Origin of the sequence: Treponema zioleckii (assembly GCF_014737315.1) — a bacterium.
GTDB lineage: Bacteria > Spirochaetota > Spirochaetia > Treponematales > Treponemataceae > Treponema_D > Treponema_D zioleckii.
The window spans coordinates 1-57,671 of record NZ_JPUF01000004.1; the positions used below are offsets into that span (position 1 = coordinate 1).

51 protein-coding genes, 1 tRNA gene and 2 pseudogenes (1 of these 54 running past the window's edge) are annotated in these 57,671 nt (G+C 41.3%); 34 read left to right on the plus strand and 20 right to left on the minus strand.

Annotation, left to right across the window (positions count from 1 at the left end):
• Positions 1 to 571 precede the first annotated feature (571 nt).
• Positions 572 to 2,308 carry a DUF4153 domain-containing protein gene (locus tag JI65_RS02010; RefSeq protein WP_191013708.1) on the minus strand — a complete coding sequence of 579 codons (1,737 nt, stop codon included), beginning with the start codon at positions 2,306 to 2,308 and terminating at the stop codon, positions 572 to 574.
• Positions 2,309 to 2,362: 54 nt separating this feature from the next.
• On the opposite strand from JI65_RS02010, the gene JI65_RS02015 reads away from it, so the two are divergent.
• Both JI65_RS02015 and JI65_RS02020 read left to right on the plus strand, forming a co-directional pair.
• Positions 2,363 to 2,893 carry an NfeD family protein gene (locus JI65_RS02015; RefSeq protein WP_242457135.1) on the plus strand — a complete coding sequence of 177 codons (531 nt, stop codon included), beginning with the start codon at positions 2,363 to 2,365 and terminating at the stop codon, positions 2,891 to 2,893.
• A 27-nt stretch (positions 2,894 to 2,920) separates the two neighbouring features.
• Entirely contained in the window at positions 2,921 to 3,868 is a 948-nt protein-coding gene (locus JI65_RS02020; protein ID WP_191013709.1) for an SPFH domain-containing protein, read from the plus strand.
• A gap of 766 nt (positions 3,869 to 4,634) precedes the next feature.
• Here JI65_RS02020 and panD read toward each other — a convergent pair.
• From panD to panB, 4 genes are all read right to left on the minus strand, one after another.
• Positions 4,635 to 5,021 carry an aspartate 1-decarboxylase gene (gene panD, locus JI65_RS02025; protein ID WP_191013710.1) on the minus strand — a complete coding sequence of 129 codons (387 nt, stop codon included), beginning with the start codon at positions 5,019 to 5,021 and terminating at the stop codon, positions 4,635 to 4,637.
• Positions 5,022 to 5,052: 31 nt separating this feature from the next.
• Positions 5,053 to 5,823 carry a type III pantothenate kinase gene (locus JI65_RS02030; RefSeq protein WP_191013711.1) on the minus strand — a complete coding sequence of 257 codons (771 nt, stop codon included), beginning with the start codon at positions 5,821 to 5,823 and terminating at the stop codon, positions 5,053 to 5,055.
• 28 nt (positions 5,824 to 5,851) lie between these two features.
• Complete coding sequence (panC, locus tag JI65_RS02035; RefSeq protein WP_191013712.1) at positions 5,852 to 6,607, minus strand: pantoate--beta-alanine ligase; 756 nt, start codon at positions 6,605 to 6,607, stop codon at positions 5,852 to 5,854.
• A 144-nt stretch (positions 6,608 to 6,751) separates the two neighbouring features.
• The gene (gene panB, locus JI65_RS02040; protein WP_191013713.1) at positions 6,752 to 7,525 is read right to left on the minus strand and encodes a 3-methyl-2-oxobutanoate hydroxymethyltransferase; all 774 of its coding nucleotides are present in this window, start codon (positions 7,523 to 7,525) and stop codon (positions 6,752 to 6,754) included.
• A gap of 244 nt (positions 7,526 to 7,769) precedes the next feature.
• On the opposite strand from panB, the gene JI65_RS02045 reads away from it, so the two are divergent.
• Positions 7,770 to 9,359: a cobyrinic acid a,c-diamide synthase CobB gene (locus JI65_RS02045; RefSeq protein WP_191013714.1), complete on the plus strand. Its 1,590-nt coding sequence runs from the start codon at positions 7,770 to 7,772 to the stop codon at positions 9,357 to 9,359.
• A 120-nt stretch (positions 9,360 to 9,479) separates the two neighbouring features.
• Here the strand turns inward: JI65_RS02045 and JI65_RS17265 are convergent.
• Positions 9,480 to 10,100 (minus strand): annotated as a pseudogene (locus JI65_RS17265) (adenosylcobinamide-GDP ribazoletransferase); the annotation flags it as partial.
• Between the two features lie 82 nt (positions 10,101 to 10,182).
• On the opposite strand from JI65_RS17265, the gene JI65_RS02055 reads away from it, so the two are divergent.
• Positions 10,183 to 10,914, plus strand: coding sequence for a hypothetical protein (locus tag JI65_RS02055; RefSeq protein WP_191013715.1), 732 nt, complete (start codon positions 10,183 to 10,185; stop codon positions 10,912 to 10,914).
• 284 nt (positions 10,915 to 11,198) lie between these two features.
• Here JI65_RS02055 and JI65_RS02060 read toward each other — a convergent pair whose 3' ends face one another.
• The 5 genes from JI65_RS02060 to JI65_RS02080 all read right to left on the minus strand — a co-directional run bounded on the left by JI65_RS02060 (position 11,199) and on the right by JI65_RS02080 (position 14,409).
• Entirely contained in the window at positions 11,199 to 11,798 is a 600-nt protein-coding gene (locus JI65_RS02060) for a bifunctional adenosylcobinamide kinase/adenosylcobinamide-phosphate guanylyltransferase (RefSeq protein ID WP_191013716.1), read from the minus strand.
• On the minus strand, positions 11,795 to 12,907 hold the full coding sequence (gene cobT / locus JI65_RS02065) for a nicotinate-nucleotide--dimethylbenzimidazole phosphoribosyltransferase (protein WP_191013717.1): 1,113 nt from the start codon (positions 12,905 to 12,907) through the stop codon (positions 11,795 to 11,797). The genes JI65_RS02060 and cobT overlap by 4 nt, the downstream gene beginning before the upstream one ends.
• A gap of 116 nt (positions 12,908 to 13,023) precedes the next feature.
• Positions 13,024 to 13,425 (minus strand): GNAT family N-acetyltransferase, encoded by a 402-nt coding sequence (locus JI65_RS02070; RefSeq protein ID WP_191013718.1) that lies wholly within the window; start codon positions 13,423 to 13,425, stop codon positions 13,024 to 13,026.
• A 286-nt stretch (positions 13,426 to 13,711) separates the two neighbouring features.
• On the minus strand, positions 13,712 to 14,227 hold the full coding sequence (locus JI65_RS02075) for a hypothetical protein (RefSeq protein ID WP_191013719.1): 516 nt from the start codon (positions 14,225 to 14,227) through the stop codon (positions 13,712 to 13,714).
• Positions 14,224 to 14,409, minus strand: coding sequence for a hypothetical protein (locus tag JI65_RS02080; protein WP_191013720.1), 186 nt, complete (start codon positions 14,407 to 14,409; stop codon positions 14,224 to 14,226). Before JI65_RS02080 ends, JI65_RS02075 begins: the two co-directional genes overlap by 4 nt.
• Before the next feature lie 168 nt (positions 14,410 to 14,577).
• Here JI65_RS02080 and JI65_RS02085 point away from each other — a divergent pair, with 168 nt between their 5' ends.
• Together JI65_RS02085 and JI65_RS02090 are read left to right on the plus strand one after the other, a co-directional pair.
• Complete coding sequence (locus JI65_RS02085) at positions 14,578 to 14,838, plus strand: hypothetical protein (protein WP_191013721.1); 261 nt, start codon at positions 14,578 to 14,580, stop codon at positions 14,836 to 14,838.
• Positions 14,835 to 15,116, plus strand: a complete 282-nt coding sequence (locus tag JI65_RS02090) for a hypothetical protein (RefSeq protein ID WP_191013722.1) — start codon at positions 14,835 to 14,837, stop codon at positions 15,114 to 15,116. Before JI65_RS02085 ends, JI65_RS02090 begins: the two co-directional genes overlap by 4 nt.
• Here the strand turns inward: JI65_RS02090 and JI65_RS02095 are convergent.
• From JI65_RS02095 to JI65_RS02105, 3 genes are all read right to left on the minus strand, one after another.
• On the minus strand, positions 15,093 to 15,674 hold the full coding sequence (locus JI65_RS02095; RefSeq protein ID WP_191013723.1) for a hypothetical protein: 582 nt from the start codon (positions 15,672 to 15,674) through the stop codon (positions 15,093 to 15,095). The genes JI65_RS02090 and JI65_RS02095 overlap by 24 nt on opposite strands.
• 273 nt (positions 15,675 to 15,947) lie before the next feature.
• On the minus strand, positions 15,948 to 16,565 hold the full coding sequence (locus JI65_RS02100) for a flavodoxin family protein (protein ID WP_191013724.1): 618 nt from the start codon (positions 16,563 to 16,565) through the stop codon (positions 15,948 to 15,950).
• Between the two features lie 50 nt (positions 16,566 to 16,615).
• Positions 16,616 to 17,158 (minus strand): isochorismatase family protein, encoded by a 543-nt coding sequence (locus tag JI65_RS02105; RefSeq protein WP_191013725.1) that lies wholly within the window; start codon positions 17,156 to 17,158, stop codon positions 16,616 to 16,618.
• 273 nt (positions 17,159 to 17,431) lie between these two features.
• Here JI65_RS02105 and JI65_RS02110 point away from each other — a divergent pair, with 273 nt between their 5' ends.
• From JI65_RS02110 to JI65_RS02120, 3 genes are read left to right on the plus strand one after another with little or no spacing between them, the layout of a single operon-like run.
• Complete coding sequence (locus tag JI65_RS02110; RefSeq protein WP_191013726.1) at positions 17,432 to 20,023, plus strand: cobyric acid synthase; 2,592 nt, start codon at positions 17,432 to 17,434, stop codon at positions 20,021 to 20,023.
• Entirely contained in the window at positions 20,020 to 20,532 is a 513-nt protein-coding gene (locus JI65_RS02115; protein WP_191013727.1) for a cob(I)yrinic acid a,c-diamide adenosyltransferase, read from the plus strand. The genes JI65_RS02110 and JI65_RS02115 overlap by 4 nt, the downstream gene beginning before the upstream one ends.
• A gap of 1 nt (position 20,533) precedes the next feature.
• Positions 20,534 to 21,211 carry a precorrin-8X methylmutase gene (locus JI65_RS02120; protein ID WP_191013728.1) on the plus strand — a complete coding sequence of 226 codons (678 nt, stop codon included), beginning with the start codon at positions 20,534 to 20,536 and terminating at the stop codon, positions 21,209 to 21,211.
• 199 nt (positions 21,212 to 21,410) lie between these two features.
• Here JI65_RS02120 and greA read toward each other — a convergent pair whose 3' ends face one another.
• Together greA and JI65_RS02130 are read right to left on the minus strand one after the other, a co-directional pair.
• On the minus strand, positions 21,411 to 24,122 hold the full coding sequence (gene greA, locus JI65_RS02125; protein WP_191013729.1) for a transcription elongation factor GreA: 2,712 nt from the start codon (positions 24,120 to 24,122) through the stop codon (positions 21,411 to 21,413).
• A 118-nt stretch (positions 24,123 to 24,240) separates the two neighbouring features.
• Entirely contained in the window at positions 24,241 to 25,221 is a 981-nt protein-coding gene (locus JI65_RS02130; RefSeq protein ID WP_191013730.1) for a tetratricopeptide repeat protein, read from the minus strand.
• Positions 25,222 to 25,720: 499 nt separating this feature from the next.
• Between JI65_RS02130 and rpe the strand changes: the two genes are divergently transcribed.
• The 15 genes and pseudogenes from rpe to JI65_RS02210 all read left to right on the plus strand — a co-directional run bounded on the left by rpe (position 25,721) and on the right by JI65_RS02210 (position 39,580).
• On the plus strand, positions 25,721 to 26,362 hold the full coding sequence (gene rpe, locus JI65_RS02135) for a ribulose-phosphate 3-epimerase (RefSeq protein ID WP_191013731.1): 642 nt from the start codon (positions 25,721 to 25,723) through the stop codon (positions 26,360 to 26,362).
• On the plus strand, positions 26,359 to 27,363 hold the full coding sequence (locus JI65_RS02140; RefSeq protein WP_191013732.1) for a tetratricopeptide repeat protein: 1,005 nt from the start codon (positions 26,359 to 26,361) through the stop codon (positions 27,361 to 27,363). The genes rpe and JI65_RS02140 overlap by 4 nt, the downstream gene beginning before the upstream one ends.
• Complete coding sequence (locus tag JI65_RS02145) at positions 27,364 to 28,767, plus strand: hypothetical protein (protein ID WP_191013733.1); 1,404 nt, start codon at positions 27,364 to 27,366, stop codon at positions 28,765 to 28,767. It begins immediately after the preceding gene.
• A complete protein-coding gene (locus JI65_RS02150) occupies positions 28,764 to 29,558 on the plus strand; it encodes a tetratricopeptide repeat protein (protein ID WP_191013734.1) in 795 nt (264 codons plus the stop codon). The genes JI65_RS02145 and JI65_RS02150 overlap by 4 nt, the downstream gene beginning before the upstream one ends.
• Positions 29,524 to 29,859 carry a hypothetical protein gene (locus JI65_RS02155; RefSeq protein WP_191013735.1) on the plus strand — a complete coding sequence of 112 codons (336 nt, stop codon included), beginning with the start codon at positions 29,524 to 29,526 and terminating at the stop codon, positions 29,857 to 29,859. The genes JI65_RS02150 and JI65_RS02155 overlap by 35 nt, the downstream gene beginning before the upstream one ends.
• A 168-nt stretch (positions 29,860 to 30,027) precedes the next feature.
• Positions 30,028 to 31,263: a recombinase RecA gene (recA, locus tag JI65_RS02160; RefSeq protein WP_422822269.1), complete on the plus strand. Its 1,236-nt coding sequence runs from the start codon at positions 30,028 to 30,030 to the stop codon at positions 31,261 to 31,263.
• Between the two features lie 3 nt (positions 31,264 to 31,266).
• Positions 31,267 to 31,806 (plus strand): 2-amino-4-hydroxy-6-hydroxymethyldihydropteridine diphosphokinase, encoded by a 540-nt coding sequence (gene folK / locus JI65_RS02165; RefSeq protein WP_277950575.1) that lies wholly within the window; start codon positions 31,267 to 31,269, stop codon positions 31,804 to 31,806.
• Entirely contained in the window at positions 31,799 to 32,581 is a 783-nt protein-coding gene (locus tag JI65_RS02170) for a segregation and condensation protein A (RefSeq protein ID WP_191013786.1), read from the plus strand. Before folK ends, JI65_RS02170 begins: the two co-directional genes overlap by 8 nt.
• Before the next feature lie 62 nt (positions 32,582 to 32,643).
• Positions 32,644 to 33,183 (plus strand): SMC-Scp complex subunit ScpB, encoded by a 540-nt coding sequence (scpB, locus tag JI65_RS02175; protein WP_242457138.1) that lies wholly within the window; start codon positions 32,644 to 32,646, stop codon positions 33,181 to 33,183.
• Positions 33,146 to 33,901, plus strand: a complete 756-nt coding sequence (locus JI65_RS02180; protein WP_191013738.1) for a pseudouridine synthase — start codon at positions 33,146 to 33,148, stop codon at positions 33,899 to 33,901. Before scpB ends, JI65_RS02180 begins: the two co-directional genes overlap by 38 nt.
• A gap of 30 nt (positions 33,902 to 33,931) precedes the next feature.
• Positions 33,932 to 36,289: pseudogene (gene rpsA, locus JI65_RS02190) on the plus strand (30S ribosomal protein S1).
• 9 nt (positions 36,290 to 36,298) lie between these two features.
• A complete protein-coding gene (locus tag JI65_RS02195; RefSeq protein ID WP_191013741.1) occupies positions 36,299 to 37,837 on the plus strand; it encodes a sigma-54-dependent Fis family transcriptional regulator in 1,539 nt (512 codons plus the stop codon).
• A 42-nt stretch (positions 37,838 to 37,879) separates the two neighbouring features.
• The gene (locus JI65_RS02200; RefSeq protein WP_191013742.1) at positions 37,880 to 38,554 is read left to right on the plus strand and encodes a tetratricopeptide repeat protein; all 675 of its coding nucleotides are present in this window, start codon (positions 37,880 to 37,882) and stop codon (positions 38,552 to 38,554) included.
• 159 nt (positions 38,555 to 38,713) lie between these two features.
• Positions 38,714 to 39,409, plus strand: coding sequence for a hypothetical protein (locus JI65_RS02205; protein WP_191013743.1), 696 nt, complete (start codon positions 38,714 to 38,716; stop codon positions 39,407 to 39,409).
• Positions 39,410 to 39,505: 96 nt separating this feature from the next.
• A tRNA-Arg gene (locus tag JI65_RS02210) sits at positions 39,506 to 39,580 on the plus strand.
• 208 nt (positions 39,581 to 39,788) lie between these two features.
• On the opposite strand, the gene JI65_RS02215 is transcribed toward JI65_RS02210, so the two are convergent.
• Together JI65_RS02215 and JI65_RS02220 are read right to left on the minus strand one after the other, a co-directional pair.
• A complete protein-coding gene (locus JI65_RS02215; RefSeq protein ID WP_191013744.1) occupies positions 39,789 to 40,910 on the minus strand; it encodes a glycosyl hydrolase family 18 protein in 1,122 nt (373 codons plus the stop codon).
• 219 nt (positions 40,911 to 41,129) lie between these two features.
• Positions 41,130 to 43,211: an ATP-dependent helicase gene (locus JI65_RS02220; RefSeq protein ID WP_191013745.1), complete on the minus strand. Its 2,082-nt coding sequence runs from the start codon at positions 43,209 to 43,211 to the stop codon at positions 41,130 to 41,132.
• Between the two features lie 221 nt (positions 43,212 to 43,432).
• On the opposite strand from JI65_RS02220, the gene JI65_RS02225 reads away from it, so the two are divergent.
• Complete coding sequence (locus tag JI65_RS02225) at positions 43,433 to 44,719, plus strand: hexokinase family protein (protein WP_191013746.1); 1,287 nt, start codon at positions 43,433 to 43,435, stop codon at positions 44,717 to 44,719.
• 48 nt (positions 44,720 to 44,767) lie between these two features.
• On the opposite strand, the gene JI65_RS02230 is transcribed toward JI65_RS02225, so the two are convergent.
• Both JI65_RS02230 and JI65_RS02235 read right to left on the minus strand, forming a co-directional pair.
• A complete protein-coding gene (locus JI65_RS02230) occupies positions 44,768 to 46,039 on the minus strand; it encodes an HD-GYP domain-containing protein (RefSeq protein ID WP_191013747.1) in 1,272 nt (423 codons plus the stop codon).
• A 7-nt stretch (positions 46,040 to 46,046) separates the two neighbouring features.
• Complete coding sequence (locus JI65_RS02235; protein WP_191013748.1) at positions 46,047 to 46,667, minus strand: hypothetical protein; 621 nt, start codon at positions 46,665 to 46,667, stop codon at positions 46,047 to 46,049.
• Between the two features lie 159 nt (positions 46,668 to 46,826).
• On the opposite strand from JI65_RS02235, the gene JI65_RS02240 reads away from it, so the two are divergent.
• The 9 genes from JI65_RS02240 to JI65_RS02280 form a co-directional block, all read left to right on the plus strand.
• A complete protein-coding gene (locus tag JI65_RS02240) occupies positions 46,827 to 49,778 on the plus strand; it encodes a hypothetical protein (RefSeq protein WP_191013749.1) in 2,952 nt (983 codons plus the stop codon).
• A 107-nt stretch (positions 49,779 to 49,885) separates the two neighbouring features.
• Positions 49,886 to 50,518: a periplasmic-type flagellar collar protein FlbB gene (locus tag JI65_RS02245; RefSeq protein ID WP_191013750.1), complete on the plus strand. Its 633-nt coding sequence runs from the start codon at positions 49,886 to 49,888 to the stop codon at positions 50,516 to 50,518.
• A 171-nt stretch (positions 50,519 to 50,689) separates the two neighbouring features.
• Positions 50,690 to 52,207 carry a flagellar hook-length control protein FliK gene (locus JI65_RS02250; RefSeq protein WP_191013751.1) on the plus strand — a complete coding sequence of 506 codons (1,518 nt, stop codon included), beginning with the start codon at positions 50,690 to 50,692 and terminating at the stop codon, positions 52,205 to 52,207.
• Positions 52,208 to 52,275: 68 nt separating this feature from the next.
• Complete coding sequence (gene flgD, locus JI65_RS02255; protein ID WP_191013752.1) at positions 52,276 to 52,719, plus strand: flagellar hook assembly protein FlgD; 444 nt, start codon at positions 52,276 to 52,278, stop codon at positions 52,717 to 52,719.
• Between the two features lie 40 nt (positions 52,720 to 52,759).
• Positions 52,760 to 54,157, plus strand: coding sequence for a flagellar hook protein FlgE (flgE, locus tag JI65_RS02260; RefSeq protein WP_191013753.1), 1,398 nt, complete (start codon positions 52,760 to 52,762; stop codon positions 54,155 to 54,157).
• A 279-nt stretch (positions 54,158 to 54,436) separates the two neighbouring features.
• Positions 54,437 to 55,363 carry a tRNA modification radical SAM protein MnmL/YtqA gene (gene mnmL / locus JI65_RS02265; protein ID WP_191013754.1) on the plus strand — a complete coding sequence of 309 codons (927 nt, stop codon included), beginning with the start codon at positions 54,437 to 54,439 and terminating at the stop codon, positions 55,361 to 55,363.
• Between the two features lie 119 nt (positions 55,364 to 55,482).
• Positions 55,483 to 56,190 carry a hypothetical protein gene (locus JI65_RS02270; protein WP_191013755.1) on the plus strand — a complete coding sequence of 236 codons (708 nt, stop codon included), beginning with the start codon at positions 55,483 to 55,485 and terminating at the stop codon, positions 56,188 to 56,190.
• Positions 56,191 to 56,330: 140 nt separating this feature from the next.
• Positions 56,331 to 57,314, plus strand: coding sequence for a hypothetical protein (locus tag JI65_RS02275; protein ID WP_191013756.1), 984 nt, complete (start codon positions 56,331 to 56,333; stop codon positions 57,312 to 57,314).
• Positions 57,315 to 57,336: 22 nt separating this feature from the next.
• Positions 57,337 to 57,671: the 5' portion of a hypothetical protein gene (locus tag JI65_RS02280; protein WP_191013757.1), read on the plus strand. 286 nt of this gene lie beyond the right edge of the window; only the first 335 of its 621 coding nucleotides appear in the window; it begins with the start codon at positions 57,337 to 57,339; the stop codon falls past the right edge of the window.

Here is a 57,671-nt window from a genome sequence, read left to right on the forward strand (position 1 = left end):
ACACAAACTAAAGATAAACGGCAAGGTAAAGGCAAATACAGAACAAGAGAAGATTGCGTCTGAAAGTTGACGGAAAAAGGATATCAATATATATTAAATGGAACGGGGACGCTTGCAAAAAGTGCAACTTGCCTCCGTTAAGCTTGTGTTATAAAGCCCGTTGGAGTTGGTCGCTTCAAGGCGGGCTTTTTTTATGCTCTAAGTCCTATTTTTTCAGGAAAGAGAGCAGCTCTATAACAAGAGTGATAATTGCGATGATTAGCATCGCCGTTTCATACTCTGTCACAGATGCCTCCTTCATTCATGAGAAATCGGAGGCAAGCCTCCGCAAATCGCAACCTGATAAAAACCTGTCAGTTCAACTTGCATAAAACCTTCCATATTATAATTATCGCACGGTTTTAGAAATTCACAAAGCAGGGACAGTTAATAATTCTGAATTGCCAGTCGCTTCCGTCATTTCGACTCCGCTGTCTTCGACTCCGCTCAGGCACCGGAAGTTGCTGAGCGCGGTTGGTGAGCGTAGTCGAACCAAAGTCGAAGCATGGTTGCTGAGCGAAGTCGAAGCACTTTATTTGAAGAACAAATATCCTCTGAACGAGTACGACCGGAACAGTTTTCTGTCCTTGTTGTATTTGTATTCGAGCGATGTAAAGCAGAACGTCGTGTTTTCATCGATCGAGTAGTACAAAGGCTTGCCGTCGTTTTTCTCATCGGCGAGGGAAAATATAAAATCCGTCAAATCGTATTCGCGGCCGTGAATGTCTGTGAAAGTTGCCGCCGTGATTTCCCTCTTGTAGTCGTTCCATTTCTTCGTGTCGTTATCGTAGCCGCTGGAACTTTCGCTTCTGTCGGCGACGGTCATTTCCCGGAATCCTGAAACGTCGAATGGGATTTCCCTTTCTCTGGTCGAGAATGAATATTTTGCGAATTCCTCGGTCTCACGATTTTCCTTTATTCCGAACGCTTCGGTAAAATCTTTGTCGTAGTAATGTTTTTTTCCGTCTTTGTCGGTCTCAACTTCCTGTGACCACGCAGGCTGCGGAAGTTTGCTTGTCCAAATGATGTAGCGGTAGCTTGAGTACAATGCCGCCCTGTCGTCGTCGGTGATTGAGCTTTCAAGTCCGGCTTTGTCGTATTCTTTTAATGAGTCGCTTTCGGAATCGTACATGTCGTATTTGTTCAGGATTTTCATCATTATCGAATACTGGCTTTTGTGCGCCATTTTGATGAGGTTGAACGGACTTACCGAGTCAACGAGGATTATGAACGAAAGAATCAGAATCGCATAATTCATAAATCGGCCTTTTTTTACGAACGTGAGCGCAAACGTGATGACCGAGAAAATGATGAAAAGCAGGCTCGAATATCTGTAGCCTGTAAAGCCGAACGCATTGACGCGGATAAAATATGCGTAAATCTGAACCGCGACGAGCGGAATGAAAATCAGCGCGCCGAATTTATAGAAGAATCTGATTGCCGGAAGTTCGTCGTATTCGCGCAGGATAAAATAAAACACGATGTAGAAGCATGAGGCAAACGAAACGAACCAGTTGATTTGTCCCGTCGGCAGCTTGAAAAGAATCAACGCCTTGAGAAGATAAGCGTACAGAATCAGAATCAGAATCAAACAGACCGGAAAGAGAATGTAGAGCGCAATCACTTTGAACGCCTTTCCTGAGTCGGTGTCCTGCCGCCGGTCAAAAAGATAATGCGAGAACGAGTTGATTCCGAAGACGAACGCGCAGAAATAAAGCCCGCATTCATAAACTTCGTATTTGTCCGTGTTCAGAATAAGGTTCTGCACCGCGTAAATCAGAAGCGAAAGTCCGCCCATCAGAATGAGCGTCATAAATCCACAGAAAAGCGCGTGTTTGAAGACGAGCGCAAAATAAGTGCGGCTGTTTCCCTTCGGAATGAAGACGAAAAGCGTAATCATAATTCCGGCGCACAAAATTCCGTAATAATACAGGTCGCAAAAAACTTTGTCCCCGAATCCGCGGCATGAAAAATATCCGAGCGAAAAACCGGCTCCGGCCGAGGCAATCTGAATCAGGTACTTTTTGACGCACGGAAGATTTTTTGTGACGAGCGTTGCCGGAAGTGCAAAAAGCGTCGCCATCAAAAATGATTTCATAAATTCTTCGTAGTCGATTTTTGCGTCGTACGATGCGAATGATTCAATCGACGCGAACACGAACGCCGCGAACGACATCGCAAAAATCACTTTTGCGAACGAAAGGTATTCAAACGCATTGCCGAGCGTTTTTTGAATTCTGTTTTTAATAGAAAGTTTTTCTTTATTCATATTTTATTATCGGAATGAGGGAGGAAAAAAGGGATGTAAATTTTCCCCCTCGCGATGTGTAGAACGAGAGTTTCGTTTGGCGTTCCCCAATTTATTCTTGATTTTGAACTTGTATACACTATAATAATTTTTATGAATGGTTTTATTCTTTCGAATCTTTATTGGATTTGGCTTGCAGTCTGCATTATTTGTTTTGTGATTGAGGCGGGAACTCTTTCTCTCACAACGATTTGGTTTGGATTTTCGGCTTTTTTGATGATTTTCGTCTCCCTCTTTAAAATAAATCCTGTTGTGCAGTTTTTGATTTTTGTGGCAATTTCCCTCCTGCTTTTGATTTTTACGCGACCTGTTCTTGCAAAAAAACTTAGCGTCAAAAAAACACCCACGAACAGCGATTCTCTCATTCAAAAAGAGTGTGTCGTTACCAAAGAAATTACTCCACTTTCAAAAGGGCAGGTTAAGATTGCCGGAGTCGGAGTGGAATGGCAGGCTGAGAGTTCTGATTCCTCTGAGATTCCTGTGGGAACGCACTGTATAATAGAAGAAATTAGAGGGGCCACTGTAATAGTAAGTGAGCGTCCTTAAAAATAAAAATAAAACGGAGGAATAAAAATGACACCTTCTCTTTATGTAATCGGAGCGGCGGTTTTTATCGTGATGATTTTGATTATCTCGAACATAAAAGTCGTTTCGCAGTCACATGCGTTCATTATTGAGCGGCTTGGAACTTATCTTACCACATGGCAGACTGGGCTTCATGTAAAAGTTCCGTTCATTGACCGCGTTGCGAACCACATTTCCCTAAAGGAAAAAGTTCTTGATTTTCCGCCACAGCCTGTAATTACAAAAGACAACGTAACGATGAATATTGACACCGTTGTTTACATGCAGATTACCGACCCTAAACTTTACACTTATGGTGTTGAGAATCCTATGACTGCGATTGAGAATTTGAGCGCAACGACTTTACGAAACATTATTGGCGAGCTTGAACTTGATTCAACGTTGACGAGCCGTGATTTAATCAACACGAAGATGCGAGCGATTCTTGACGAGGCGACTGATCCGTGGGGAATAAAGGTGAACCGAGTTGAGGTTAAGAACATTATGCCGCCGAATGCAATCCGCGAGGCTATGGAAAAGCAGATGCGTGCCGAGCGAGAGCGACGCGAGAAGATTTTGATTGCGGAAGGTCAGAAGCAGTCTGAAATTCTTGTTGCCGAGGGAAAAAAACAGTCGCGAATTCTTGAAGCAGAGGCAGACAAAGAATCAAGAATCCTTGAAGCGGAAGCTGAGCGTGAGGCTCTTATTAAAAAGGCAGAAGGTGAGGCTCAGTCAATCTTGAAGATTCAGCAGGCTACTGCAGACGGTCTAAAGATGATTAAAGAAGTCGGTCTTGATGACAAGGTTATAAAATTGAAGAGTCTTGAGTCGCTGGAACGTGCAGCTGACGGTCGTGCAACCAAGATTATCGTTCCTGCCGATTTCCAGAATCTCGCCGGAGTTGTCGCATCTGTTTCGGAAATTGCGAAAGGAACCAAAGGAAACGCGGAAAGTTAATTTTGAGAATTTAAGTTCACTTGTGCGTTTACGGAAACGCTGCAAGTTGATTTTGAGAATAGAATTTTACTTGTGCGTTTCCTGAGAGTTTTTCCTATCGGAAAAACTCGCGCTTTGGTGGGACGGCTTGCAGGTGTTCACAAAACACGGCGGCAAGGAATGCCGTGTTTTGTGAAGGCAGTTTTGTCGTTCGCGCAACGCGAGCAACTTTGAGGTGGACAGTCAACTTGCCTTTTGCGCACCACCTCGTATATTTTGCTTTCAGTTTTTATATGCAGCTTACAAAGGTTTTTGTGGTTTCGATACGCTTCGCTACTCAACCACCGACATCCTTATCTGTGTCCTATCTGTGTCAATCCGTGTTCATCTGTGTCAGTGGAACGGCGGAGTAATTTTTCGCTCCGCGAGAATTTGTTTCGCCGTTCCTCTCAGTTTTGCAAGACAAAACTGAAAAATGGGTTTAATGCAGTTTCCCGCGGTTGTGGTTTCGACTACGCTCAACCACCGGGTTTCTCAATCTATCTGTGCCCCATCTGTGTTAATCTGTGTTCATCTGTGTCAGTGGAACGGCGGAGTAATTTTTCGCTCCGCAATAATTAGTTTCGCCGTTCCTCTCACTTTTGCAAGACAAAACTGAAAAATGGGTTCAATGTATTTTCCCACGGTTGTGGTTTCGATACGCTCCGCTACTCAACCACCGACATCCCTATCTGTGTCCCATCACGGTTCATCTGTGTTCATCTGTGGTTAATCTCGCCACCACTTTTTACACGTTTACCAAAGTTCCGCTTTTCATTTCGTGTTTGCCGGCTTCTTTTGGCTTGTTCTGGTCGTCGAGGAGAACTACCTGTGGAACCCATGAGTCGGCTTCTTTGTCATCAATCCAAGTGAATGTTACGATTATGATTTTGTCGCCTGGCTGAGCCATTCGAGCAGCGGCACCGTTAAGACAGAATTCGCCTTTGTTTCCGGGAATGATGTATGTTGAAAAACGTGCACCGTTGTTGATGTTATAAATGTCAACTTTTTCGTAATTGTGCATTCCTGCGAGTTTTATAAGTTCCGTGTCAATCGAGATTGAGCCTTCGTAATTCAGGTTTGCGTTTGTGACTGTGGCTCTGTGGAGTTTCGATTTTAATACTTCAATTTGCATGATTCACCTCGAATTAAAAAAGTTTGCCGCGTTAGCGGTTCATTTCAAGTGCGTTTTTTACGCCCAAAAGAACAAGTTCAGGAACGATTTCGTCAAAAAGATTGTAGCTTTCGAATGTTCGGGCAAAACCGCCTGTTCCTACAACGAACGGTTTCTCGCCGCCAAATATTTTTTTCTGATATTGATAGCAGAATTCTTTTATTGCGCCTGCATTTCCAAAGTAGATTCCCGACTGAATCGCTTCGATTGTACTTTGCCCGCAAATCTTGTTCGCCTTTATGATTTCTACCGTCGGAAGTTTTGAAGTTCCGCTCGCCAATGCCTGAACGGAAATTTTTAACCCCGGCATAATCGCGCCGCCCAAATATTCTTTGTCTTTGGTCACAACATCGATTGTCGTTGCCGTTCCCATATCAATGACGACAAGATTTTGGTTCGGATGCCGATTTGCAGCTCCGATTGCGGCCGCAATTCTGTCTGCGCCGATTTCTTTTGGATTTGAGTATTTGAGTTTTAGTCCTGTTTTTATGCCAGACTGAATAAAAAGTGCCTCAACGCCAAAATATTTTTTTAGCGCGCTTGAAAGTGAGTAGTTAATCGGAGGAACTACCGAGCAACAACAGATGTCTTTTATTTCTTTCCAGTCGATTCCGTTTTCGCGAAGCACGGAACGCAGAAAAATCCCGATTTCATCGGACGTTGAATTCTTGTCTGTCGTCTGCCTGAATTGGAGCACAAGTTTGTTGTCATTAAAAATTCCGCCAGTCATGGTGGAATTTCCCACATCTAGTGTCAGAATCATAGGTTCCTCCGAACGAAAAGTTACGTTGCTATGCGTTAACGTTGTCGATTAAACGAACGTCTTCCAAGAATGCTGCAGCGTAAAGTCTTCCCTTATATTCAGTTATGTAGTCAACCTTGAATCCTGCCTCTGTGAGCAATGCTTCTTTTTCGGCAATTGATTTTTTCATCGCAAGGATTTCGTGAAGTTTCGGGGCTTTTGCAAGTCCCTCTGCGCTGAGCTTGCGGTTTCTAGAGCTGATTGCAAGTCCGTTTTCCTCGCGCACGATTGGGCACGGAATAAGGTTTATGTCGAGGAAGAACGCTTCTACCATGCCTTTAAGGAGCTGGTACTGCTGGAAATCTTTCTCGCCAAAATATGCGTTTGTTGGTCTGATGATGTTGAAGAACTTCATTACAACCGTAAGAACGCCGTCAAAATGTCCTGGTCGCTTTGCGCCGCAGAGCATTTTTGAAAAATCTGTCTCAATCACTTTGTATTTGTAATCGTCTGGATACATTACGGTGTAAGTCGGTGCAAAAAGATAGTCGATTCCTGCGCTTTCAAGAAGTTTAACGTCGTCGTCAAAATTTGCAGGGTAGGTCTCAAGGTCTTTTTTGTCGTTGAACTGAGTTGGGTTCAAATAAACGCTTGCAACGGCGATTTCGTTTTCTGCGCGGCATTTTTTCATCAATGAAAGGTGACCTGCGTGAAGTCCGCCCATTGTCGGAACAAAGCCGATTTTTTTGTTCTTAAAAGTCTCTCTTTCTTTTTTCCATTCTTCAACGGTTCGTATGATTTTCATTTTAGTCCTCGATAATTCAAAAATTTTGTAAGTTGTGCAATGTCACTCTGAACTCGATTTTGAATCTGCTTTATAAGCAAAGTCAAAACAGATTCCGAAAAAAAGTTCAGAATGCCAATTTTCGAAGTTCCCTTGCTTTATTTATTAGTTTGCCTCGCCTGGAAAAACGCTCTCCGAAACTTCGTGTGCGTACTGGTTCATCGCGTTTTTTATTAAATCCAAGCCCTGTAAATACTGCTTTACGAATTTTGGCTTGAATCCGCTCATTCCGAGCATGTCCTGCAGAACGAGAACTTGTCCGTCGCAGTTAACGCCCGCTCCGATTCCGATTGTCGCAATTCCAGAAGCCTGCGTGATTTTTGTTGCCAAATCGTGCGGAATGCACTCCAAAACCATTGAGAAGCAGCCAACTTCTTCGGCGAGTTTTGCCTCTTCCATGATTTTTGCCGCTGCCTGTTCCGTTTTGCCCTGCATTTTGTGGCCGCCGAATGCCTGATAGAACTGCGGCGTGAGTCCCAAATGGGCCATTACCGGAATGCCGGACATTACAAGATGTCTAAGAACTTCTTCCTGCCCGAAAACGCCCTCGATTTTTACGGCGTTCGCTCCGGCCTGCAAAAGCTTTCCGGCACAATCCGTAGCGTAGTCAATTCCTTTGCGGGTTGTCAAAAACGGCATGTCCGCAACGATGAATTTTGAAGTCCCGTTCCGAACCGAGCGAGTGTGCTCTGCCATCCATTCAATTTTTGCAGGAATCGTGGTGCTTTCGCCGTGCATTACCATTGAGCACGAGTCGCCAATAAGAATCGTGTCTATATCAGTTTGGTCTATGATTTTTGCGAATGTTGAATCATAGCATGTAATCATTGAGATTTTTTTTCCGTCGCGTTTGTAAGCGGAAAAATCAAGTGTTGTCATAGTACCTGTCCTCCAAGATCAAGTCTAAAAAAAAGTTTGTCGCATTCTGAAAATCAGAAAAATCAGAGCTAAAAAGTCTCTGTTATTGAAGATTCTAAAAAATGAGTTTTTAGAATCAACTCTGAGAATGCAGTGGCAAAAATTACCTATATTTGATTTTACGATTTATAGGAATTTTTGCAAGTCTTTTAGAAAAATTATGAAAACCTTGCGGTTTGCTGAAAAAACAGGTATTCTATAAAATATGATTCCTTCGGTTTTAATTTCGGCTCCAACGTCGTCGGCTGGAAAAACTACGCTGACGTGTGCTTTTGCCTCGTTTCTAAAAAAAAATGGTCACTCTCCTGCGGTTTTAAAAGTCGGTCCTGACTACATTGACCCGCTTTTTCATTCAGAAATTTCTGAAAGTTTGACAGGAAATCTTGATTTGTTTTTTACTCCGCCTCAAACCGTAAAAAATATTTTTTTGCGGGACACAAAAGATGCGGATTTTGCCATTGTGGAAGGTGCGATGGGCCTTTTTGACGGGGAGGGTGGTTCTTCCGTCCGTGCGAGCGCGTTTGACGTTGCTTCCGTGCTTGGCTTACCGATTGTTCTCGTTGTTGACGCTGCCAAAAAAAGTCTTTCTTTGTGCGCCGAGATTTTTGGAATCATAAAATTTGCCGAAGAAGAATCCGTAAAAAATCAGCTGAGCCTTCCTCAAAAAAAATCGCCGATTATCGCCGGGGTGATTCTAAATCGTGCCAGCAAAACAACTTATGAACTTTTGGCTCCGCAAATAAAAAAACTTTGCGGCCTTGAAGTTTTTGGCTATCTTGAGGACAATCCTGATTTTTTTGTAGGCTCACGCCATTTGGGGCTTGTGACTCCGAGCGATGTTGAGGGAATAAAAGAAAAGATTTTGAATCTTGCTTCTTCTGCCGAAAAAACGATTGATTTTAAAAGAATAATTGATTTTGCCAAAAAAAATACTGAATCTTCCGAAGATTTTTGCGCACCTTCTTTTTGTTCGGTTTTTGAGAGTGAAAATTCACCTGCGTGCAAAGTCGTTCGCATTGCCGTTCCGCGCGACAGGGCATTTTGCTTCTATTACCGAGAAAATCTCTCGCTTCTTGAATCTTTTGGCGCGGAACTATGTTATTTTTCTCCGTTAAAAAATGAGCCACTTCCCAAAAATTGCAGCGGGCTTTACATTGGAGGCGGCTACCCGGAACTCTTCCCGGCGGAACTTTCAGAAAACAAAATCAGCGCAAATTCTGTTCGCGCGTTTTGTCGCTCAGGTGCGCCGGTTTTTGCCGAGTGCGGTGGATTTCTTTATCTTCAGCTTTTGGGGCTTCTTCCAGGTTCCTTCGAGAATAAAAATCATCTCGTGCGCTTTGGGTACGTGGAACTTGTTTGCAACGAGGATAATTTTTTGCTTAAAAAAGGCGAAAAAATCCGCGGGCATGAATTTCATTATTTTGACACCACGCAAAACGGTGCGGCTTTTACCGCAAAAAAAGTGAACGGAAAAACTTGGGAGTGCATTCAAGTTGCCTCTCCGCTGCAAGTTATGCGCCCTTCATGCTGCCAGCGAGGCGATAAAGCCTTACGAAAAAAATATCGTGGCGGGCTTTCCGCTATTTTTATTTTGCGTCAAACCCGAAAGTCGCTGAGAATTTTGTGGACTCGGCTCTCGTTTTTGAATCCGTCAAAAATTCAGATTTTGCAAATTCTTCCTGTCATTCTGGTGGAAATTGCTCAAATTGTGAGAATTGCTCGAATTGCGAAGGCTGCTCAAGCAAAGGAAAATGCAATCGTAAGGGCTGTTAGGCAAAATATTTCGGTGATTTGAACAAAGTAGCCCGCAAGGTCTCCCGTGATTCCGCCAAAATGTTTTTTTGACATCAAAAAATAATACGCAAAACACAAGAGCGAACTTGCCAGAATTAAAATTCCAAAAAAATAGTGCTCTTGCGGTTATGAGCGAATAGATTGCCAAAAGAAAAGTTACGCACCAGATTCTCGTGAATTTTTTTGCGCTTGAATCCTGAAATGTTTTTGCAAGTCCAGAGCCTTTTGCGCAGTTAAACGTTGCGACTGCGAGCGCGCTCAAAAATCTTGAGAGTGGAAAAATCGACGCGAGGCACAGCGAAACTTCCATTGAAATTGCAGATTTTTGTACAAGAGCCGTAAAGTGGCTTGAAATCACAAAATACGCCAAAAAGTAAACCGTCACGTTGATTACGGCGAACGCGCCAACACGCGAATCTTTTAGGATTTCAAGTTTTCGCTCTCGTGAGGCGTGGCTTGCAAGGGCGTCGGAAGTGTCCATAAAGCCGTCAAGGTGAATTCCGCCGGTGAGCAGAACTGGAAATAGCGTGAGTGCAAGCGGAAGTTCAAATCCTGTGAGATTTGGAAAAATCCCGCTTTTTGCAAGAAAGCACAACAAAAAATCAACTCCGCCAATAAAAAATCCAACGAACGGAAAAAAGCACATTATGTATCTCATGTTTTCGCTTTTCCATTCCACGCGAGGAACTGGAATTTTTGAGAACATCGAGAGGGCAAGAAACAATGAACGCAAAAAACTCATGAGACTATTTTACAAACTCTCTCTGGAAAATTCATCAACGGACGCTAAATTTTATACGAAAATATAAGGTAAGGGGCGCAATATGAAAACATTACACAGGGAAGATTCCTGCATTTTTGGAGACATTCTGCTTGCTGATGATATAAATATTTCGCGGGCAGAAGCAGAGAATATTTTGGAATCGCTTTCTTTTAAGTTTGCGGACAGAACAGACTCAGAGAATTGGGATTATTCGTTGTCTTACTGCGTTATGCACTTGAACAGTTGCATTTCAAGTCACTCTACAAAAGACGTGGTTTGGTGCTACAGCGACTGTTCTCTTTACCAAAAGCTTGATGGCAGTTTTTTTGTGGCACAAATAAAGCTTGACGAATTTGACGAATCTGAACTTCTGTACGCTGATTTGGAAGCCGATTATTTTTTGAATCACAACAAACAGAATTTTATCGATATGCTTATCGAAAAAAATGCTGTAACGGAGGAAGATGCCGCTCGGTTGTTCATTAGCGAGGACTTGGACGAAGTTTTTAGACCTCGCAACGTGACTTTCTACACGGAGCGTTATCTTGATATGGATTACACGTTGCTTTTCCATGATGCAGACGGCAACCACGACAATATGGACTTCGAGCTAAAATGCTACGAAAACCGTTTTGAGAAGAGTCCCGACAAAGACGTGATTCTCGGTCATGTTCGCTATGAAGCCAGAAAGGCTCTTGATTGCATGTATGCCGGCCGATGGAAAAAACTTGACTGGAGCGATTACAAACGATTGTTTTTTACAAGAAAGTCGGCTAGCCGGTTAGTTTCGTAGATTCTCTGTAAATTTCCGACACGAATGGGGCACAGATACTGAAAAACATGAATGAGCGTTTTTTTGTCACCTCGAACGTAGTCGAAATGCCGTTTTTGTCACTTCGAGCGTAATCGGACTGGCCGTTTTGTCACCTCGAGCATAGTCGAGAGGTCTACAAACGATAGATTTCTCCACTCTGCGATTGTCTGGGAGCAGTAGATGTCTCGGCTTCGCTCGACATGACAGACTGGGAAGCGCAGGCGGATAGACACGGGTGGAATACGGATTTTTATGCTGGCAAGTTAATCTTGATTCATGGTGCGAAAATTTACTTCGATGCCTGCAACGACTCGAATTGATTTTTCAAAGGAGTGGGCGAGGGTGCTGTTAAGCTTTGCGAGCGTTTTGTAATAGCTTAAAGTTCCTTCGTCGCTTAAAAGTGATGTGGAAAAGCCCGCGCCGTCTAGAAAAATGTCGTTCGAGACAACTACAAGATTTTTTGAAAGGGCGTTGATTTTCTGGAGAAATTCCATTGATTTTACAAAGCCTTCTTCGCCCTTCAAAAAATTCCCGTCCTTCGAAAAAAGAATCCTTGAAGTCAAATTTCCCAAATCTTCGATTAAAATCGTAAGGTCTTTTTGATTTTTTTTAGCGAAATCAGAAATCTGAGTGTAAATATCTTCTATAAAATTGTCTGCGGATTCGGATTCGCTTTGCACCGTAAAAAATCCTTTTCCGTTTCGCGTTTTTTTGTGTTTTTTAATTCGTTCCTGAGTGTCGCCACCTGAGTTTGGGTCTAAAAGGGCTGCGTAAACGAGGGATGTCCCTTCAAAATTCGTGGCATATTTTTCTGCTAATTCGGACTTTCCGCTTCCGGCTCCGCCGTAAATAAAAATTCTCATAGAGATTTGTACGCCTCGATTTTTATGTCGCTGAAAGTTGGCATTTCGTAAAAAATCTTGAATGCCATATCCAAGAGCGGGAGAAGCATCATGCAGCCAGTTCCTTCGCCCAAATGCATTCCCGCGTGGATTACGGGCGTGGCTTCAAGTTCTGTCAAAATGATTTTTGCTGCTTCTTCGGAGCTTACGTGGCTTGCGAGCAAAATCTTTTTGACTTGCGGGCAAAGACGCACTGCGCATAAAGCTGCCACGGCGGAGATAAAGCCGTCGATTATTACGGGAACGTTGTTAAAAAGTCCGCCCAAAAAAAATCCGCACATTTGCGCAATGTCAAATCCGCCGACTTTTGAAAGCACGTCCAAAACGTCGTTTGTGTTCGGTTTTCTGTTTTCGATTGATTTTTTTACGACTTCGATTTTGTGTCTGAGTGACTCGTCTGAAAGTCCCGCACCTTTGCCGGTAACTTTTTCGGCTGGCATTGAAAGCAGGCACGAGACAACGGCGGCTGAACTTGTCGTGTTTCCGATTCCCATTTCGCCGGTTGAAAAAAGCGTGTAGCCGAGAGATTTTAGTTCGTCGGCAAGGCTGATTCCGTTCAAAATTGCGCGTGCGCAGTCTTCACGGCTCATAGCGTCTTCGTGCAAGAAATTTTTTGTGCCGTCCGCAATTTTGTAGTTTATGAGTTTGCCTGATTTTAACGTCGGAACTATTTCTTTAGATTCTTTGCTAGTCTCTGAATCTTTGATTCCTGAATCCAGTACAAAAAAGTCGCAGTTCGCGTACATCGCCATCTTGCATGCGCTGGATTCACCTTTTGTCATGTTTAGTGCCACGGTTTTTGTTACGCTTGAATCGGTTTGGCTAACGCCTTCGGCTACGATTCCGTTGTCTGCGCAAAAAATTGCCAGTGCTCGTTTTTTTATAGAAGGCTCTTTTGTGTTTTGGGCATCTGCGATTTTACAAACAGCCTTTTCAAATTCGCCAAGCCCGCCCAAAGGCTTTGCAATGCTTTGCCAGCGTTCAAAAGCGAGTTTGTAAAATTTGCCGTTGCCGCTATAAATGCTCTTTTCCGAGCGAATCCGTGTAAAAAGTTGTTCCTCAAAGTTCATATAAGCATTTTATTGACCGCGATTTGAATTTTCAATATTCTGCGTTCTTAAGAAAGATAGTCCATAAAGTCAGCTTTGAATTCCATAGACATTTCCTATTTTTGTATTCAATATGATTAAACACGTTTTATAACCATCGCAGAGTAATTGTCGTACTGCCTAAAGCCGAACTTTTCGTAAAATGCGATGCTCTTCTTTTCTGATGGCATTACTTTTATGTAAAGCAAATCCTTGTAGGCGGAAATCAGACGAGACACCAGCTCATAGCCAATGTGCAAGCCCTGATACTTTGGGTTTACAAGCACGTAATGAATCAGTGCGACAGTCTCGCCGTCATCGAGGGCGCGGGCAAGGCCAACAAGTTTGTCTCTGTCCCATGCGGATATGACTCGGGATGAATTCTTCATGGCACGTACCAATTTCTCTGGGTATTTTGCCGATTCCCAATTTACAGAGCGGAAGAGTTCTTCAATTTGGATTTCCGTAAAATCCTTTGTTTCTTTGTAAATGATTTCCATTTTTTTTCTCTCTAGTTTTTATAATTCAATGCTCGCACTGCGGAAGTCTTTCGCCTCGCTCATTTTTTTACCTTTCGGGATTCTTTTACATTCTTTTTGCTGTCATTTTTGCCCCAAAAAAATGTGGTAAATCAAATATGCTTCACCAAAAATAAACATTATTGTGGAGATAATCAATATTGTTCTGATTTTCATCTTTGCTTGCAGGTAAAGTTTGAAAAAGCCGCCAAGAATAAGAAAAAGCAAAAAAAAAATGAGCCTTCCAAAAAGCTAAGAAAATCGTTCATTATTCTTCTTTGATTCCCCTTGTTGAAATTAAATCAATCACTTCTTGCATTTTGCCCGCTGTTCCAAAATCAAAGCGAAGTCCGTCCTGCTTCAAAAAAGAAAGCGTGTCGCTGTCGATTTTTTTGTAACTGAAAATGTATTCCCATTCCAAAAAGCCACCTTTGACGATTCCGTTTTGATAAAAGCCGTTGTGCTCTGAATATTTATTCATCAAAATAAGATGCAAAATCTGCGGAAGCAAAAAAATAATGAAAAACAAATAAAATGGTTCTTTTTCCAATGCAGCCAAAGATATGAAAAGTGAAATTCCTGTAATTCCTAAGATAATTCCAATTTTGTGCAATTTCTTTGTGTCGTTGACTTTCACAATCAAATCACCAAACTTGCTAAACTCCTTTTTTAGCCGAGCCAATTTGACCAAGTTTGTAACAATGCGGACGGCTGGAATGACAACAAAGCGGATAAAGAAATATGCAAGAATCAGAAAATATACAATTCGTTTTAGTTCAATCATTTTTGCCCCCAAAAAATGTGGTAAATCCAAACTGACTCAAGAAGCACGAACATTGCTGCTGAGATAATCAGTATTGTTTTCAGTTTCATCTTTGCTTTCAGATAAAGCTTGAGGTATCCGCCCATAAAAAGATACAGCAGAATAACAAAAGTGCCTGCAAAAAATCCAATGATGTTGTCCATAGCAAGTCTCATTATAGCAGATTGTTGTTGTGAATAAAAAGTTATGCTAAGATTTGAGAGGTGTTTTGAAAAGTATGTTTTAGAAACCATTGTCATGCTGAACTCGTTTCAGCATCTGCCTTGATTGAATAGATTCCGAAACAAGTTCGGAATGACGAGGAGAAAACTATGGAAGAAAACGAGAAGAAAGCAGAAGACAAACTTCAAAAATTTGACGTTCCGAAGTGCATAAGAATTCTGAGCGTCGTCTACATCGCTGTTTGCATTGTTTCGGGCTTTTTGTCGCTGTGCGTGAGCGTTCTTGATGAGGGACGCGTTTCTGCAGTCCATCTTCAATATGTTGGGACAACGCTCGGTCAGGTGCTTTCGGGATTTATCTTTTGGGGAATCGGTCAAGTGTTCTCAAAGTTCATGGAAAAAAACAAATGAAGTTCCGAAATTATCTGAAAGTCCTGAAAATCTTTTTTGTCATAGAAATTATTGTTGCAATCGTGCTTCTTGTTTGCTTTTGTCTTGGAGCGAAGGGTGTCTACAAAATGTTTCTGGACGCTGGCTCTGGCACTGCTGCTTTCAAGCATATTCGCGCTTTGGAGCAGCTTCTTGGGCGCATTCCGTTTCTTTTGAGATTTGTGCTCGTTTTTCTTTCTGGCTTCTTTGTGGTCAAAAACTTCAAAACGATTTACTTAAAACTTCGTGAATATTTCTAGCGTCACTGGCGAGCTTGATGCTGAAAACTTGTTCAGCATGACAGCAAAATTATCGCTGTTGCTCTTCATGCAATCCGAGAGCGCTTCCATGCAGTCTTCAAACTCATCGATTTCATCGTATTTTTCGGCGTCCAAGAATTTGAAGAACTCCCAGATGTTCACAAAATGCCCGTCCGTGAAAAAATACGGAATTGCGAGTTTTTCTTCTATCGAAATCGCAACGAAAATCCTCACAAGACCTTCCCCTGAATAATGCAGCTCAATGATTTTGCCTTCCTTGATGAACTTGAATCCTTCGTATTTGTAGCCGAAGCGCTCCAGAAAGCGATAGTTCTCTTTGTATGCGGAATACGAGGGAAAAGCGGCGCACGCGAAAAGATAGAGCGCATAAAAAAGGACGAGCGGCAAGAGAGCGAAAAGCAGATAAAAGCGCTTTGCTCCGAGTCCTTGAAGCTTGTCCGCGTTCATGCAAAGACAAACGACAAGCGCAATCACGTAAAGCGCCAGAAGCGAAAGCATTGCGCCCTGGATTTTGTTCGGGATTCCTTCGATTTTCATTTCCTCATCTCCGAAATTGCAGTTTCGTTATTTTATGCGAAAAAACGCTTTTGTGTCCATTTTGATTTGCCTTGAGGAAATGCAGTGCAATGATTTTGTATTCCTAAAAGTCAAGGAACTTTTCCTAAAAGTTTAGGAAGACCTCCTAAAAGTCAAGGAAAGCTTCCTTGACGTTTTTGGGCTAAAGGAACAAAAGGCTGAGAATTGCGCCTTGGATTTTGTTCGGGATTCCTTCGATTTTTGGCTTCAGTTTGTTTTTCCGTCCAAAAAGTTTTAGCGCACAAAATGTGTTGCAACTCGAACTTCTTTTTCGGGCAAGCCGAATTTCTCTTTGCCGAGCGCAATGCTCTTCATCAAAAAGACCATATTCCGTGCCAAAGTGCGAACGGTCTGCAAGCCTTCTTTGTCCTGCTCCGCCTCTCCTGGCAAGCGCCCGTGCACGCTGTTCCAGTATTGGCTTGAGGCAACTGGCATTGAACTGATTGTAAAATATTTGTTCAGTTCATCGAATGTGGCAGAAAGCCCTCCCCGCCGTGCGACCACTACAGATGCGCCAACTTTCATCGTTTTGTCAAAACTCGTGCTGTAAAAAAGTCGGTCAAGAAAAGAAATCAGCGTTCCGTTTGCAGAAGCATAAAAAACAGGACTTGCAACAACCAATGCGTCAGCTTTTTCAAAAAGAGGAGCCGCCAGATTTACTTCATCGTCAAACACGCACTTTCCGTTTTTTGCGCAAGAGCCACAGCCAATGCAGCCGCGAATTGCTTTGTTCCCAACGTGCAGAATCGTGCTTTCCACACTCTCTGCGTCAAAAATTTTCTGCATCTCAGAAAGAGCAAATGCTGTGTTTCCGTTTGCTTTTGGACTTCCGTTAATAATTAAAACATTCATAAAAACTCCTTTTTCGAAAAATCATTTTATAGGCATTTTAATTGGGACTTTTAGTCTTTGCTTTCCAGCAACTTTGTCGCTTCGTCCATTGAAATGCATTTTGCAAAGCGACCGTTCCACAAAAACTCGTTGTAGTAGCGGTAGGCCGTTTCGGCACTCATGTATTCGCTTTTAAAAGTGGAGTTCGTGTATTCTGGAACGAGCATTTCAAAGCCCAAATCAAAGCCCGTGTGAAGCGTTGCGTCAATGCAAAAGTTCGTCTGCAAGCCCACGGTAAGGATTTTCGTTACGCCATTTTTTAAAAGATAGTCCGAAAGCCCGACTGATTTATGAAGTGCGCTGTTCACGGTTTTGACGAAAATCTTTTCGTTTTCCTTTGGCTTGAATCCTTCAAAAATTTCAAAATCTTCATCGCCAACAGAAAATCCACTTCCCGGCCCGTCATCGTGCTGCACAAAAATAACTTCAACGCTGTTTTTTCTTGCCGCATCAATAAGAATCTTTATGTTTTTTACGAGTTTTTCAAATTCAAAAAGCCGTGAATCCGTAATTCCCTTTTGCGTGTCGATTACAAGTAAAACCGTGTCTTTCATTTTTTTTATTCCTTCTATTTTTTTCAGTTCAAATGTAAGTCCAAAGTATAGCACACTTTGGAGACAAGCAAAAACAGAAAAGGAAATGCTATAAACTCACTTTTTGGCAAAAAACTGCATTTTAGCCTTTTCCGCAAGTTTCTAACGAAAATCGCGCTTTGGTGGGGCACTTGCAGGGGCGGAGTGAGCTTTATTGCTCGCGCCGCGCTTGCAATTTTCTAAAGTGGAATCTTTGGATTTCCACGGCTAGGTTTTTTGTGCTAAAATCTTTTTATGAAAACTCACGGCGGTTCAAATTTTTCAAAAGGTATTATTGATTTTTCGGCCAGCATTTCGCCGCTCGGAATGCACCCGGCTGCAAAACGTGCACTTTCATCGGTTGCGCTGAATGCGAACGAATATGCTCGGTATCCTGATTTACGCTGCACAAAATTGGCAAAGTTGCTCGGAAGATTCTGGAATTTTCCTGAAGACCAAATAATTTTGGGGGCCGGAGCCGCTGATTTGATTTTTTTAATCGCAAATGTTTTTTTTAGAACAAAAAAAATTTGTGTCGTGATTGAGCCGGCTTTTTCAGAATATGCCGAGGCATTTTCGTGCGTCGGTGGGCAAGAATCGATTCTGCATGTTTCTTTTGAAGATTTTAAAAATCTTTCTGCAAAAAACTCCGTCGTTTTTCTTGCTTCTCCGTCAAATCCCGAAGGGCGGGCATTTTCTTTTGACGAAATAAAATCGATTCAAAAAAAATGCGAGGGGAATGATTCAGTTTTTGTACTCGATGCGTGTTTTGCGCAGTTTTCAAAAAATTGCGAAGAAATTTTACAAAAAATCATTCAGGAAAAAGACGCGTTTCCAAATTTAATCATTTTGAATGCGTTCACAAAATTTTACGGGCTTGCGGGACTTCGTGTGGGCTACGCGCTTTGTTTTTCTAAAAAACTTTCGGAGTCGCTTTTTTCTTCGCTCAGACCTTGGGCTATTAGCTCGGTTTCTGAAAATTGTGCCCTAAAAATCTTAAACGAGGAACTTTCCCAAAAAAAATTGGGCGGGGAATCTTCTTGGGAAAAAAAAGTTCGTTCGCTTGTGAAAGTTGAAAAAGAGCGATTTTACGCTTTTTTTGATTCAAAAAAGATTTTTTACAAACGGGGCGAAGCGAATTTTATTCTTTTTAAGTCCGATAAATTCGGTCTTGAATCAGAACTCCTCAAAAAAAATATTCAGATTCGTTCGTGCGCTGATTTTTACGGGCTTGGCGAAAACTGGTACAGAATTTCAATAAAAAATCATGCCGAGAATTCAATTTTGCTCGACGCGCTTTCTGGCACCGTTCGCCAGAAAAAAAATCCTGCTTGCCGCGCGATAATGATTCAGGGAACAATGAGCAACGCGGGAAAATCTCTTTTGGCTGCCGCCCTTTGCAGAATTTTTACGAATGACGGTTTTCGGGTCGCGCCGTTCAAAAGTCAGAACATGGCTCTGAATTCTGGCGTTACGGCGGACGGGCTTGAAATGGGGCGCGCGCAGATTATGCAGGCGGAAGCTTCAAAAAAAATCCCGGACGTTCGCATGAACCCGATTCTTTTAAAGCCAACTGGCGACAGCGTGAGCCAAGTTATTGTTGGCGGAAAAGTGCTTACAAACATGAGCGCGAAGGACTATTTTTCTTTTAGGAAGGAACTTTTGCCGGTAATCAAACAGTCTTTTGATTCCCTTGCCTCCGAAAATGACATTATCGTGATTGAAGGGGCCGGAAGTCCTGCCGAAATAAATCTTCGCGAGAACGACATCGTAAATATGGGGCTTGCCGAGTTTTTGGACGCGCCTGTTCTTCTTTGTGGCGACATTGACCGTGGCGGTGTTTTTGCATCGTTGTATGGCACGGCGGCTTTGCTTTCTGAAAGTGAGCGAAAACGAATCCGCGGTTTTCTGATCAACAAATTCCGTGGCGACGTTACGCTGCTTTCTGACGGACTAAAAATGCTCGAAGAACTTACAGAAATTCCTGTTCTTGGAGTCGTGCCGTTCATAAAAAATCTAAAACTCGATGACGAGGACAGCCTTTCTTCAAAATTGGAGGCTAATCTTACTCAAAGCGAAAAAATACTGATTCATATTCTTGTGGCAAAACTCCCGTACATTTCGAATTTTACGGATTTTGATGCATTTTTGGCTTATCCGTTTGTAAAGGTGAGCTTTTTTGATTCCGTTGAAGAATTTTACGAGCTTGAGCATTCTTTCGGCAAGGCGGATTTGATAATTCTTCCCGGAAGCAAGAATTCCATAAAATCCATGAAGTTTTTGAATGAGTCAAAAATTGATGAATTGATACGTGATTTTTCAAAAAATCGGCCTGTAATCGGAATTTGCGGTGGCTTTCAGCTTTTGGGTGAAACTTTGCACGACTCGGATGGCAATGAAGATTCTTCGAAAATTGAAGTGATGAACGGACTTTCTCTCCTGCCTTTGCGCACGGTTTTCAATTCTAAAAAAGTCCGCGTGCAGGTAAAAGAGTCTCTTCCGTCGCTCACCGGCTTTTTTAATTTTCTTTCGGGGCAAGCTGTTGAAGGCTACGAAATCCACGTTGGAGAAAGTTGCCCAATACAAAACTCTCAAAACCAAAAAGTGCGCGTTTGTTCTGCGGGCAACGCGCTCGGAACGTACATTCACGGTTTTTTTGACTGCAAGAATATTTCTGACGCGATTTTGCAAAAACTTTTTGAAGCAAAAAAAATCCCGTGTCCGAATCTTGCAGAAGTCAAAAGTTACCGCGAGCTAAAAAACGACGAGTTTGACCGGCTGGAAGCCCTTGTGCGGAATTCCGTGGATATAAATCGCATTTACGAAATTATGGGGATTGAATTATGATTCATCTGTATTTTGGCGACGGAAAGGGAAAAACAACCGCCGCGGTCGGGCTTGCGACCCGCGCCCTCGGAAACGGCTTTCCCGTGATTTTTGTTCAGTTTTTAAAAGGGCGGCTTTCTGGCGAAATCGAGTCGCTTTCTAAACTCGGAGCCGTTATTTTTCGCGGAAAGTCGGGCGAAAAGTTTTTTTCAAAAATGAACGATGATGAAAAATCTCAAACCAAAAAAATTTCCGTTCAGAACTTTGAGGATGCAATTTCGCTCGCGCAAAAAAATCAGAAGTCACTTTTAGTTTTTGACGAAGTTTGTGCCGCCGTAAATTATGGAGTTTTGCCCAAAACGTTGGTCGAGTCTTTTTTGAAAAACGCTCCAAAAGAGCTTGAAATCGTTCTTACCGGTCGGAATCCTCCTTTGTCATTTGTTGAGATTTCGGATTACGTGAGCGAGATAAAAAAAATAAAACATCCTTTTGACGAAGGAATTCCTGCCAGAAGGGGAGTGGAGTATTAATATGGAATTTGAACTTTTTGAAAATCTTCCGACTTTCGGGACTATAAAAAAATTTCTTCCGCAAGAAATCGAAAAAGAAAGTATGCGAATAATCAAGACTGAGCTTTTAAAAAATGGAATCTCTCTTTCGCCCGAAAACGAAAAAGTTATTCTCCGCTGCATTCACACCACCGCTGATTTTGATTACGCAAAAAATCTTTGTTTTTCAGAAAATGCAGTTCTGACGGTAAAAGAATTGCTCCGCACAGGGCGGCCCGTAATCGTCACCGACACGAATATGGCACTTTCGGGAATAAGCGAGCCATTCTGCAGAAAATTCGGAATCGAAAAATTCTGTTTTATGGCAGATTCTGATGTGGCAGAGCTTTCAAAAAAATCCGGGCTGACTCGTGCCGTGTGTTCGGTAGACAAAGCCGCAAAATTTTTTGATGAAAGACCGATAATTTTTGCCGTCGGAAACGCGCCTACCGCACTTGTTAGAATCCGTCAGCTTTATGATGCGGGCATTTGCACACCTAGGTTTGTGGTCGGAGTTCCGGTCGGATTCGTGAACGTTGAGAGCGCGAAAAATTTGATTTTGGAGTCAGATTTAAATTATATCGTTGCAAAAGGTCGAAAAGGCGGGAGCACTGTTGCCGCTGCGATAATCAACGCACTTTTATACGATTTGGAAAACTAAAAGTTTGAGCGTCTAGTTTATTGTTCAACTAAAAAAAGCCTGCCAACGTTTTAGGGTACTGAAAGTGCACGCTTAAACGTTGGCAGGCTTTTTGTCAATATCGTTTTTCTGTCATGCTGAACTTGATTCAGCATCTAGCAGATTTCCGAAACCTGGCGACCGCAACAACGTAAGCGGTCGAATTCGGAATGGCATTCAATTAAACTTTTGAAAGTTTAATGCTCTTTACGTCGTAGTGGTACTGCTTTTCATTAATCTTGAATGAAAGTTCATCCCCAACTTTTTTGTCGAGAATTGCAGTTCCGAATGGCGACATATAAGAAAGAATGCCGTTTTCTGGGTCTGATTCCCAAGGTCCGAGAATTGTGTATTTTTCTTCTTTTCCAGAATCCTTGTTGAAGAGAACAACGTCTGTACCAAAAGAGATGAATGAAGCTGTTGCTGTTGTTGGATCGAATACAACGGCACGAGCCAAGTCTTCCTGCAAGCGTTTGAGGTCGTGGCCGAGTTTGTGCTGAGCCTCTTTTGCTGCGATGTACTCTGCGTTCTCCTTCAAGTCTCCCTTTGCACGAGCTTCTGCAAGTTCGATAGCATTTGCAGGAATATCCACTGTCTGGAGATGAACTTCGAGAGCTTTTTTCTCTTCGAGTTTCTTTGCAGTTACAATCATGCCCTTTGGCTGCACAGACTTTTCTTCCGTCGTATGGAATTTGTAGTCTGGGTATTTTGCAAGAATCTTGTTTCGGAGCATTGTCTTGTAGCTTCCGTCAAGTTCTGAAATATCGTCAACAAGAGTGTACATGTGAGTCATTGTCTCAATGTCGCAGTCGTCAACCATGTGCTTAGCATATTTGTTGCCGTCTTTTTCGAAGAGCATTTTGCAACAGTTACGAATGATTTTCTTGTTTTCCGTTGATTCAACGTGGTTGTCAATCTCTTTGTAAGACTGAGAAATAATGTTTACGAGCGCGATAAGCTGCTTCTGGAACGGAATGCCAGCTTCTTTGAACCAGTCTTCGTCGCCGCATTTGTCAAAGAAGAATAAGATTGCGTCTCTGTAGCCACGGAAGTCATTGAAAGAGTCAACTGCAAGCTTCTGAACCTTGTCCATGTGGCCTGCGTTAATCAAAATAGTGAGCATGTCCTTTTCGAGAACAACCGGGAAAAGTTTGATGTATTGGTCAACCCAGTCTGGAAGCATGTCTTTAATGTTTTTAAGGAAGTCAGACTTCAAGTTTGTGTTCTTTGTGTCTTTCAAGTCATGGTACATTGCACGCGGTGACTCGATTTCACGATACATCTGCTCAAAAGTGAAGTTTGTCGTAAATTTGTGAGAAGGGTACATTGCACCAATTCTCTGCACGACGAGATAAGATGCTACAATCTGCTCGTTTACAGAAGAAGCTGCCTTCAAGAATCCTGTAAAGTAGTTGTACATATCTACGAAAAGCTCGCTTTCTTTGTCAGTAGCATCATCGTTCACGAATTTCATAAGAATGTCGATTCGAGAGAAGAACTGTTTCTGAGCTTTGAACTCGTTGCTCAATTTTTCTTCTGGAGAAATCTCATGATTTTTTACAGTGTATTCGTTGATGTTGTTTGGATTTACGCCGAACGAAGCATCGCTTTCAAGAATCTTTTTAGCCGAGCTGTTCCATGTAGTCCATTCTTTTGCATCGAGAATTGAAGGAACAAGTTCTGCCTTGATTCTTTTGATGTCACAACAGTTGTCAAAACTCTTGATGATGATTTTCAAAGTTTCGGCTTTGTTTTCTTTTACGAATTTTACGAGTTCGTCCTTAGATCTTGCAGTTGCCTTCTTTACCCAAATGTGGCTTCTTGACAACGGCTGGAGTGCGTTTACTGCCATCTTCAAGGAAATCTCGTGAATTCCGTTTTTCTTTCCGAAGTTGATTGTGAGTTTTTCGTTCTCTACCGAACGAATAATTCCGACACCCCATGTTTTGTGGTAAACGAAATTCTTTGCATCAAAAGCGATATGTTTTTCAAAGTCATTGATTGCTTCAAAAACATTTCGGAAGTTTGATGTCAAGTCAGATGATTTGATGTAGTCGTTAACGTGACTGTGGTCTGCATACTTGTTCTTGTAGCAGTCTGCGATTTCTCGTCTTGCCCATGGATCTTTCGGGTCGATTTGGAGAATCAACTTAAGGATGTCAATCGCAACGTCCCAGTTTTTAATGTCCTTGTAATGAACGTAAAGTTCCTGCATCAAGATTGCACTCTTGTCTTCGCTGATTGTCTTTGCGATTTTTCGCTGTACCAAAAGGAAGAAGTCGATTTCGTCTGGAATAAGCCCTACGAGAAGTGACCAAACATCTTTCGTAGAATTGTAGTTCTTCTTTGAAACGTAGCGGAGAAGAGCCTTCTTGTAGTAGTCAATAGAAGTTTCTTTGTCTCCGAGCGAGTCGTAGTGCTCTGCGAGCGCACGTGCAATGTCCGCTTCCTCAAAGTCGATTTTTACGATTTGCTCGTAAATCTTCCAATATTCTTCATTGCCATCTGCCTTGTAAATATCTGCGAGAGTATGCAACGCGAATCTGTTTGAAGGATCATCGACAAGAATTGACTCACAAAGGTAGATTACGATTGGTTCTTTATGATTGTTTGCGAAAATATCAACAAGAGTCATCAATGATGAGTTGTCGAGAGTTCCCTGTTTTAGTCCAAGCATTCCGGAGATGTAAAGAGCGATGATGCTGTCTTTTGTGTGTGTAAGGTGTTCGTCACAGATTGCTTTGATTTCATTGATGCAATTTTCGTTTTTTGCTTTTTCAACGATTGTTGCAAGCTCAATTAAATTGTTTTTTGTGTAGTTGCTGATGGTAGCACGTGTCCATGTTTCCTCTTTCAGCATGTCCTGGACGGACTGTACAAGCTCTTCAGACATAAAAATCTCCTGTCTTACAAAATTCTTTTCTTTGTAAAATCTGTAAAAATTACAAAATCTATTTGTCAAGATTCCATGATATATGCCGATAACCTAGTTGTTATTGCACGGCATACCTTTAACGGATATACATGTCGTAAATATTCTCATCATGAACACGAATCTGCAACAAACATTCGTCTATGTTCTGTCTGTTCGTGGCTTCTGCTTCATAACCGATATTTACGCATGCCCGTGAGTAGTAATCTATTAACCAAAAATACATGTTGATGATTTTTGGCTTTAGAATATTCGGGTCGTTCTTCGGGTCTTTCAGTTCGTTCTCAAGTGCGTAAACGTCTTGTTTTAGGCGGTTCGCCTCTTGGGGTCTAAGCTCTCTCTTAATGTTGAAAATCCCATAAAGAACACCGTAAACCGGAATCCATTCCAGCAATGCGGCTCCTGAATATCCTTTCAGTTTTACCTGCTCAATTAGCCTGCGTATCAGTTCTGACTCTAGAAATGAGATTGCAATCTTCTGTGCGTCGATAAAAAAAGCTTCCCGAAAGAGAACCTTTGCTTTTTTTTCTTCTCCGCAGAGGGCAAAACAGTCCGCCATTTCCGCAAGAACTGGTGCCGAAGATGGAGAATAGCTGTTTGCTTGCATCAAAAAAGACAATGCTTCTTCATATTGCCCGATTTTTTTGCAGCATAAGCCTTCTTTTCGGTAAATTTCAGCACGTGCCAGCATGTTTTTCATGTTTGACGCTTGCCGATCCAGTTGAGTCTGCATTTTACTGAATGCATTGAGGGCGAGAGTGAACACCCCGTGCTGTACTGCAAATACTGCCCGTGGAATTATCTGCTTGCCGCGCTCAAGCGTTTCGCTAAATGCTTCCCATCTTGCGATAAGGTTTTCGCCTTGCTCCATAGCATCTTGCTGTGGAAGATTTTTTATGAACTCATCCCAAAAAGAACAGCACCAATAGGCAAAGTTAAGTTCCTGATTTTCAAGGTCAAACTCAATGGCATCAGCGATAATCCGCTTTGCCTTGCTTGGATTTCCTTCTTCAAGAAACTTATAGGCCTTGTTAAGTTCTTCTTCTGATTGAATACCCATAACGTGTAAAATTCATTATACCGAAATGAATCTTTTAGTCAATAAAAGTTATCGAAATTCTAAAAAAAATGGGGTAAAGTTTATAAAACCTTTTTTATATTATGTCAATATGATTTTTTGCCTTTTTTTTTGAAAAAAATATAAAAATTCGCTTAAAATTTGATTTTTCCGTCATGAACCGTTAGAAAAACTTGCAGGACACGGCAAAACTAACTCACCGCAACCTGAAGCGAGAGCGTTGCGCGAACGCTAAAACCGATTTCAAGTCGTTGCAAACTGCACTGTGAAGCGTGAGTTTTCAAGGGAAAACTCACGGGGCACGGCAACTTCCTTAAGTTTGCTCTGTCGTTAGTGAGATATTTTTAGTGAAGCACCAGTTTTTCTAAAGAAAAACTGGTGGGGCGCGACGAAGTTAAACTAAAATTCTCCAAGTTCACTCTGCCGCGCCCATGTTTACAACTTATCATTCCTTTGTTAAAATCCGATGTATTATAAGTATATGAGAAAAGTATTGTTATCGCCATCACTGCTTTCGGCAGATTTTTCAAATTTGGCATCTGCATTAAAATTAATAGAAAATAACGGCGGAGATGCCGTTCATATTGATGTTATGGACGGTCAGTTCGTTCCTCAGATTTCGTATGGCCAGCCGGTCATAAAATCGTTGCGGCCTCTTTCAAAATTGCCTTTCGACGTTCATCTCATGGTCGAAAAACCTGAGCTTATGGTTGATTCGTTTGCCGAGGCCGGAAGTGATTGGATTACATTCCATCATGAGTCTACTGTTCATACGGACAGGCTTATAAACCACATTCATTCGCTGGGAAAAAAGGCTGGAATCTCTATTGTTCCTTCAACGCCTGTCGAATCGCTTTCTGAAATCCTTCATCTTGTTGATTTGGTGCTTGTTATGAGCGTAAATCCTGGATTCGGCGGTCAGAAATTTATTCCATATACTCTCGAAAAAATCAAAAAACTTTCAAACATAAAATCCCAAAAAAATCTTGATTTCTTGATTTCGGTTGACGGCGGCGTTAATTCTTCGAACGCGCAGTCCGTTATTGATGCCGGTGCGGACATACTGGTTTCTGGTTCCGCATTCTTTTCTGGGGCATTCAAAATGGAGGATTTTAAGGCATGAGGAAAACGACGAGATTTTTATCCGCAATATTTATCCTCGTAACCTCTTTTTTTGCACCTTTGGCGTTCATTCCGCAGGGATATTGCGAGTCGGTTTCTGATTCTGTAAATTCTGCTCTTGCACAAGGATACGGAGCTTTTAGCCAGGAAGACTGGATTTCTGCCGTATTCTTTCTCCGAAAAGCCGTGTCTTCCCCGCAGGGCGCGAGCGAGGAGGCCATGTATATGCTCATAAAAAGCGAACTTTATGCGGGAGAATACAAGCAGGCCCAAGCCGACTGCGAGTATTTTATGGAACGATATCCGGAAAGCTTGTATTCAAACGTGGTTTTGTATCAGAACGGTCATCTCCTGCATCTGATTGGAAAGAATGAAAATGCGATTTTGTGTTTGAGCGACTTTTGTCACAAAAATCCTGAACATCAGCTTTACGCTTCGGCTTTATATTGGATGGCCGAGTCTTTTTATGAAGAATATAATTTTGATTCTGCACGGCCACTTTACGAACGTGTCGTGCGCGAATTTCCTGATGACGGAAAAGCTCCTGACGCGGTTTATAAAATTTATATGATTGACCAGCGGGAGCGCGAGGAAAAACTTCTTTATCTTTTAAAAGTGACTGGCGAAGAAAATCTTGCTGCCCGCGAAGAATATGAGAGAAAACTTAGAATCTATCAGGCCGAGGGAAATCGGGAGCTGAAAGAAAAACTCCTAAAAGAAAGCCAGAAAGCCGAGAGCCGACTGACGGAGCTTGAAAACGAATTCAAAAACAAAACTCAGGAAATGCACGAAGAAAGTTCGGATTCAGGAATTCCGGCTTCGATTCCAGATTCAATCGAGGGCGAAGGACTTTCTTCCGACGAATCGGCTGATTCTGTGGGCAAGAATAAGTCAAAACGAACCGATAAAAATAGAGAGATTGACTTGGAGCTTGAAATGTTAAAGAAAAAGGCTCTGCAACTTCAATATCTTCTTGATAACCAGACTGAGGACGGAGAATAAATGATGATGAATTTAAAAAATGGTGGCAAATCCGAAAAAAAATGCCTTAATTCAAATTCGCTCAAGGTAAAAGCGTTGTTCGCGCTTTCGATTTTGCTTTTTGCCTGTCCGCTTGTTTTTTCTCAGGAGAATGGCTCGGACGCTGATTCTCAGGAATCTGTAAGTGCTTCTGCCGAAAATATTTCGGAAAATGAAACTGAAGAGAAAAATGATAAAAAACGAAAATTTGACCCAGTTTTACAGCAGTCGTATTGGGAATGTGAAAAATATGACTTTAAGAAAGGTCTCGTTCATGTTTATCTTGACAGAACTTCTGGAACTTTCGGGCTCTCTGCAATCGCTGATGATGAAAGCGAGACTCCCGTTCTTTCTGCTGTAGACCGTTTTTCAAAATCATTTACGGTTCTTGCTTTGAACGGAAAAACTTACAACCTTGCTGATTCCGGCAGTGTAAATCGCTCAGTCCGAAGATTTGCTGACGAAAACTGCGGGCAGATTTCTTACATCATCAAAAATAAAATTCAGGTGGTCGTGGATTTTTCTTTGGAAGCTAGCCGCGCTGATTCAGAAGTTGATTCTCTCGTAATGACTTTCAGAGTTTTCAATTTGAGCGGACGAAACGAAAAAATCTCGCTTTACAGTCTTTTTGACACTGTTTTGGGCGAGGGATTTTCTTCTGTAATGTCAACGGCCACTGGCTATAAAATTTCTTCTGAAAAACAGTATTTTGCAAACGAACTTCGAACAGAAAAATACCTTGTTTCACGAAACGACCGCACTTCGCTTCAGTTAGTCTTCTATGATGAAGATGTTCTCTTGCCTGCAATTGTGAGCGTTGCGGGATACGACTTGCTCGCAAAAAATCCGTGGAAATATTCTTGCGTGGAAAACCGAGGTTTCCATAGCGTTAACCGTCATGCCGATTCGGCAGTTCTCGTAAATTGGGGAAATTTTACGCTTTTGAACGGAAAAGACTATTCTTTCAAGACTCGGCTGACAGTCGGTGTTGACGGAAGAAATCCTTCTGGAATTAGGAATTCAGATTATGTGCAGGCTGAGGAGCCGATTGCCGTAGAGTCAGAGCCTTTTGAAAAAGAAAGTGAAGAAAATGAAAAAAAAGTTTCTTCTCCTGTTGTACAAAATCAAGAAAATGTTGATACTCAGAAAAGCAAAGTTCAGAATGCCGAAGAAAAAAACGAGGCCGTTGAGACTGAGCCTAAAAAAGAAGTTGATTTTATAGTTCCGTCTATAAAAGATTATCAACTTGATCCTGATTATATTCAGGGGCTTATCGACAGAATCAATGTTCTGCAGTCCGATCCTGATAATGTTGATACAAGCGAGATAAAAAGACTTAACGCTGAACTCGATGCAATTCTAGAGAAAATAAGGCAACAGAAATGAGACGGTCAGCATTGGAGCGCGGGCGCTCCCTTTTGATTCGGCGCAGGTTCTCCGAGTGTCTTGATGCGCTGGAGCCTGCTGCTGATTATTACAAAGACAGTTTTGATTATCAGTTTACAGGTGGGCTTGCGTGCTTGTATTTGGGTGATATGGGCAGTGCAGGTTCTTATTTTCAGCGCGCTCGTTATATCCGCATGTCGGACGTGAATCTTCTGAACGCTCAGGCTGTAATGCATCTTAGGCGCGGCGATACCGATAGGGCTGTGCAGTATTATCTTGAGACTCTTGAGCACGATCCTGATAACAAACTTGCCAGACGCGGACTTAATTTTATTCGGACTAAGGGCACTTCCGAGCAAATCGGAATGATGATTGACACTGGCGAAATCGAAAAATTGTATCCATCTTTAGGGCTGAATCCAGATACGTTTTTGCGCACTGTTTTTTGTTCGTTGATTGGAATTGTCCTTGCTATTGTTATTTTGAATTTTATGAAACCTGCAAAACATCAGTTTCAGGGAAATCGAATAAATTACGAAGATTTTAATCTTACTGCCGAAGAAATGAAAATAAATTCTTCCGACGTGCAGGTTCAAATTCCGCTGACGCAGACCGAGGCAAAGAACGTTTATTTTGATGCCCTTGAAAAATTTGAAAATAATCGGGACAATGCTGCTCAGGTTGAAGTCAACAGGATTTTAAATTCAAATGCTTCCGAAGAAATGAAGGATAATGCAAAAATCCTTGCAACCCATTTTGCGGAACCTGTATTTTTCTTCTTTAAAAGATAATTTTGATTACACGAAGGTTCTAGAACAGCCGCTTTTGTACAATAATTGTTGGGTCGCATGGTCTGGAAGAGTTTCTTCGGTCGTTGTTAACGAAAATAAATACGAGTGCAAACTTTACGTCGGATATGAAGACAAAAAAGAGGTTAAGTATTTGATTCGTGTTGAATTCAATGAAATGCCGGCGATTGATGTTGAACGACCTGTTCACATTCTTGGAAAACTCGTTATGGAAAAAAATATTTCGACCGGAGAATATCATATCTATATGGTAGGAAAATCGTTCTATCAACCAAAAAAATAAATGTTTTGTCTTTTCTTGATGATAAAACAAAAAATTATTTTTTAAAATCGAAAAAATTGATTATTTTTCGGAAGTAACATATATGATAGGAAATTGCTTTTCTGCAAAGTCCTTTTTGGGCAATCTGACTTTTTTGGATGCCCTTATCTTTTTTTAGGGAGAAGTAAATTGGCAAAAGTCGTAGAAAATAAACCTCCTGTAGAAATGTCTGAAAAACTAAAGGCCCTTGAGGCTGCCCGGCTTCAGATTGAAAAGCAGTTCGGTGCAGGCTCTTTGATGAAACTTGGAACTCAGGCTGATGCTGCGGGTATTGATGTTATTCCTTCTGGCTCAATTCTTCTTGACGAGGCGCTTGGTATTGGCGGCTATCCTCGCGGACGAATTATCGAGATGTACGGTCCTGAAAGTTCTGGAAAAACAACGCTTGCACTTCATGCGGTGGCCGAGGCTCAGAAGCTTGGAGGAATTGCGGCCTTCGTTGATGCTGAACATGCTTTGGATCCTGTTTATGCTAAAAATCTCGGCGTAAACATTGACGAACTTTGGGTTTCTCAGCCAGATACCGGAGAGCAGGCTCTTGAGATTACTGAGCAGCTTGTTCGTTCTGGGGCAGTTGATATTATCGTTGTTGACTCTGTTGCCGCTCTTACGCCTCAAAAAGAAATTGAGGGCGATATGGGAGACTCGATGATGGGCTTGCAGGCTCGTTTGATGAGTCAGGCGCTCCGAAAATTGACTGCGATTGTCGGTCGTTCAAAATGTATTATTGTCTTCATCAACCAGATTCGTATGAAGATTGGTATTATGTTCGGAAACCCTGAGACTACGACGGGTGGAAATGCCCTGAAATTCTATTCTTCTGTTCGTCTGGAGATCCGAAGAATAGAGTCTATTGACGGTAAGGGTGAAGAAGAGGCTGTTGGTAACCGTGTTCGCGTAAAAATCGTAAAAAACAAGGTTGCGCCGCCATTCAGAAAGGTTGAGCTTGATATTTACTTTGGAAAGGGTGTTTCTGCAACCGCTTCGCTCCTAGATTCCGCTGTAAAGCATGGATTCATCGACAAGCGTGGTGCGTGGTACACACGTGGTGACGAGAAAATTGGTCAGGGAAAAGAGAATGCGCTTTCGTTCCTTGAACAGAACAAAGATTACACTCATACGCTTGAGGTTCAGCTTCGCGAACAGTTGTTCCCTGGTCAGATTTTAAAGACGAAGGACGGTGTTCCTGTTTATCCTGAACAGGTTCAGGCTGCTAAAGCTGCCGCAAAAGCCGCAAAGGCTGCTGAAAAAGAAGAAAAGTCTGAAAAGACCGAAAAAGATGACAAAAAATCGGCTACTGCAGATTTGTCACTTGAGCTTCCGCCTTCGGACTCTCCTGTTAGCCCACAGGACGCTTTGTTCTAAAAAATGGAATTCGTTGTCCTTGGCCTAGGTTCAAATAAATCTTGGAATGGAATGAAAAGTCTTGAAATCTTGGAAAAAGCCTGCTGTTTGTTGCGCGAGTTTATCCATGATTTTAAGGCTTCTTCCGTTTTTCGCACAAAACCAATGTACGTGAAAAATCAGGATGATTTTTATAATATGGTTGCGTGCGGTTTTGTAAAAGATATTGAGCCTTTTGATTTGCTTGAGAAAATTCACAAAATTGAGTATTCATTGGGGCGAAATCGGGAGAAAGAAATCAGGAATGGCCCTCGCTCCATTGATATCGATATTGAGATTTTCGGAAAGACTCAAATTCATTCGGATGTTTTGGAAATTCCGCATCCTCGGCTTTGCGAGCGTGAGTTCGTTTTGGTTCCGCTTATGGATGTTTTTTCTAAAAATCCGAATTTTGTAAGTGCCGATATTTTTGACATAAAAAAATATCAAAAAATGCTTGAAGAATTGCAGAATTCTTCGGGCGACGGAATTATCGAAAGGTTAGTTGATTATGGAAATGAATGAGCAAAGAATGATGCCGGTTACGACTTCGGAGACTGAGCATAAAACTGAAAGGCGTTCGTATATTGCCGGTCAGTTCGAAGGACCTTTGGATTTGCTTTTGACTTTGATCCATGACCAAAAAATCAATATTTACGATATTCCGATTGTTCAGATAACCGACCAGTTTCTTGAGTATCTGGATTATGCGTCTGAAACCGATTTGGGGGATTTATCCGAGTTTTACAGCATGGCGGCAAAATTGATTTTTATAAAAAGCCGAATGATGATGCCGCAGGAAGTTGAGCTTGGAGATGATTTGGATTTTGAAGATCCTCGAGAAGATTTGGTTGAGCGCCTTATCGAATATCAGCGGATAAAAAAACTTTCGGCTCTTATGGAAGAAAAGGAAGACGAAAGTGAATGGAGTTTTGAGCGCAAAAAAATTCAGCGTGTTCTTCCGTTTGAGAAAGAAGATGTGTGGCAGAAGATTGATACATGGGATTTGCTTGAACAAATGCAAAAAATTTTCCAGAATCTTGTGTCCTCTTATACAGACAGAAAAATTCTTGATACTTATGAGGAAATTTCTGTTAACGAAAAATTGACATTGATGAATGAGCTTCTTGACCGTAACGAGGAATGCATGTTTTCGGAGCTTATCGTTCGTGATGGCAACAGACTTGATATTATCTGTGCGTTCATGGCACTCCTTGAAGCTGTAAAATTCAAGATGGCGTGTATTTATCAAAATAGAATGTTTGGAGATATAAAAATATGCCGAAACAAGGCAGAATAAAAGAAGAAAATACCGAAAAAGAAGGCACCGAAGAAAAGCTTGTAGAGGAGAGCAGAAAAAAGATTAACCTCGATAAGGAGGCTGGTCTTGTTGAAGCTGTTCTTTTTCTTGAAAGTGAGCCGGTGACGGTCGAAGTCCTTTCGAACATTTCTCAGCTGGCTGTTGACGTGGTTGAAGAATGCCTTGAAATGCTCAAGGAAAAATATTCTTCCGAGAATTCCGGTGTTGAACTGGTGATGATAACCGGCGGTTGGGCTTTGACACCAAAAAAAGAGTTTTGGGATGTCCTTAAAGAAAAATATGGAAATAAAAATGAGGGCCGGCTTTCCCGCTCTGCATTGGAAACTTTGACGATTATCGCTTACAAGCAGCCGATTACGCGAGCTGAAATAGAGAATATCCGTGGCGTTCCTCCTGACAATATGATAAGAACGCTGATTGAACGGCAGTTCATAAAAGATGTCGGAAAAAAAGACGCACCTGGGCGACCGACCCAATTTGGAACTACAAAAGAATTCTTGAAGTTCTTCAGGTTGAATTCTATTGCAGATTTGCCTAAACTTGATGAAAAACAAGAGGAGAAGTTTATACTTGCACGATAGTAATTCAGAACCAATCCGCTTGCAGGCGTACCTTGCTCATTGCGGGGTTGCGAGCAGGCGTGCTAGCGAAAAAATTATTTTGGAAGGAAGAGTCTCTGTGAATGGCAGTGTCGTTACGGAGCTTGGAACGAAAGTAACATCGAATGACAAAGTTCTTGTTGACGGAAAAGAGATTTCTCTTGAAGAAACGAAACGTTATGTGCTTTTGTACAAGCCTGCGGGGTTTGTTTGTTCGCAGTCCGATGAAAAAGGCAGGCGGGTTGCCCTTGAATTGTTAAAAGATTCTTATTCCGAACGGCTTTACAATGTCGGCCGTCTCGATATGTTTTCGAGCGGTCTGATTATTTTTACGAACGATGGTGATTTTGCCGCAAAACTTTCTCATCCGAGTGCGGAAATAGAAAAGGAATACGTCGTTGAGACGAGTATGCCGCTTCCTCGCTCGCTTGCGGAAGATTTTAAGCGAGGCGTTCGCGTTGAGGGAGTTTTTTATCGCGCGAAAGATGCCTCAGAAATCAATTCTCATAAAATGCGTGTAGTTCTTATTGAGGGCAAAAACCGTGAGATTCGTCGTGTTTTTGAAAATTCTGGAGCTGTAATCCGAAGTCTTACTCGCGTGAGAATCGGTTCAGTTTCTGTTGGAGATTTGAAACCTGGTGAGTTTAGAGAGTTGACTCAGTTTGAAATAAAAGAATTGCTGAATCTTTGTAAAAATTAATGGTAAAAAAGATTAAAAAGGGGGAATAAGATGATTATTGCAATGGACGGTCCAGCAGGAACTGGAAAATCTACGATTGCATCCTTGATTGCGAAAAAATTGAACATTACCTATTTGAACAGCGGAAGTTTTTACAGGGCTTTGACGTTGGCTTTAAACGAAGCCAGAATTGATATTTCTGATTCTGAAAAAGTTGTGGAATTCTGTAAAAAACAGAAACTTGAATACGTTGATTCTCATCTTGTTTTGAATGGTGTTGATGTTGAGTCGCGCCTCCACGAGGATGCTGTTAGCAAAAAAGTTGCTCAGGTCTCTTCAATAGTGGAAATCCGTCATTTGGTGAATGACCGTATGCGAGAAATTACCAATTCTCTCAGCATAATTTGCGAGGGACGCGATATGACGACGGTTGTTTTCCCTAATGCTGATTATAAATTTTTTCTTGATGCATCGATTGATGTTCAGGCTCAGAGACGCTTTGATCAGGGCGTAAGCAATATGTCTCTTGAAGAAATAAAAGAAGCTATTAGAAAAAGAGATGAAATTGACAGAAATAAAGCAGAGGGCGCTTTAAAACAAGCAGAAGATGCAATATATATTGACACTTCAGCCTTGACCATAGAACAGGTTTGTGATTTAATATTAGGCAAAATTCACAATTAAGGGTTTAATATGGAACAGAAGGAAGTGGAAATGGATGAGACTCTCAACTCCAAGAGTGCTATCCAGACACAATTAGAAGAATCTCTCAATAGTCTTGGAACTGTGGAGGATGGTCAGCTCGTTGATGGTACTGTAGTCCAAGTTACAGATGATTATGTATTCGTTGATATCGGATATAAATCAGAAGGAAGAATTCCCGTTCAGGAATTTGCAGGCAAATTGCCAAAGGACGGTGAAGTTGTTACAGTTGTTGTTCTTCGCAAGGACGGAAGAAATGGTCCTGAAATTTCGAAGTCAAAAGCTGATGCTAAACAGCTTTGGAAAGATTTGCGAAAGGCGTTTGAGGAAAAATCAACTGTAGATGGTATTATCGAGAAAGAAGTTAAAGGTGGCTTTGACGTTAATCTCGGTGGTGACATTCATGCGTTCTTGCCAATCAGTCAGTCTGACAGTCAAAAAGTTGACAACCCATCTAAATTAATTGGTCTTACAGCAAAATTCTATGTTGAAAGACTTTATTCTGACAATAAGGCTAATGTTGTTGTTAACAGAAGAAAATACCTTGAGGAAAGCATTGAAGCTGCTCGTGACAAGTTCTTTGCTGAAACACAGATTGGTGACACTGTAAAAGGTGTCGTAAAGAGTTTCACAAGTTTTGGTGCGTTTATTGATCTCGGTGGTTTCGACGGTCTTCTTCATATCAATGATATGAGTTGGGGACATGTAACTCGTCCGAAGGATTTTGTAAAGAAAGGTCAGGAAATCGAACTTAAAGTTATCCGCCTTACTCCGGATGAAAAAAGAATCAATCTTTCTCTCAAACATTTTACAGAAGATCCATGGGTACACTTCGAAGAAAAATATCATGTTGATGATATCGTTGAAGGTACTGTTACAAAAATCACTGATTTTGGTGCGTTTATTGAATTGCAGGAAGGAATCGAAGGCCTTGCCCATATTTCTGAGTTCAGTTGGACAAAGAAAATTAACAAGCCGTCGGATGTTGTAAAAATCGGTGACAAAATCAAATGTATGATTCTTGGATACGATATTCAGGCTGGACGTGTTTCACTCGGCTTGAAACAGACTTCTGAGAATCCATGGGATACTATCGCAGAGAAATATCCAGTAAATACAAAAGTTCATGGTAAAGTTGTAAAACTTACTTCTAACGGTGCATTCATTCAGTTGGAAGACGGAATCGATGGATTCCTCCATGCGGAAGATATTTCTTGGACAAAGAAAGTAAAGCATGCAGGAAGCGAACTTGATGTAAATCAGGAAGTTGACGTAATCATCCTTGATTCAGATCCTGAAAATCACCGCATCACAGTAGGAATTAAACAGCTTACAGATAATCCTTGGAAGAAATTTGCTGAGGATTACAAAGCTGGTTCTACACTTGAAGGTGAGATTACATCAATCACTGATTTTGGCGTGTTTGTAAAAGCTCCTGATGGAATCGAAGGTCTCGTAAATAAGTCTAACTTGAGCGAAGATCGCGATACTCCATATGAAGAGGTTGTTGCAAAATACAAAGTCGGTGACAAAATCAACGTTTATGTTGTAGATATAAATGTTGAAAAAGAAAAGGTTGCTTTCTCTGTTAAAGAATATAAGAAAGCTCAGGCTCGAAAAGAGATTTCTCAGTATATGTCTTCATCAGACAATGATGGTGATGCTTATACTTTGGGTGATGCTTTCCGTTCTCAGAATAATAACTAATAATCTTCGATGAGTGATATTAAAATTCTTGATTTAGAACAATTAAAGGCACTCATCGAAATTAATAGTCGAATAAATTCTAATTATTCGGACATTAATGCATTGCTGGTTTACATTCTTGAATCAGCAATGCGTTTGGTTCATTGCGAATCCTCTTCGTTGCTTTTGACGAACAAGGAAGACGAAAGCCTTAGGTTTGTAGTTGCGCTTGGTCCAAAAGGTGCTGAAGCGAAAAATGTTCTTGTTGAAAAAAACAGTATTGCAGGCTGGGTTGCAGAAAATAATAGTCCGCTTATCTTAAATAACGTTTCTTCTGATCCTCGTTTCTTTAGGTTTGTTCAGGATAAAACAGGGTACGTTACTCGAACTATGATAGCAATTCCGATGTGTGTAAAAGGTACGTGCGTCGGTGTTATTGAGCTTATCAACAAAATAAATTCAAAACCATTTGATAATGAGGATTTGCGAATCCTTGAATTGCTCTCAAATCAAGCTGGAATTGCTTATATGAATGCGAATTCATATCGTTCGGCGCAAGATAAGATTTCGGTGCTTTCTTCCCAAATTGCAAATGGTTCCGAATATCATTCTTTTGTGGCAAAAAGTCCAGTTGTGCTTGATTTACTTCATATAATTGATGAAGTTTCAAAAACTAACACGACGATTTTGATTACAGGTGAGAGTGGTGTTGGAAAAGAATTGTTTGCCGAACAGATTCATTTAAAAAGTCCGAGAGCAGATAAACCTTTTATACGTGTTAATTGTGCTGCACTTTCACCATCATTGCTTGAGAGTGAGCTTTTTGGTCATGTAAAAGGTGCTTTTACCGATGCTGTTACTGACAGAATTGGTAGATTTGAAAGTGCGGATGGTGGAACTCTTTTTCTTGATGAGATTGGTGAACTTCCGCTCGATTTGCAGTCAAAATTGTTGCGAGTTCTTCAAGAACATAGATTCGAGCGAGTTGGCTCTAGCGTGACAGTTTCGACTGATGTAAGAATTGTTGCGGCGACAAATCGTGACCTTGAAAAAATGGTAAGTGAGGGAACTTTTAGAAGTGACCTTTACTATAGGTTAAATGTCGTTCCGATTAACATTCCGCCTTTGAGGGAACGCAAAGAAGATATTGAGCCGTTGGCATCTTTCTTCCTTCAAAAATTCAGTATTGAGACAAAAAAGAATTTTAGGTATTTTTCAGAGCCAGCTTGGAAACTTTTATTTGATTATTACTGGCCTGGGAATATCCGTGAACTTGAGAATTCAATAGAACGGGCTTGTGTTCTTGGAACGCCGCCTTTTATTCAGGTTGATAATTTACGAATAAATTATGACTGTCAGGATAAAAAAGATGATTTTGAAACTTTGACCGAAGAAGTTGTTACGGAATCTGGAGACAGAACGTTAAAAACAGCCGTAAACAATTTTAAGGCGGCTTATGTGCGAAAAATCCTGAACGAGACTGGATGGAATCAAACAAAGGCCGGAAAAATTTTGGGAATACAGCGAACTTATGTATCTCGTTTGCTAAACGAGTTGCATATACGCTAAAATATAAAGACTACGAATTTATTGGTTTAATAGGAGTTAAAAATGGCTGATAAAATGGAAAAAGAATCAATTGCTTCGTCAATTAATTCTGCTTTGGAAAAGTCTAGAACTGCGGTGACTGCACTTATTGTAATTTTGGTGCTCGCGGTTGTTGGTTTTGTTGTTGGAATTACAGTTCGCGACAAAATTGTTGCAGGCGGAATTGAGAAACTTGATACTATTTCATATATTTATTCAAAAGATGGCGATTCTTTGTCTGATGAGGATGTTGCTGCAAGACAGGCTGCTGCAATCGAACAGTTGACTCCGCTTGTAGAAAAATCTGGAATTGTCGGCGCGCGTGCAAATATGCTTCTCGCTGAGATTTATTTTGAGAAAGCTGATTACACAGCTTCAAGAGATGCATGGCTCAAGGCTGCTCATGTTGGTAATGGCTACAATGTTCCTTATAGCACTTATCAGGCAGCTGTATGCAGTGAGAATCTTAATGATGTTGACTCTGCTTTAAAATATTACCAATCTGCTGCTGATGATGCGGAATTCTTCCTGAAAGATCATGCTTTGTTCAATGTTGGTCGCCTTAACGAAGAAAAAGCTGATTTTGAGGCTGCAAAAGTTGCTTATGAAAAACTTAATGCTATCAATCCTGAAACTCAGTGGGCTAATCTTGCAAAAACACGTTTGATTGCCTTGAAGATTGACGGAAAAATTCAGTAGTTCCGTGGCATAATTTTTTGTTCTAAAAAAAGCTATTTGTAATTTTTCAATTGACTATTTATTTATATTGATATGAAAAGCACGTGCAGAATACAGAAAAATAAATTTTTATCGATTTTGTTTTCTATTTTCGCATGTGCTTTTTTTTATTCATGTGGTTTGGATTCTGTAATTACGGTGAATGAGCCGTATGTCACTTATAACAGTCCTCTTTATTCAAGTGAAGATTATTTGACTTGGTATTTTGATTTTCGGACGCAGGAAAATCAGGATATTGAGTCGCCGAATTCATTTGTTGGAACGGAAATCTATTATAAAATTTACAATAATTATTCAAATTTGCTGAGCCAGAGAAATGCGATTTTGAGCGTTAACAGTGCTAGTAATGGAACTTCTGCCGCAACGAAGATGATTGATACGTATTCGTACCAGCCTTTGGGAACGAAGCCTGTTCAGTCAACGTCGGTTTTTATTCCTAATGACGGTTCGAACAGGCGGGTTGTTATTCGTTTGAAAACATATACGGGGCAGGAAAATTATTCTGGCGACAATAAGGAGCAGTTTGTTTCTTGTGTAAAAATTGAAAATGTGGAGCAGCCTTATATTCCGTATAGAAATGGTAACTCAAAGTCGTTCGATTTTTTTGACGATGATGACAGCGATTCTTCCAGCTCTGTTGATGTGGAGCCAGAAGACGGTGATGCTGATTTTTATTATTCGTCATCGGCGAGTGAGAGCGATACATATTATGTGCAGATGTTTGCTGTATCGGTTGCGTTTTCCACAGATTCGCTTGCGAACACTTACAGCCTTGTTTTGGATTTGGGGTCTGTTCCGATTCGTAAGGGCGAATAATTTTTTTGTTTTGAAAAAAATACTAAAAAATTAAAAAAAATATATATTTTTCTATTGATTAATTTTTTTGAGCGTGCTATATTAGTTATCACCAACGAGATTGTAGCTCAGCTGGATTAGAGCATCTGCCTTCTAAGCAGAGGGTCGCTGGTTCGAGCCCAGTCAGTCTCAGGTTAAGCCGAAGATTTATTCTTCGGCTTTTTGTTTTTGGGTGTGTTTTTTTACCCGCCTGTAATGTTTATAGACTGCATGTTTTGTTTGAAAGTGAATTTTTGAGGTGGTGTGCTACCAAGCAGAAATGAAAAGAGCCGCCCTGTATGAAACTCGGTAGAGTTTCTGGAGCAGCCCTGTTTTTGTGTGTGCCGTTTTATTTCATCTTCTATCGGCTGATTTTTAGGTGATTCCAGAAGTTGTGATCTTCCTGACCGACTCGCCAAAATCCTATGCGGTTGATGTTGATTTCTTTGTACATTTGGCATTTTATTTTTAGCGAGAGCATGTCATCGAACCAGCCTGTGAGGGTGACGGTTTTTTCGAACTGGTAGTATGGCACTCCGAATTCGTCACGCTGCATTTGTGCGCTTTTTTCGTTTCGGATTCGTTCCATGCCTTCGTGGTACCATGCGCGTCCGCCCTCCCTGTCGTTTGTCCAGATTCTGCCGTAGAATGAGATTCCCATTATGAGTTTGTTTTCTGGAATTACGGTTTTTGCGTACTCTGCGATTCGCTTGCACCAATCGGTTGAGCCGATTGCGCCTGGCGCGCTCGTTGACCAGTGCTCGTCGTAGGCCATTATGAGGATTTTGTCCACGATTTTTGCGAGGTCGGCGTAATCGTACTGGTCGTTCTGCAAAGTTTTTGTGCGTGCGGGAATTGCTACCGTGAGCGGTTTGTTTCCGAGCTTACGTTTTAGAATCTTTAAGAATTCCAAAAAATTTTCTTTGTCGCGTTTTTTTACTAGTTCCCAGTCAACTTGCAGGCCGTCGTAAGTTTTTGCGGCTTCTACAAGCTGATTTATAATCCGGTTTCTTAGCGGCAGACTTGGGTCGAGGAGCAGGTGAGTCTGGCTTGATGAGTCGCAGCTTGTTACGAGGTGAACTCGTCCCGTGTAGTTTTTGAAGAATTTGTTTCGCGGAGGGACAGGTCCCTGTTCGCTCCAAATGTTCACTGCATCGACGAAATAACCTACGTCTGTAATAGGGTATTTGACGGAAAATTCGTGTTCGCGGCCGTTCATAACGTAGCCCCAGACTTCGCGGAATGGGATTTTTTCGTCGGTGAGCTGGAATTTTTCTTTGAGCTCAGCTTCCTTGAGTTGTATCGGGTTTTCTTCTGGCAAATTGCTTTGCCCCGCAAGCTGTTCGCTTTCGCTATTTTGAGATTGCTGTGCTTCCGGTGCCTGATTCTGCACTTCTGCCACGTTTTTTGCGGACTGGCACGAGAATGCCAGAGCAATCAACGTTGCGAGTGCTACTGGAAGCGTTTTTTTTGTTTTTTTCAAAATTTTCTCCTTTTTTTAGTTCGAATTAAGAGGCAGAAGCTAAAACGCATGAAAAAAATATTAGACCTGTTCGGAAACCTATGTTTCCTCCATGTCTATGCGAGTTTTTTCAGGCTAAAGCCTTGCAAAAACTCAGTTTTATTTGGAAGCTGTTCGAAAAGCTGAAGTTTTCGAACACCTCTATTTTGCTAAAAAGTTATTTTGCAGCGTTTTCTTTTATTATCGGGGAGAAAAACCCGGAACTATCGGCGGAGTGAACTTTTTTCTCATATTTGAGAGAAAATCCACTGCGGTGCTCGCGTCAACTTCTTTTGACGGTTCGTGATATTCGACCAGATTCTTTGGGATTTCATCCAAAAAACGGCTCGGCTCGCTTTCTACGTTTGACTGCAAGTGTCTTCGCGTTCTGCATGATGAAATTAGGAGCTTGTCGCGCGCACGGGTTATGGCGACGTAAAAAAGTCGCCTCTCTTCTTCTACTGCGGCATCCCCGCCTTCGTCAACTGCGCGCCCGTGCGGGATAAGGCCTTCTTCGGCACCCGCGATGAACACGACCGGAAATTCGAGACCTTTTGACGCGTGGATTGTCATTAGGTTCACTTTGCCCTTGTCGTTTTCGTCGTCCATGTCGTCGCGGCTAAGGAGCGTGATGCGGTTCAGGTATGCAAAAAGTCCTGGGTCGGAGTTGTCGGGATTTGTTTCCCACGTTTCCATTGAATTTATGAGGGAGTCGATGTTCAGAAGCTTGAATCTTGCGGCTTTTTCGGATTTTGGATTTTCTGAAATCAGGTAGTCCGGGTAGCGGATTTCTTCCACCATTGTTCGCACTTTTTTGGCGAGGCCCCTTCCGCTCAGCATGGATTTGTTGTTTTCGATGAGAGTGATGAATTCTCGGAGCGTGTCTTTTGTGCTGTCCGAAAAATCGTCCTGTTCCTTTACGACCAAGTTTGAAAGCGTAAAAAGTTCATCTTCCTGTTCGTCCGGAATTTCGATGAGTGACTGCATTGCGTCCCAAAGCGAGCAGGAATTTGCCCTTGCGAGGATGTTTAGCTTTTCGATTGTGGTGCGACCGATTCCTCGGCGTGGCGTGTTGATTATGCGCAGGAGGTTTACGTCATCGTCGTGGTTTGCGATTACGCGGAGGTAGGAGATTATGTCTTTGATTTCTTTTCGCTGGAAGAATGATGTTCCGCCGCTCATCGTGTACGGAATGTTTTCTTCGAGAAAGGCTTCTTCGATTGCCCGTGACTGGGTGTTTGCTCGCATGAGAACGCAGAAATCGTCGTATTTTCGTCTGTCCGTAACGCAGATTGACTGAATCGATTCGACGATAAAATCTGCTTCGGCAGCTTCGTTTTCCGGCATGTAGATTTCGATTGGCTTTCCTTCTCCGTTGCCGCTCCAGAGTTCCTTGTCCTTGCGGTTCGTGTTGTTTTTGATGACTCCGTTTGCCGCCGCAAGAATTGTTCCGGTTGAGCGGTAGTTTTGCTCAAGACGGATTTCTTTTACGTTCTTAAAGTCTTTTTCAAAATTGATGATGTTTTCGTAGTCTGCTCCACGCCACGAGTAGATTGACTGGTCATCGTCGCCAACGACAGCGATGTTGTCTTCCGCCAGAAGGCGCATGAATTCGTATTGCTGGTGGCTCGTGTCCTGAAATTCATCGACCATTATATATTTGTAGCGGTCACGGTATTTTTTTAGGATTTCCGGGTGTTCCTTAAAAAGTTTTATTGGCAGCGTGATTAGGTCGTCGAAGTCCACGGCGTTGTAGAGTTTCAAGCCTTCCTGGTAGCCTTCGTAAAGCTGCTTGTACATGCTATTCTCGGCATTCCAGGTTTTGCGTCCTGTTTTTATGTCGCTTATAAGAATTCCGATTTTGTACATGTCCATTGATTCCGGGGAGTAGTGAAGTTCACGTCCGGTTTCTTTGATGAGCGCGTTGCGGTCGGTTTCGTCGTAAATCGAGAAGTTTTCGCGCCAGCCGAGCTGAGTTATGTCCTGACGGAGGATTTTTACTCCGAATGCGTGGAATGTTGATACCGTGAGGTTCTGTAATTTTTTGCCTGTAAGTTCTTTTATTCGCTCTTCCATTTCGCGAGCGGCTTTGTTCGTGAATGTGAGCGCAAGAATCGCGCTTTGCGGCACGCCCGCGTCGAGCATGTGGGCAATTCTGAATGTGATTACGCGGGTTTTTCCGCTTCCTGCGCCCGCAATAATCAAAATGGCGCCGTTGATTGTCATTACGGCTTCATATTGTTCCGGGTTCAGTTCGTTTTTCAAATCTGATAAATCTGTCATGCAATGCAGTTTATAGAATAAAGCGTAGTTTTCCTAGTATAGCAAATTTATTTGCCAGTGATAAAAATTGTCTGCCCGTGGTAAAAAAAGGAAACTCTGCAGGTTCACTCGTAACCTTCAAATCCACCTGTGCTCTGGTGGTGCGCTTAATTAAAAAAGGTACTTGTGTTTTGTGTGATTCCGACGTATTTTTAAACATATACTACATGAGGAGAAATAATATGTTACCAGTCGTTTCTGCGTTTCTTACGGTTCACAATTTTCCAGTTGAGATGAGCATTGCGAACGCAGTTAATTCAATTCTTTATGATATGAGGCTTGGTCTTAAAGACAGCGGAAAAAAATCAAGCGAAGCTATGTGCCGTACATGGGTTCTTCCACCAAAAGAGTTGCCTAAAAATCAGAGCGTACTTGTTATGGATGCAGGTGGAACAAACTTCCGTTCATGTCTCGTTAATTTTGATGCAGAAGGAAAAGTTTCTGTTTCTGATTTTAAGAAGACTAAAATGCCAGGAATTGAACGAGAACTTTCAAAAGAAGAATTTTTTAATCAGATTGCTGACAATATTGATTATTTAAAGAACAAGGCTGACCGAATCGGATTCTGTTTTAGCTACGTTATGGAAATTACCAAGGACGGAGACGGAATTCCTAAAGCTTTTGCAAAGGAAGTTAAGGCTAAGGAAGTTGTTGGAGTTCCTGTTGGAAAGAGTCTTGTGGAAGTTCTTGAAAAGCGTGGCTGGAACAAGATTAAGCGCGTTACTCTCCTGAACGACACTGCTGCGGCTCTTCTTGCTGGGGCTGCAATCAGCGGAAGTGGAGTTAAGTATTCAAGCTACATCGGTTTTATTCTCGGAACGGGAATGAACGCCGCTTACATTCAGCCGAAAGATTCTTTTGTTGATTCTGATTTTAATGAGCAGATTATCGTTTGTGAGTCTGGAATGTGCGACAAAGTTGTTCATTCTGATTTTGACATTGCATTGGACAAAAAAACGGCTTTGCCTGGCGACCATTTGCTTGAAAAGGGCTGTTCAGGACTTTATCTCGGCAAGCTCGGTTTTGAGATGTTAAATTTTGCTGCTGACAACGGACTTTTCTCTGAGGAAACTGCAAGCAAAATCCGGGAGATAAAAGAGCTTACTTTAATCGAAATGGATTCATTCCTTTATAATCCTTACAAGCCAGGTCTGATTTCTGATTTGACTTCTGATGAGAATGAAAAGCAGATTATTTATGAGCTTTTTGACGTTGCCGTTGACCGCTGCGCTCGTAATGCCGCTTCAATAATTTCTGCCTGCGCGATTCAGAGTGATGCAGGAAAGAATCCTTTGCACCCGATTTCGGTTTTGTGCAACGGAACGACTTTCTACAAAACTCACAAACTCCGTGCGCGGGTTGAAAAATATCTTGAATCTTATCTTTTTGATGAGAAAGGCATTAGCTACGAAATTGTTTCTGCTGATGATGATATTACGATTGGAACTGCCGTTGCCGGCTTGATTTAATATTCAATCTTTTTTCCGTCGGGGAACTTTGATTCCCCGGCGTTTTTTTTATCCGTTGTTTTCTGAATAATATCGCTCCAAATCTTTTAGGCACGCGATAAAAATTTCTTTTAAATCCGGGTCAAACTGTTTTCCCATGCCGTCAATCATAATCTGGTACGCTTTTTCAAAACTCATAGGTTCTTTGTAGCATCTTTTGCTTACAAGTGCGTCGTAAACGTCTGCAACGGACATGATTCTTGCCTCAATCGGAATTCCTTCGCCGATTTTTCCTCCGGCCGTGCCTTCCGGGTAGCCGAGTCCGTCCCACCGTTCATGGTGATAGCGGGCAATGTTGAATGCTGTGTTCACGAAAACTTCTTCTTCCACGTCCCGCAGTACGAGATTGACGATTTCGCCGCTGTGCTCCGCGTGGGTTTTCATCGTCTTGTATTCGTCGTTGGTGAGTTTTCCGGGCTTGCATAAAATTTTGGTGTCAATAAAAATCTTTCCCAAGTCGTGCATTGGAGCCGCCCGGATTATATCCTCTCCTTTTTTTGCAGAGATTTTTGCGAATTTTGGGTTTCCGTTTCCTGCGCGGTTCCGGCGGATTATTTCATCCACGAGGATTTTCATAACTTCGCTGGTGCGTTTTACGTGACCGCCGGTGTTTCCGTCCCGTGAGCCAATCATATCGCCGAGACTTGAAACAATTCTTTGCTGAATTTCTTTTATGTGGACTGTCTGTTCAGCAACTTCGTCGCTCAGTTCTGTCGTGAACCGTTCAAGCATCATTTTGTATTCTTCATGCTCGCGTACTTCTGAATCAACGTCCTGTGCTCCGCAAATTACTTCTGCAGGCTCGTTCCTGTGATTCCTTTTGCAGACGATAAGACATGCTCGATACCATCTTCCGCTATTTTGACCGTGCAAATCGCGTGATTTAAAATCCGCGCTAAAATTGTCAGTGTCTTTCAGTCTTTCTTTAAGCGTGTCGAGATTAAAAAAATCTCTTACTTCGCGCATGTTCTCTGGAATAAAAAATGCTTCCGGGATTTCTGAAAGAGCCTTTCGGATGCTTGTGTGTTTGAGAAAATATTCATGGAGAAGGTCGGTCGTGCGAATTTCCTGAAAACTGTCATTTTCAAGATTGGCTTTGTAAAGAATCGTGTAGATTCCTGAGACCGCCTTGATTACGCTGTTCGATTCTCGCTTTAAGTTTGAGAATGTTAAGACGAACGTGATTCTGATAATCAGAAGCATGAGCCAGACGATGAACGATGCGAGGATGACTTTTGGCTTTGTTCCCTGAAAATATCCTCGCGTCAGTTTGTAGTACATCGTGCAGTCAAAGCCGAGTTCCAGCCCTTTTTTGTGATAAAAAAATGAATCCGATTATCGTTCTTCCGGCTTCTTCGTCAAATGCCTTTATTGGAAATTCTCCAGAGATTTCGGACGGATTGTAAATTATATAGTCACCTGGCGTTAATGGAATGTAAAGGTCTTCCGCCACGTAAAAATGTTCGAGCTTAATCGCTCCGTCATTATAATTTCGTAAATCCAGTTCCTGAACGATTTCTTTTCCTTTTTGTTTTGACTTTTGGTGAATTTCGACAGTTCCGCACCAAGAATTGTTTATGTAACATTCTTTTCGAATGTTGATTCGGAGTTTCCATTCCGTGATTGGAGCGTCGCTAAAATTTTTTACCGCGCAATCATAAGTGGAGCCTGTAAAAGTGATGATTCCGTCCCTGAATTCTATATCCCGCTTGTCCCATGAATCTGCAATGCCTGCCCTTGGATAGAGCGAAACCGTACATTCTGTGTTTTCTCGTTCAGAAACGACCCGATTTTTTTCGTTAAATTTGCGTGTTTCAAAAATATGGACAGAAAAATTCACAATTCCGATAATCAGAAAAATACCAAAAATGGCAAAAATTATTAAATTGTATTTTTTATCTTTTTCCATAAAGTTTTCTCCAAAAGTTGCCTAAATATTTTACTACAGAAAATAAAAAATTTAAAAGTATTTTAGGAAAATGAATCGAAAACTTACGAATTAATTCATGATTCCTAATTTCCTCCGTCTCTGTACTATTTAAACTATTGTTATTATAATTTTTAGCCTATGAAAAAGTTTTTCCTTTGTATGATTCTTGCTGGACTTGCTGCTTTTAGTGTTTTTTGTAAATCAAAATTTTCTGTTATAAAAACTGAGTATTTCGACGTAATTTATCCTCCTGAATGTGAGATTTCTGCAAAAAAAATTGCCAGCGTGTGCGACGGTTATTATCTTGAAATTACTTCGCTTCTTTCTGAGGAACCTTATCAGCGCTTTCCTGTAACGCTTATAAAAGACGTTGAGCAGTTTAACGCGCATTTTAATCCGCTTTCTTACAACCACATCGTTATGTACGACACTTTTACCCCGGAAGGCTTGGACGTATTCGGAAAAACGATTGAGTCTGTCTTTTACCATGAGCTGACTCATGCCGTTACTCTAAACATAAAAAGTCGTAAAAACAGATTTTTATCGTGGTTTGCGGATGTTGTAAATCCTGCATATTTTTCGCTTACGATGTTCTGGCTCGAAGGCGCGACAGTTTCGTTTGAAAGCCGTAAAGGTGAGGGGCGACTCAATGACCCGTTTTTTATGCAAGATGCCTACGAATCTCTAAAAGAAGGCAAATTTCCTTCTTGGCGTGACGTTACTGGCGGTCGGGACACGTTCCCTGGTGGTTCCGACGCGTATCTTTTTGGCGGAATGTTTTCAAAATATCTTCAAGACAAATACGGAATGGAAAAGTTCGCCGAATTCTGGCATCTTGCAGGCACAGAATGTCCGCTTTCATTTGTTGCGGGGCTTTTTAAAAAAACGTACGGACTTCCACTGACGGATGCCTGGCTTGATTTTAAGGCAGCTCTCGAAGAAAAACTTTCAAAATCAACATCGGCTCCGCTTTTGGAAAAAACTCTTCTTTCGGATAAAAATGCAGTCGTAAGAACTTTTGACGTTCACACGAGTTTTAGGCTGGGGGATGAGACAAAAATAATCTGGTACGATTCAAAATCCGCTGCGATTTACATGAAGTCTGGCAAAAAGACAAAAAAACTGCTTTCGATTACCGGAGTTTCAAGCATAAAATTTTCAGATGACGGAGAATATATCGCAGTTTCTCGTTACGTTCTTCGGAACTCAACAAAAGCCGAAATCGGGATTTTTGACATCGCTAACTCAAAGTACCACAATTTGGGAATGAGCGCGAAGCGTGACGCCAGCGTTGTGCGCTCGTTAAACGGATTTGACGTTTATGCTGTTGAAGTAAATTCAAACCCGATTCAGCTTTTGCATTTTAGGTATGACGAAAAATTCCACAGGCTCGAAGATGCCGAACCGATAACGCTTGGCGCGGACGAAGTGCCTTATTCAGTCTTGTCGTTTACTTATGACGGAAAAATTCAGCACGCCGCAATCATAAAAACTGGTCTCAATTGGAAAATCCGGCTTTTTGATGATTCAAAAAAAATCGCGGAATATGATTTTGGAAAGAAAATCATTCACAATCTGCACATGAACTTTGCCGACGCTTATAAGATAATTTTTTCGTTTGCGTGGGCGGACATGGGGCCATTTCAGTCTGGCGAATCCGAAAATCAGATTTTTTCGAGAATCGGGCTTTTTTCTGTAAAAACTGATGATTTTAGTGCTGAGTTCCTGGCGCAGCAAATCGACTCGTTTGAGAATCTTGGCGGAATTACGGATGTTTGCTTTGATATGGAAAATTATTCGCCGATTTGTGTTTCTGCCGAATATGAATCGAATCCGCTTTGCACGGTAAAAATTGATTCTGCACTTATGCGCGCCTCAAAAGAATTTGGTCCCGTAACCTTTGAGGCTTCCGGGCCTTCACAGGAATTTGGCAATGCTTCGGCGGATTCTAAAGACTCTCTTTTAGCCCAAAAAGATTTTTCCGAAAAACCGTTCAACGTTCTTCCTTACTACCTAAAAGGAATCAGAATCCCATTTGGCTTGGTTTCTCGCACGGATTTGTCTTTTGCAACACTTTCTACTGCATTGCTTGGGGCCTCGTACATCGGCACGGACACACTTGGTGACCATCTTGTAGGCCTTTCGGCTGGCTTTGACCCGTTTTCTAACTCTTTGGGCTTTTGGGGGCGTTTTTCGGGCGGAGGCTCGGCTTTTACAGGCGGAAGCAATTCTCTCTCGTATAATTTGGCTGGCAACGTGCTTTTTGACGGTTCTTCGTTCTTGCAGACGAGCGACAGTTTTTCGATGAGCTATGTTTTGTGGCGGGGGCTTGTAAGTTCCGTTTCGCTCAGTTTGGAAGAATATTTCTTTTACGGCGAGGAAGACGAGGAATACGAAGTTGACAGCGACTCTGTTAAGGCTGGAATTATGAAAGGCTCAGAATACACGATGGGCGGAACTCATTCCAAAACCGATTTTGTGTTGAGTTTTTCTAATATTCATAAATCTTCTCCAAAAAACTTTCAGTACGCAGGATTTTCGTTCAGTCTGTTCTTGTCTTCTGAATACAAAAATGTGCACTATGATTTTTCTGATGACAAAAAAATCGAGTCCGAGAAAAACTACTTGAATGCGGGAGCGAGTTTGCTCGTGCGGATTCCGGGCATTTCTCAAATCGGGCTTTTTCCGCTTAGCTTAAAGGCAACGCTCTTTCCGTCATCAGATTACTTTGCCTCATTCTCTGCCGGCGTTGTGTTGTGGTCGTGGGAAATTCAAAAAGGCGTTCCTGCAGCATCAATATTTTTGAATCGATTTACGCTTCAGGCATCTTACACTGGAAATTTTGACTACTATTCGAATGGAAAAAAAGACTTTTTTGCTGTAAAAAAGAGCTTGGACATTGCGAAAGATCTTTCAAAAGATGATTATTCCGATTCCCTTGCCCTCGGAGCCTTTTTTACGTTTGGCCCGAATGCGTCCGTTGCCACAGGTTCTTTAAGCTGGAATCTTGGCGGAAAAATCGAGTTCTGTCCAAATCCAAAAGATGATAAAAGATTGAAAGGTGGTTTGCTTTTTGGATTAAATTATTAGTTTTTCTTAATTTAAGCTAACATTTTTGGAAGATTCCACCGACAATAAAGGGTAATAGAAATTTTTCTTGAAATTTAATAAAATAGTTATTCATATAGGGGAATGTTATGGCTAGAGGTAAAGGCGGACTTGGAAAGTCAATCGCATTGTTTATTCTTATATTGATTTTAATATTCGGCGGTCTTTTGTGGTTCGACTACCTTGGTGTAATAAAGGCTAAGAGGCTTTTTGCCCCTGTTTATAAACTTTTTGGTCTTGAACCTCAGACTTCTATAACAGCCACAAGTTCAAAACCTTATACTGCTGACCTTGAAGACGACAGGCTTGCAAAACGTCTTGAAGCACTTGACATTCGGACTGAAGAACTTGACAAGCGTGAGACTGACATTGCCACTGTTGAAGACCAGAACGAGGCGATTGCAAAAGAACTTGACGAGCGCAAAAAGTCACAGGATGAACGCGAGAAGACTTTTGAAAATCAGGTCAAACGCTATGACGACAGAGATAAGAATATAGAAAAGATTTCGTCTTATTTGTCTAGTATGCCTCCAAAAACTGCGGTAGACCAGCTTGTTGCCATGGACGATCAGGACGTAATCGACATTCTTAGAAAGACTGACGAGATTGCCGAGGCGACACGAACCGTTTCAATGACTTCAACCTGGCTTATGTATATGCCGGCTGAGCGGGCTGCAATCATAAACCAAAAAATGTCTAACAAGCCTGCAAGCCTTGACTAAAATGATTTTTTGACGACTGAGATTTCTTAAAGATTTCTCAGTTTTTTTTTGCCTTTTAAAACTTCGCTCACTTCCTGCAGAAGTTGGGAATTTATCTCTAAATAAGTTGTTCTAGTTCTCCGATATAAATATAGTAGCATTTTAAAACGTTAAATAATTCGGGGGCGCACCGTGAATTCCATTCAACAAACATACACTGAGCAGATTTTGCCGCAGATGCAGACTCAGGATATTTCAAAGAACTACAAGAGTGGTGATTTGTCTTTTGCAGATGCACTTCGTGTTGCTCAATCTGAATCCTCAAACAAAAATATTGAAAATTCTTCTGATAAGGTTTGTCAGAAAAACGAAAACAATAATTCTGATTCAGTTGCAAAAAACGCTTCAGAAAATAATGTTGCCGAAAAATCTGGCGAGCAGACTGAAAAAGTCGCTGAGCAGTCTAAAAAGCCAGCAGATTCTGATAAAGTCTCAAAAAAAGATACTGATTCTAAAAGCAAAAAATTGGATGACGAAAAGAAGAATTCTCTTAAAAAAGACTTGTCAGCCGATGAAATTGAATTGTCTCTTTCTGTAATTGAAAAAGCAAACGTTGATGCAAAAATCGTGAATGCCAACAATTTTGAAAATGTTGATTCTGAAAATTTAATGATTCTTGCTGATGGCGAGGCTCTTAATGATGATTTTGAGCTTACTCCAGAAAAACTTTCGTTTCTTATGCAAGTTGACCGCGGAGATTCAGACGATTCTGAACTTGATGAAAAACTTGCTTCGCTCATTAAAAATCTCAAAGACATCAATGATTTGAATAACAATGCGCTTTCGCCAGAAGAAAATTTAAAGAACGCGCAGGATCTTTCTGTTGAAGCCCCGGAGAAATTTCTTGAGATTTCCGAAAACGCAATCGGTGCGAACTTTATTCAGAATGATTTGGAAGCAAAACTTGCCGGCGGAACGGAGAAAAATCTAAAAGCCGGCGCAAATACTGAAAAGGTTGAGAAAAAATCTTCTGCAAAACTTGCAGTGCATGATTTGAGGCTCAACAAACTTTCTGAGTCTGGTCTTTCGCAGGATAAGGTCGTTCAGAAGACAGCTTCTAAAAATGAATTAAAACTCGCCGTTCAGGAAAACGCAGATTCTAACATTCAGATGACGATGGAACTTGCGGGACGGGCAGAACAGAATATTACGTCTTCTTCAAGCCAGGCGGCTGCCGCCAATGGTTCTACATTCCAGCAGATGCTTTCGAATGCCGTTCAGGCTAACGCGCCGGAGTTCGTAAAGGCCGGAAATATCATCTTGAAGGACAACAATCAAGGTTCCATCAATTTGGTTCTTCGACCAGAAAGTCTCGGAAACGTAAAAATCAGTCTTTCGCTTTCGGACAAAGTTATTTCTGGCCAGATTACAGTGGCTTCTCGCGAGGCTTACGAGGCATTCCGCGAGAGCATCGATTCGATTAAGCAGGCATTTGCACAGAATGGCTTTGATACAGGCAATTTTGACTTGAATTTTTCAAGCCAGCAGAATTTTGCGCAGGGCGACGGAAGTCAGAATCAGGAGAATCAAAAGTTTGCTCATGCGCTTAATGCGGACCGTTCTTACGGCGAACTTGTTGCTTCTGCCGACAGCGGAGAAAGTGCGCAGAGTTCAGCTTTGTCTGAGTATTCAGTGAATATTGTTGCTTAAATCTTAAGTAACTAAAGAAAACTGCCGATTTATATTGTATACCGTTCAAATGAGAGGTTGAAAAAGTTATGGAAATCAATACACAGCTAACAGCTAATGAAAAACTACAGATTGACAATGCAGTAAATACATTCAATAAATCAATCACCGTGAATGGTCGTCAGCCAAGCCACGAACTTGGAAAGGATGATTTCTTGAAGATTTTGATTACGCAGATGTCTAATCAGGATCCGACAAATCCGCTTGAGAATACAGAATTCATTGCCCAGATGGCACAGTTCTCTTCTCTTGAGCAGATGACTAACATGGCTCAGAGCTTTGAAAAACTTTCCACACTTATCAATTCAACAGAAGCTCAGAGCACGCTCGGCAAGACTGTTGAAGTTGACCTCGGTGACACAACAGGAATGGGCGTTGTTCAGGCTGTAACCCGCGGTGCAAATCCTCAGGTTCAGGTTAACGGTATGTTGTACGATATGAATAAAGTTCGTGCTGTGTATGATGCACAGTAAAATAAATATTTAAGGTAGCATAAAATAAGAGGGTAGCGATATGATGAGATCACTTTATTCTGGTGTTTCAGGTTTGCAGAACCACCAGACACGTATGGATGTAATTGGAAACAACATTTCTAACGTGAACACAACAGGTTTTAAACGTGGACGTGTAAATTTCCAGGACATGATAAGCCAGCAGCTTTCTGGATCTGCAAAACCAACAGAAGAAAAGGGTGGTGTAAACCCTAAAGAAGTTGGTCTTGGTATGACAGTGGCAGCAATTGACACTGTATTCACACAGGGAAACCTCCAGTCAACTGGTATTTCTACTGATGTTGCGATTCAGGGTAACGGATTCTTCATCGAGAAAAACGGTGAGAATAGCTTCTACACACGTGCAGGTGCCTTTGGCGTTGATAAAAATGGTACTCTCGTAAATCCTGCAAACGGTTACAAAGTTCAGGGATGGATGGCTCGTGAGCTTAACGGCGAGATGGTTATTCAGTCTGCCGCAACTCCAACAGACATTACAATCCCGATTGGTTCTAAAGACCCAGCAAAAGCTACACAGAACGTAAACTTTGCCTGCAACTTGAACAAAAATACTCCTGAGATTCAGGAAGGTGCTAACGAGGCAGAAATCGCAAAGGGAACTTGGAATACAGAATTCAAGATTTATGACTCTTTCGGAAACTCACACTTGCTCAATGTAAACTTTACACGAGTTCCTGGTGAGCCAAACCAGTGGAGAGGTGCAGTTCAGATTGACCCTGACAATGCAGAGTTTACACAGACAAGAGTTGGAATTGGAACTACTGACGTAGGTGAGAACAGCGAATTCATCGTTCAGTTTGACAACACTGGAACTTTGCAGTCTGTTACAATTCCTGGAGTAAACCAGACTTCTAATCCAGAAGGCGAGATTGTTCTTCAGGCTTCATATAGAGTTCCTGATTCAAGAGACGGAGAGAACGGTGAGCCATATCGCCAGACTTTCAACATCAGCCTTGGTACAATCGGAAGCCAGATTAACACTGTAACTCAGAGTGCTTCTCAGAGTTCAACAAAGGCTTTCTATCAGGACGGATATACAATGGGTTATCTTGAGAGATTCCAGATTGACTCAACTGGTACAATCACAGGAATTTACTCAAACGGAACAAACCGAACAATCGCTCAGCTCGCTTTGGCTACATTTACGAACCAGGGTGGTCTTGAAAAATCTGGTGATACAAACTTCAAAGAGAGCATCAACTCTGGTATTGCAAATATTGGTGTGAGCGGTGTTGCCGGAAAAGGTAGCCTTCTTGCAGGTGCTTTGGAGATGTCAAACGTTGACCTTACAGAGCAGTTTACGGACATGATTGTAACTCAGCGTGGATTCCAATCTAACGCTAAGACAATTCAGACTGCCGATACATTGCTTGAAACTGTATTGTCACTCAAACGATAGTGATTGATGGAGATGCCTGAAATATCTGCGGCTTCTTTTGAAGCCGCAGGCGGCAGAAAACTGAAAAATTACAGATGACTGAATGAAAGAGTTGCCTTTAAAATCAGTTTTTGTATACTTTTTCAGACATCTTCTTGATAATTTAGGATTATAGAGCAAAATTGAAAATCTATTAAAGTTTTTCTTTTGTCTTCATCATAATTACCTCCTCCTTAAAAAAATTATTTCAAAATCGTTAAGACCTGCTGTTTTCTCCCGCAGGTCTTTTTTTGTTTGGTTATGAGCAGATTTATTTCAACTTCTGAATTTTACAAGAAAATCTTTGGTGGCAAGGTTTACAAAATTGCCCTTGATGCAGGTTGCACTTGCCCGAATCGCGACGGTTCAAAAGGCTGGGGCGGATGTATTTTTTGCAGCGAGCGCGGTTCTGGCGATTTTATTCCTTCTGGCGAGAATTCAATCAAAAATCAGATTGAAAAGGCGAAACTTTTGGTTCACTCAAAATTGCGTGGGCGAGGGGGCAAGAATGATGGAAAGTACATCGTATATTTTCAGAATTTTACTTCGACTTATGGAAATTATTGGGAACTCATAAAAAAATATGATGAAGCTTTGGCACAGCCTGACATTGTTGGGCTTGCGATTGGAACGCGTCCGGATTGCCTCGGAGATGAAATTCTTGAATATCTTTCGGCTAAGAGCGAGCATTTTTTTGTTCAGCTTGAGCTTGGCTTACAAACTTCGAACGAGTTGACTGGAAAAATCATAAACCGTTGTTACACGAACGAAGATTACGTTTTGGCCGTGAACAGAATCAGAAATCATGCTCCAAAAATCCATCTTGTGACGCACGTGATTTTTGGTTTGCCAGGCGAAACGCACGATGACATGATGAGTACGATTCGCTTTGTGAGTGAAAAATCTCTTTTAGGTTCAAACATTTTTTGTCCGTCTGGAATCAAAATTACGGTTTTGTACGTGGTAAAAAATACTGTGCTTGCAAAAATGTACGAGAACGGTGAATTTGACTGCCTTGAAAAATCAGAATATTATGAGCTTTTAAAAACCGCCCTAAAAATTCTTCCCAGTGGCACCGTGATTCATAGATTGACTGGCGACCCGCCAAAATCAATTTTAATTGCTCCTGCTTGGACAACCGACAAAAAGCGTGTGATGAACGAAATCCGTAAAATAATGAGTCTGTAAAATCGTTTTTTAATATTCTTCTAAAATCTTAAAATTTCCTTGACTTTTTAACGGGGGGGGTAAAATAGTCTTAAATCTTATAAAAATACTGTCTTTACGGATTTAACGAGGAGGATTTTATGAAGAAATTTGCAAAGCCAATAGTTGTTATTCTTTGTCTGCTTTTTGTGGCAATTTACACTGGCTGCCAGACGGAAATGGCTCTGGAGAATTCTGAAAAGCCTATGGAATTGCCCAGTGATTTTTCAGTTCCTGATATGGAATTTATCGGGTTCAAAGGAAATGGTAATTTCGGCCAGTTGACGAATAAAGATATAGAGGGAATCTTAAAAACAAAGGCATTCAGCCGAATGGGAGGAGACCTTCAGAATGCGGGAATCGCAGTTGACCAACGTGAAGCGTATTTTGGAATTTATTCTCTGCAGGAAATCGAGACTTATAAAAATACAAAAAGGTATGTCACTTTTGTTGATATGAGCGATTTTTCATTGACTTACAAAGATAATTATATGTCTGGTTCAAGAGTTGCTGGTCAAGTTCTTACAGGATTGGTAATTACGGCTCCAATCGGTGTAATTTTATGGGCTCAGCCATACAAAACAGAGCTTCATCTTGAAGCAACTTGCAAAATTATAGTTTATGATGCACAGACAAAAACTGTAAAAGGAACTCGCAATGTTTACGTAAATAGGTCTGACACATATAAAGGTATTTGGTGGAAAACAAGCCAGGCTGGCAAAGAGAAAATCTATAACAATTATGGAACAGTCCTCGCAAACGAAATCTTGAAGGAATATTCTGGTATAAAGAAAACATTGGGATTATAATAGATACAATCTTACGAAGGCGGGGGCTTATCCCGCCTTTTTTGTTGATTTTTTTATTGAACCGTTCTGATTATAAAGATTTAGAAAAAATATAAAATGCCTAACAATCACTTTTTAACGGAGTTTGGGCGGTTTGAAAAATGAAAAAAACTTTTCTTCTATTATTAATTACTATATTTTGTTTTCCCTTGGTTGCTTTGGAGATATGGAGTCCTGAAGTTGCAGCCAACTTGAAACCTGAATCTATAAAAAAAGATGAAAAAATAATCCGTTCTGCAATCAAGTTTATTAAAAAGAATGATTTTTCGGATTCAAAAATCAGAGGATACCTTGAAAAAAACGGGTCGAAAATTCAACCTCAGAACCGGGGATTTGGTTTACAAAAGTATTCCGGCGTTTTTTCCGACGGTTATGTACGCTTTGCTTTTGATTATATTTCTTATGAGAATGAACCTTGTAAACTTACTTTTTACATAAAGGATGTTGATTGGAAGTTAGTAGAAAATCATCTTGATAAAAAAGTTGTAAAAGATTTTTTGCGTGTTTTTAGAAAAAAAGAAACCAATTATTCTTTTGAGCCGGTTTTTATTTACAGCGCAGAATTTGAGTTCCCCGATAATTATGCAAGGTTTTCTGAGCACAAAAGGGCACTTGTTGGAAGTCTGCATGAGCTTTCAATTCCAAAAGAATATCAGAAATATTACGATTTTCTATTTTCTGCAGAGACGGAATCTGCTTACGGATATTCCGGCGGGGTTGCCCCACAAAAAACTGACGGGCGTTGTGCGATGGAAAAGCTTTTAGAATTAAAAGATAAACGTGTGTTTATCAATATTTTAAAAGGCGATAATCCGTGCGGAAGAATTTATGCCGCAGAAGGTTTGTTACGTCTTGAAAACAGTACGGAAAATGTAAAAATCATAAATGATATTTTTGCGCCGCTAATTAGCGAGGGGATAACGTATAAAACTATTGACGGCTGTATTATTTTCGAACTGAAATATCCTTTTTATGAATATGATGCGAAGTTAGCTTTCCCGGAGATTAAACAATTTATTCCGCCTGTTTATAATGAAGACTGGAAAGAATTAGAATTCGAATTAGATTGGGATAAAATAGAATAAATCGTCTTTTAAGGAATTTAAAATGAAGATATCTAATAGAAAAACTCTGATTCTCACCCTGCTGGTTTTACTCGTGCCGCTTCAAGTTTTTGCCGGAAGTTTTTATACGGCAACTTTATATCCGAAAGAAAATACGGAAGATGTAAAATCGATTTTGCAGGGAAAAAACTTTTTTATCTGTTCAAAAGCCGGGGATTACAATCTTGTTACCGAAGAAAAAATGGATGAGCAGAATTCGGCTGTCATATTGGATTTTGTAAAAAAGATTTCCTTAAAAACTGAAAAACCTGTTGTTTCCTATATAATTCACGACAGTGACGTTCTTTGGTTTGTGATTTATAAAAACGGTAAGCAGAT

Excerpts from the sequence above, each read along its gene's own strand:
- JI65_RS02010 (WP_191013708.1), bottom strand. The coding sequence starts at position 2,308 with ATGAATAAAGAAAAACTTTCTATTAAAAACAGAATTCAAAAAACGCTC.
- JI65_RS02015 (WP_242457135.1), top strand. The coding sequence starts at position 2,363 with ATGTGTAGAACGAGAGTTTCGTTTGGCGTTCCCCAATTTATTCTTGAT.
- JI65_RS02020 (WP_191013709.1), top strand. The coding sequence starts at position 2,921 with ATGACACCTTCTCTTTATGTAATCGGAGCGGCGGTTTTTATCGTGATG.
- panD (WP_191013710.1), bottom strand. The coding sequence starts at position 5,021 with ATGCAAATTGAAGTATTAAAATCGAAACTCCACAGAGCCACAGTCACA.
- JI65_RS02030 (WP_191013711.1), bottom strand. The coding sequence starts at position 5,823 with ATGATTCTGACACTAGATGTGGGAAATTCCACCATGACTGGCGGAATT.
- panC (WP_191013712.1), bottom strand. The coding sequence starts at position 6,607 with ATGAAAATCATACGAACCGTTGAAGAATGGAAAAAAGAAAGAGAGACT.
- panB (WP_191013713.1), bottom strand. The coding sequence starts at position 7,525 with ATGACAACACTTGATTTTTCCGCTTACAAACGCGACGGAAAAAAAATC.
- JI65_RS02045 (WP_191013714.1), top strand. The coding sequence starts at position 7,770 with ATGATTCCTTCGGTTTTAATTTCGGCTCCAACGTCGTCGGCTGGAAAA.
- JI65_RS02055 (WP_191013715.1), top strand. The coding sequence starts at position 10,183 with ATGAAAACATTACACAGGGAAGATTCCTGCATTTTTGGAGACATTCTG.
- JI65_RS02060 (WP_191013716.1), bottom strand. The coding sequence starts at position 11,798 with ATGAGAATTTTTATTTACGGCGGAGCCGGAAGCGGAAAGTCCGAATTA.
- cobT (WP_191013717.1), bottom strand. The coding sequence starts at position 12,907 with ATGAACTTTGAGGAACAACTTTTTACACGGATTCGCTCGGAAAAGAGC.
- JI65_RS02070 (WP_191013718.1), bottom strand. The coding sequence starts at position 13,425 with ATGGAAATCATTTACAAAGAAACAAAGGATTTTACGGAAATCCAAATT.
- JI65_RS02075 (WP_191013719.1), bottom strand. The coding sequence starts at position 14,227 with ATGATTGAACTAAAACGAATTGTATATTTTCTGATTCTTGCATATTTC.
- JI65_RS02080 (WP_191013720.1), bottom strand. The coding sequence starts at position 14,409 with ATGGACAACATCATTGGATTTTTTGCAGGCACTTTTGTTATTCTGCTG.
- JI65_RS02085 (WP_191013721.1), top strand. The coding sequence starts at position 14,578 with ATGGAAGAAAACGAGAAGAAAGCAGAAGACAAACTTCAAAAATTTGAC.
- JI65_RS02090 (WP_191013722.1), top strand. The coding sequence starts at position 14,835 with ATGAAGTTCCGAAATTATCTGAAAGTCCTGAAAATCTTTTTTGTCATA.
- JI65_RS02095 (WP_191013723.1), bottom strand. The coding sequence starts at position 15,674 with ATGAAAATCGAAGGAATCCCGAACAAAATCCAGGGCGCAATGCTTTCG.
- JI65_RS02100 (WP_191013724.1), bottom strand. The coding sequence starts at position 16,565 with ATGAATGTTTTAATTATTAACGGAAGTCCAAAAGCAAACGGAAACACA.
- JI65_RS02105 (WP_191013725.1), bottom strand. The coding sequence starts at position 17,158 with ATGAAAGACACGGTTTTACTTGTAATCGACACGCAAAAGGGAATTACG.
- JI65_RS02110 (WP_191013726.1), top strand. The coding sequence starts at position 17,432 with ATGAAAACTCACGGCGGTTCAAATTTTTCAAAAGGTATTATTGATTTT.
- JI65_RS02115 (WP_191013727.1), top strand. The coding sequence starts at position 20,020 with ATGATTCATCTGTATTTTGGCGACGGAAAGGGAAAAACAACCGCCGCG.
- JI65_RS02120 (WP_191013728.1), top strand. The coding sequence starts at position 20,534 with ATGGAATTTGAACTTTTTGAAAATCTTCCGACTTTCGGGACTATAAAA.
- greA (WP_191013729.1), bottom strand. The coding sequence starts at position 24,122 with ATGTCTGAAGAGCTTGTACAGTCCGTCCAGGACATGCTGAAAGAGGAA.
- JI65_RS02130 (WP_191013730.1), bottom strand. The coding sequence starts at position 25,221 with ATGGGTATTCAATCAGAAGAAGAACTTAACAAGGCCTATAAGTTTCTT.
- rpe (WP_191013731.1), top strand. The coding sequence starts at position 25,721 with ATGAGAAAAGTATTGTTATCGCCATCACTGCTTTCGGCAGATTTTTCA.
- JI65_RS02140 (WP_191013732.1), top strand. The coding sequence starts at position 26,359 with ATGAGGAAAACGACGAGATTTTTATCCGCAATATTTATCCTCGTAACC.
- JI65_RS02145 (WP_191013733.1), top strand. The coding sequence starts at position 27,364 with ATGATGATGAATTTAAAAAATGGTGGCAAATCCGAAAAAAAATGCCTT.
- JI65_RS02150 (WP_191013734.1), top strand. The coding sequence starts at position 28,764 with ATGAGACGGTCAGCATTGGAGCGCGGGCGCTCCCTTTTGATTCGGCGC.
- folK (WP_277950575.1), top strand. The coding sequence starts at position 31,267 with ATGGAATTCGTTGTCCTTGGCCTAGGTTCAAATAAATCTTGGAATGGA.
- JI65_RS02170 (WP_191013786.1), top strand. The coding sequence starts at position 31,799 with ATGAATGAGCAAAGAATGATGCCGGTTACGACTTCGGAGACTGAGCAT.
- JI65_RS02180 (WP_191013738.1), top strand. The coding sequence starts at position 33,146 with ATGAAAAACAAGAGGAGAAGTTTATACTTGCACGATAGTAATTCAGAA.
- JI65_RS02195 (WP_191013741.1), top strand. The coding sequence starts at position 36,299 with ATGAGTGATATTAAAATTCTTGATTTAGAACAATTAAAGGCACTCATC.
- JI65_RS02200 (WP_191013742.1), top strand. The coding sequence starts at position 37,880 with ATGGCTGATAAAATGGAAAAAGAATCAATTGCTTCGTCAATTAATTCT.
- JI65_RS02220 (WP_191013745.1), bottom strand. The coding sequence starts at position 43,211 with ATGACAGATTTATCAGATTTGAAAAACGAACTGAACCCGGAACAATAT.
- JI65_RS02225 (WP_191013746.1), top strand. The coding sequence starts at position 43,433 with ATGTTACCAGTCGTTTCTGCGTTTCTTACGGTTCACAATTTTCCAGTT.
- JI65_RS02230 (WP_191013747.1), bottom strand. The coding sequence starts at position 46,039 with ATGTACTACAAACTGACGCGAGGATATTTTCAGGGAACAAAGCCAAAA.
- JI65_RS02235 (WP_191013748.1), bottom strand. The coding sequence starts at position 46,667 with ATGGAAAAAGATAAAAAATACAATTTAATAATTTTTGCCATTTTTGGT.
- JI65_RS02240 (WP_191013749.1), top strand. The coding sequence starts at position 46,827 with ATGAAAAAGTTTTTCCTTTGTATGATTCTTGCTGGACTTGCTGCTTTT.
- JI65_RS02245 (WP_191013750.1), top strand. The coding sequence starts at position 49,886 with ATGGCTAGAGGTAAAGGCGGACTTGGAAAGTCAATCGCATTGTTTATT.
- flgD (WP_191013752.1), top strand. The coding sequence starts at position 52,276 with ATGGAAATCAATACACAGCTAACAGCTAATGAAAAACTACAGATTGAC.
- flgE (WP_191013753.1), top strand. The coding sequence starts at position 52,760 with ATGATGAGATCACTTTATTCTGGTGTTTCAGGTTTGCAGAACCACCAG.
- mnmL (WP_191013754.1), top strand. The coding sequence starts at position 54,437 with ATGAGCAGATTTATTTCAACTTCTGAATTTTACAAGAAAATCTTTGGT.
- JI65_RS02270 (WP_191013755.1), top strand. The coding sequence starts at position 55,483 with ATGAAGAAATTTGCAAAGCCAATAGTTGTTATTCTTTGTCTGCTTTTT.
- JI65_RS02275 (WP_191013756.1), top strand. The coding sequence starts at position 56,331 with ATGAAAAAAACTTTTCTTCTATTATTAATTACTATATTTTGTTTTCCC.